56 protein-coding genes, 2 tRNA genes and 1 riboswitch (1 of these 59 only partly in view) are annotated in these 54723 nt (G+C 71.1%); of the genes, 26 read left to right on the top strand and 32 right to left on the bottom strand.

Going from position 1 to position 54723, the window contains the following annotated elements:
- From topA to LW587_RS11805, 4 genes are all read right to left on the bottom strand, one after another.
- Positions 1-924 carry the beginning of a type I DNA topoisomerase gene (gene topA, locus LW587_RS11820; protein ID WP_232629791.1) on the bottom strand. Its footprint begins 1845 nt before the window's first position, so the window shows 924 of its 2769 coding nt (coding positions 1-924); the start codon lies at positions 922-924; its stop codon lies off the left edge, out of view.
- Positions 925-1075: 151 nt separating this feature from the next.
- Positions 1076-1984 carry a molybdopterin-dependent oxidoreductase gene (locus tag LW587_RS11815; RefSeq protein ID WP_232629790.1) on the bottom strand — a complete coding sequence of 303 codons (909 nt, stop codon included), beginning with the start codon at positions 1982-1984 and terminating at the stop codon, positions 1076-1078.
- Positions 1981-2853, bottom strand: a complete 873-nt coding sequence (locus LW587_RS11810; RefSeq protein WP_232629789.1) for a cytochrome b/b6 domain-containing protein — start codon at positions 2851-2853, stop codon at positions 1981-1983. Before LW587_RS11810 ends, LW587_RS11815 begins: the two co-directional genes overlap by 4 nt.
- Positions 2854-2952: 99 nt before the next feature.
- Positions 2953-3255, bottom strand: coding sequence for a hypothetical protein (locus tag LW587_RS11805; protein WP_232629788.1), 303 nt, complete (start codon positions 3253-3255; stop codon positions 2953-2955).
- 273 nt (positions 3256-3528) lie between these two features.
- Here LW587_RS11805 and LW587_RS11800 point away from each other — a divergent pair, with 273 nt between their 5' ends.
- Positions 3529-4479, top strand: a complete 951-nt coding sequence (locus LW587_RS11800) for an aspartate carbamoyltransferase catalytic subunit (protein ID WP_232629787.1) — start codon at positions 3529-3531, stop codon at positions 4477-4479.
- A 65-nt stretch (positions 4480-4544) separates the two neighbouring features.
- Here the strand turns inward: LW587_RS11800 and LW587_RS11795 are convergent, their stop codons facing one another.
- A complete protein-coding gene (locus tag LW587_RS11795; protein ID WP_232629786.1) occupies positions 4545-4721 on the bottom strand; it encodes a hypothetical protein in 177 nt (58 codons plus the stop codon).
- Positions 4722-4876: 155 nt separating this feature from the next.
- Here LW587_RS11795 and LW587_RS11790 point away from each other — a divergent pair, with 155 nt between their 5' ends.
- Both LW587_RS11790 and ruvX read left to right on the top strand, forming a co-directional pair.
- Positions 4877-5455 (top strand): SMI1/KNR4 family protein, encoded by a 579-nt coding sequence (locus LW587_RS11790; protein WP_232629811.1) that lies wholly within the window; start codon positions 4877-4879, stop codon positions 5453-5455.
- Entirely contained in the window at positions 5452-5952 is a 501-nt protein-coding gene (ruvX, locus tag LW587_RS11785; protein WP_232629785.1) for a Holliday junction resolvase RuvX, read from the top strand. Before LW587_RS11790 ends, ruvX begins: the two co-directional genes overlap by 4 nt.
- A gap of 13 nt (positions 5953-5965) precedes the next feature.
- Here the strand turns inward: ruvX and trmB are convergent, their stop codons facing one another.
- The 3 genes from trmB to LW587_RS11770 all read right to left on the bottom strand — a co-directional run bounded on the left by trmB (position 5966) and on the right by LW587_RS11770 (position 8610).
- Positions 5966-6742 carry a tRNA (guanine(46)-N(7))-methyltransferase TrmB gene (gene trmB, locus LW587_RS11780; RefSeq protein WP_232629784.1) on the bottom strand — a complete coding sequence of 259 codons (777 nt, stop codon included), beginning with the start codon at positions 6740-6742 and terminating at the stop codon, positions 5966-5968.
- Between the two features lie 112 nt (positions 6743-6854).
- On the bottom strand, positions 6855-8030 hold the full coding sequence (gene metK / locus LW587_RS11775; RefSeq protein ID WP_232629783.1) for a methionine adenosyltransferase: 1176 nt from the start codon (positions 8028-8030) through the stop codon (positions 6855-6857).
- 172 nt (positions 8031-8202) lie between these two features.
- Positions 8203-8610: a helix-turn-helix domain-containing protein gene (locus tag LW587_RS11770; RefSeq protein ID WP_232629782.1), complete on the bottom strand. Its 408-nt coding sequence runs from the start codon at positions 8608-8610 to the stop codon at positions 8203-8205.
- A 745-nt stretch (positions 8611-9355) separates the two neighbouring features.
- Here LW587_RS11770 and LW587_RS11760 point away from each other — a divergent pair.
- The 5 genes from LW587_RS11760 to LW587_RS11740 all read left to right on the top strand — a co-directional run bounded on the left by LW587_RS11760 (position 9356) and on the right by LW587_RS11740 (position 15066).
- Entirely contained in the window at positions 9356-10894 is a 1539-nt protein-coding gene (locus LW587_RS11760; protein WP_232629781.1) for a phytoene desaturase family protein, read from the top strand.
- Between the two features lie 71 nt (positions 10895-10965).
- Positions 10966-11727 carry a lysophospholipid acyltransferase family protein gene (locus LW587_RS11755; RefSeq protein ID WP_232629810.1) on the top strand — a complete coding sequence of 254 codons (762 nt, stop codon included), beginning with the start codon at positions 10966-10968 and terminating at the stop codon, positions 11725-11727.
- A complete protein-coding gene (locus LW587_RS11750) occupies positions 11724-12908 on the top strand; it encodes a glycosyltransferase (protein WP_442919139.1) in 1185 nt (394 codons plus the stop codon). Before LW587_RS11755 ends, LW587_RS11750 begins: the two co-directional genes overlap by 4 nt.
- A gap of 133 nt (positions 12909-13041) precedes the next feature.
- Positions 13042-14166 carry a Ppx/GppA phosphatase family protein gene (locus LW587_RS11745; RefSeq protein ID WP_232629780.1) on the top strand — a complete coding sequence of 375 codons (1125 nt, stop codon included), beginning with the start codon at positions 13042-13044 and terminating at the stop codon, positions 14164-14166.
- Positions 14167-14322: 156 nt separating this feature from the next.
- Entirely contained in the window at positions 14323-15066 is a 744-nt protein-coding gene (locus LW587_RS11740) for an RlmE family RNA methyltransferase (RefSeq protein WP_232629779.1), read from the top strand.
- Positions 15067-15172: 106 nt separating this feature from the next.
- Here LW587_RS11740 and LW587_RS11735 read toward each other — a convergent pair whose 3' ends face one another.
- The 4 genes from LW587_RS11735 to LW587_RS11720 all read right to left on the bottom strand — a co-directional run bounded on the left by LW587_RS11735 (position 15173) and on the right by LW587_RS11720 (position 18559).
- Positions 15173-15751 (bottom strand): PopZ family protein, encoded by a 579-nt coding sequence (locus LW587_RS11735; protein ID WP_232629778.1) that lies wholly within the window; start codon positions 15749-15751, stop codon positions 15173-15175.
- A 127-nt stretch (positions 15752-15878) separates the two neighbouring features.
- The gene (locus tag LW587_RS11730; protein ID WP_232629777.1) at positions 15879-17333 is read right to left on the bottom strand and encodes a TolC family outer membrane protein; all 1455 of its coding nucleotides are present in this window, start codon (positions 17331-17333) and stop codon (positions 15879-15881) included.
- Positions 17334-17562: 229 nt separating this feature from the next.
- Positions 17563-18213 carry a protein-L-isoaspartate O-methyltransferase family protein gene (locus LW587_RS11725; RefSeq protein WP_232629776.1) on the bottom strand — a complete coding sequence of 217 codons (651 nt, stop codon included), beginning with the start codon at positions 18211-18213 and terminating at the stop codon, positions 17563-17565.
- Between the two features lie 272 nt (positions 18214-18485).
- A tRNA-Cys gene (locus LW587_RS11720) sits at positions 18486-18559 on the bottom strand.
- A gap of 224 nt (positions 18560-18783) precedes the next feature.
- Between LW587_RS11720 and LW587_RS11715 the strand changes: the two genes are divergently transcribed.
- Both LW587_RS11715 and LW587_RS11710 read left to right on the top strand, forming a co-directional pair.
- A tRNA-Asn gene (locus LW587_RS11715) sits at positions 18784-18859 on the top strand.
- 201 nt (positions 18860-19060) lie between these two features.
- Positions 19061-19300, top strand: a complete 240-nt coding sequence (locus LW587_RS11710; RefSeq protein WP_232629775.1) for a hypothetical protein — start codon at positions 19061-19063, stop codon at positions 19298-19300.
- A 327-nt stretch (positions 19301-19627) separates the two neighbouring features.
- Here the strand turns inward: LW587_RS11710 and LW587_RS11705 are convergent, their stop codons facing one another.
- The 4 genes from LW587_RS11705 to LW587_RS11690 all read right to left on the bottom strand — a co-directional run bounded on the left by LW587_RS11705 (position 19628) and on the right by LW587_RS11690 (position 22872).
- Entirely contained in the window at positions 19628-20440 is an 813-nt protein-coding gene (locus LW587_RS11705; protein WP_232629774.1) for an ABC transporter permease, read from the bottom strand.
- A gap of 115 nt (positions 20441-20555) precedes the next feature.
- Positions 20556-20744 (bottom strand): hypothetical protein, encoded by a 189-nt coding sequence (locus LW587_RS11700; RefSeq protein ID WP_232629773.1) that lies wholly within the window; start codon positions 20742-20744, stop codon positions 20556-20558.
- Positions 20745-20943: 199 nt separating this feature from the next.
- Positions 20944-21465 carry a translation initiation factor IF-3 gene (gene infC / locus LW587_RS11695; protein WP_232629772.1) on the bottom strand — a complete coding sequence of 174 codons (522 nt, stop codon included), beginning with the start codon at positions 21463-21465 and terminating at the stop codon, positions 20944-20946.
- Positions 21466-21633: 168 nt separating this feature from the next.
- Positions 21634-22872, bottom strand: a complete 1239-nt coding sequence (locus LW587_RS11690) for a glycosyltransferase family 4 protein (RefSeq protein ID WP_232629771.1) — start codon at positions 22870-22872, stop codon at positions 21634-21636.
- Positions 22873-23009: 137 nt separating this feature from the next.
- Here LW587_RS11690 and LW587_RS11685 point away from each other — a divergent pair, with 137 nt between their 5' ends.
- Positions 23010-23789 carry an alpha/beta hydrolase gene (locus LW587_RS11685; protein ID WP_442919138.1) on the top strand — a complete coding sequence of 260 codons (780 nt, stop codon included), beginning with the start codon at positions 23010-23012 and terminating at the stop codon, positions 23787-23789.
- Positions 23790-23889: 100 nt separating this feature from the next.
- On the opposite strand, the gene LW587_RS11680 is transcribed toward LW587_RS11685, so the two are convergent.
- Positions 23890-24174, bottom strand: a complete 285-nt coding sequence (locus tag LW587_RS11680; protein WP_232629770.1) for a DUF1150 family protein — start codon at positions 24172-24174, stop codon at positions 23890-23892.
- 136 nt (positions 24175-24310) lie between these two features.
- Entirely contained in the window at positions 24311-24742 is a 432-nt protein-coding gene (locus LW587_RS11675; protein WP_232629769.1) for an Hsp20 family protein, read from the bottom strand.
- Between the two features lie 566 nt (positions 24743-25308).
- On the opposite strand from LW587_RS11675, the gene LW587_RS11670 reads away from it, so the two are divergent.
- The 7 genes from LW587_RS11670 (at position 25309) to LW587_RS24050 (ending at position 29699) form a co-directional block, all read left to right on the top strand.
- Positions 25309-25770: a Tat pathway signal protein gene (locus LW587_RS11670; protein WP_232629768.1), complete on the top strand. Its 462-nt coding sequence runs from the start codon at positions 25309-25311 to the stop codon at positions 25768-25770.
- An 81-nt stretch (positions 25771-25851) separates the two neighbouring features.
- The gene (locus tag LW587_RS11665; RefSeq protein ID WP_232629767.1) at positions 25852-26556 is read left to right on the top strand and encodes a MotA/TolQ/ExbB proton channel family protein; all 705 of its coding nucleotides are present in this window, start codon (positions 25852-25854) and stop codon (positions 26554-26556) included.
- Positions 26557-26688: 132 nt separating this feature from the next.
- Positions 26689-27156: a protein TolR gene (tolR, locus tag LW587_RS11660; RefSeq protein ID WP_232629766.1), complete on the top strand. Its 468-nt coding sequence runs from the start codon at positions 26689-26691 to the stop codon at positions 27154-27156.
- A gap of 4 nt (positions 27157-27160) precedes the next feature.
- A complete protein-coding gene (locus LW587_RS11655) occupies positions 27161-28318 on the top strand; it encodes a TonB family protein (RefSeq protein WP_232629765.1) in 1158 nt (385 codons plus the stop codon).
- A gap of 61 nt (positions 28319-28379) precedes the next feature.
- On the top strand, positions 28380-28958 hold the full coding sequence (locus tag LW587_RS11650; RefSeq protein WP_232629764.1) for a metallophosphoesterase family protein: 579 nt from the start codon (positions 28380-28382) through the stop codon (positions 28956-28958).
- 114 nt (positions 28959-29072) lie between these two features.
- Positions 29073-29387 (top strand): hypothetical protein, encoded by a 315-nt coding sequence (locus tag LW587_RS11645; RefSeq protein ID WP_232629763.1) that lies wholly within the window; start codon positions 29073-29075, stop codon positions 29385-29387.
- Between the two features lie 177 nt (positions 29388-29564).
- Complete coding sequence (locus LW587_RS24050; protein WP_269780326.1) at positions 29565-29699, top strand: hypothetical protein; 135 nt, start codon at positions 29565-29567, stop codon at positions 29697-29699.
- Positions 29700-29882: 183 nt separating this feature from the next.
- On the opposite strand, the gene LW587_RS11640 is transcribed toward LW587_RS24050, so the two are convergent.
- A complete protein-coding gene (locus LW587_RS11640) occupies positions 29883-30128 on the bottom strand; it encodes a hypothetical protein (protein WP_232629762.1) in 246 nt (81 codons plus the stop codon).
- A 167-nt stretch (positions 30129-30295) separates the two neighbouring features.
- Here LW587_RS11640 and LW587_RS11635 point away from each other — a divergent pair, with 167 nt between their 5' ends.
- Positions 30296-30670 (top strand): flagellar biosynthesis regulator FlaF, encoded by a 375-nt coding sequence (locus tag LW587_RS11635; RefSeq protein ID WP_232629761.1) that lies wholly within the window; start codon positions 30296-30298, stop codon positions 30668-30670.
- Between the two features lie 331 nt (positions 30671-31001).
- On the opposite strand, the gene LW587_RS11630 is transcribed toward LW587_RS11635, so the two are convergent.
- Together LW587_RS11630 and thiC are read right to left on the bottom strand one after the other, a co-directional pair.
- Positions 31002-31352 carry a hypothetical protein gene (locus LW587_RS11630; protein WP_232629760.1) on the bottom strand — a complete coding sequence of 117 codons (351 nt, stop codon included), beginning with the start codon at positions 31350-31352 and terminating at the stop codon, positions 31002-31004.
- 210 nt (positions 31353-31562) lie between these two features.
- The gene (gene thiC / locus LW587_RS11625; RefSeq protein WP_232629759.1) at positions 31563-33455 is read right to left on the bottom strand and encodes a phosphomethylpyrimidine synthase ThiC; all 1893 of its coding nucleotides are present in this window, start codon (positions 33453-33455) and stop codon (positions 31563-31565) included.
- Between the two features lie 74 nt (positions 33456-33529).
- Positions 33530-33636: riboswitch (TPP riboswitch) on the bottom strand.
- Between the two features lie 255 nt (positions 33637-33891).
- Between thiC and LW587_RS11620 the strand changes: the two genes are divergently transcribed.
- Positions 33892-34137, top strand: coding sequence for a hypothetical protein (locus tag LW587_RS11620; protein ID WP_232629758.1), 246 nt, complete (start codon positions 33892-33894; stop codon positions 34135-34137).
- 174 nt (positions 34138-34311) lie between these two features.
- Here the strand turns inward: LW587_RS11620 and trhA are convergent, their stop codons facing one another.
- Positions 34312-34992: a PAQR family membrane homeostasis protein TrhA gene (gene trhA, locus LW587_RS11615; RefSeq protein WP_232629757.1), complete on the bottom strand. Its 681-nt coding sequence runs from the start codon at positions 34990-34992 to the stop codon at positions 34312-34314.
- A 266-nt stretch (positions 34993-35258) separates the two neighbouring features.
- Positions 35259-36395, bottom strand: coding sequence for a COX15/CtaA family protein (locus LW587_RS11610; RefSeq protein WP_232629756.1), 1137 nt, complete (start codon positions 36393-36395; stop codon positions 35259-35261).
- A 235-nt stretch (positions 36396-36630) separates the two neighbouring features.
- Here LW587_RS11610 and LW587_RS11605 point away from each other — a divergent pair, with 235 nt between their 5' ends.
- Positions 36631-36837, top strand: a complete 207-nt coding sequence (locus LW587_RS11605) for a DUF2842 domain-containing protein (RefSeq protein ID WP_232629755.1) — start codon at positions 36631-36633, stop codon at positions 36835-36837.
- A 40-nt stretch (positions 36838-36877) separates the two neighbouring features.
- Here the strand turns inward: LW587_RS11605 and LW587_RS11600 are convergent, their stop codons facing one another.
- Positions 36878-37477: an alpha/beta fold hydrolase gene (locus LW587_RS11600; RefSeq protein ID WP_232629754.1), complete on the bottom strand. Its 600-nt coding sequence runs from the start codon at positions 37475-37477 to the stop codon at positions 36878-36880.
- A 197-nt stretch (positions 37478-37674) separates the two neighbouring features.
- Between LW587_RS11600 and LW587_RS11595 the strand changes: the two genes are divergently transcribed.
- Positions 37675-38100, top strand: coding sequence for a hypothetical protein (locus LW587_RS11595; protein WP_232629753.1), 426 nt, complete (start codon positions 37675-37677; stop codon positions 38098-38100).
- Between the two features lie 3 nt (positions 38101-38103).
- On the opposite strand, the gene LW587_RS11590 is transcribed toward LW587_RS11595, so the two are convergent.
- On the bottom strand, positions 38104-39150 hold the full coding sequence (locus tag LW587_RS11590; protein ID WP_232629752.1) for a polysaccharide deacetylase family protein: 1047 nt from the start codon (positions 39148-39150) through the stop codon (positions 38104-38106).
- A 192-nt stretch (positions 39151-39342) separates the two neighbouring features.
- On the opposite strand from LW587_RS11590, the gene LW587_RS11585 reads away from it, so the two are divergent.
- Complete coding sequence (locus LW587_RS11585) at positions 39343-40542, top strand: GNAT family N-acetyltransferase (RefSeq protein ID WP_232629751.1); 1200 nt, start codon at positions 39343-39345, stop codon at positions 40540-40542.
- A gap of 30 nt (positions 40543-40572) precedes the next feature.
- Here LW587_RS11585 and LW587_RS11580 read toward each other — a convergent pair whose 3' ends face one another.
- Positions 40573-42858 (bottom strand): GumC family protein, encoded by a 2286-nt coding sequence (locus LW587_RS11580; protein WP_232629750.1) that lies wholly within the window; start codon positions 42856-42858, stop codon positions 40573-40575.
- 179 nt (positions 42859-43037) lie between these two features.
- Here LW587_RS11580 and LW587_RS11575 point away from each other — a divergent pair, with 179 nt between their 5' ends.
- From LW587_RS11575 to LW587_RS11565, 3 genes are all read left to right on the top strand, one after another.
- Positions 43038-43616 (top strand): polysaccharide biosynthesis/export family protein, encoded by a 579-nt coding sequence (locus tag LW587_RS11575; protein WP_232629749.1) that lies wholly within the window; start codon positions 43038-43040, stop codon positions 43614-43616.
- Positions 43617-43882: 266 nt separating this feature from the next.
- Positions 43883-45118: a glycosyltransferase family 4 protein gene (locus tag LW587_RS11570; RefSeq protein ID WP_442919132.1), complete on the top strand. Its 1236-nt coding sequence runs from the start codon at positions 43883-43885 to the stop codon at positions 45116-45118.
- Between the two features lie 146 nt (positions 45119-45264).
- Positions 45265-46839, top strand: a complete 1575-nt coding sequence (locus tag LW587_RS11565; protein WP_232629748.1) for an undecaprenyl-phosphate glucose phosphotransferase — start codon at positions 45265-45267, stop codon at positions 46837-46839.
- A gap of 184 nt (positions 46840-47023) precedes the next feature.
- On the opposite strand, the gene LW587_RS11560 is transcribed toward LW587_RS11565, so the two are convergent.
- The 6 genes from LW587_RS11560 to LW587_RS11535 all read right to left on the bottom strand — a co-directional run.
- The gene (locus LW587_RS11560; RefSeq protein ID WP_232629747.1) at positions 47024-47383 is read right to left on the bottom strand and encodes a hypothetical protein; all 360 of its coding nucleotides are present in this window, start codon (positions 47381-47383) and stop codon (positions 47024-47026) included.
- A gap of 226 nt (positions 47384-47609) precedes the next feature.
- Positions 47610-48011 (bottom strand): EF-hand domain-containing protein, encoded by a 402-nt coding sequence (locus LW587_RS11555; RefSeq protein ID WP_232629746.1) that lies wholly within the window; start codon positions 48009-48011, stop codon positions 47610-47612.
- A 465-nt stretch (positions 48012-48476) separates the two neighbouring features.
- Positions 48477-49523, bottom strand: coding sequence for a GNAT family N-acetyltransferase (locus LW587_RS11550; RefSeq protein WP_232629745.1), 1047 nt, complete (start codon positions 49521-49523; stop codon positions 48477-48479).
- A complete protein-coding gene (locus LW587_RS11545; protein ID WP_232629744.1) occupies positions 49517-51736 on the bottom strand; it encodes a TonB-dependent siderophore receptor in 2220 nt (739 codons plus the stop codon). Before LW587_RS11545 ends, LW587_RS11550 begins: the two co-directional genes overlap by 7 nt.
- Positions 51737-51956: 220 nt before the next feature.
- A complete protein-coding gene (locus tag LW587_RS11540) occupies positions 51957-53249 on the bottom strand; it encodes a lysine N(6)-hydroxylase/L-ornithine N(5)-oxygenase family protein (protein ID WP_232629743.1) in 1293 nt (430 codons plus the stop codon).
- Between the two features lie 80 nt (positions 53250-53329).
- Positions 53330-54723 (bottom strand): condensation domain-containing protein (locus LW587_RS11535; RefSeq protein WP_232629742.1); only part of this gene is annotated, 1394 nt, incomplete at its 5' end.

Here is a 54723-nt window from a genome sequence, read left to right as displayed (position 1 = left end):
GCCGTCGGTCCGCATGTAGGTGATGATGCCCACGGTCTCGCCGCCGACATCGACGCCCTCGTACAGCCTCTGGGCGACCCGCATGGTCTGGGCCGGCGCCATCCCGAGCTTGCGGGAGGCCTCCTGCTGCAGCGTCGAGGTGGTGAAGGGCGGCTGCGGGTGGCGCTTGGCGGGCTTGGCCTCGACGGAGGCCACCTGGAAGGTCGCGAGTTCGAGGTCGCGCTTGAAGGCCGCCGCCGCCTCGCCGTCGCCGATGTCGAGGCGCTGGATGCGCTTGCCGTCCGCGCCGACGAGCCGGGCCTCGAACACGCCGCCGCTCTCGGTCGCGAGCGTCGCCACGATCGACCAGTATTCGCGGGCGCGGAAGCGCTCGATCTCCATCTCGCGCTCGACCACGAGGCGCAGCGCCACCGACTGGACCCGGCCGGCCGACTTCGCGCCCGGCAGCTTGCGCCACAGGACCGGGGAGAGATTGAAGCCGACGAGGTAATCGAGCGCCCGGCGGGCGAGATAGGCGTCGACCAGCGCCTGGTCGATCTCGCGGGGCTTGCGCATCGCCGCGTCGACGGCCGACTTGGTGATGGCGTTGAAGGTCACCCGCTCGACGGGAATCCCCTTGAGCGCCTTCCGGGCGGTGAGCGCCTCGATGACGTGCCAGGAGATCGCCTCGCCCTCGCGATCCGGGTCGGTGGCGAGGATCAGCTTCTCGGCGCCCTTGACCGCCCGGGCGATCTCCGAGACGCGCTTCGAGCCACGATCCTCCAACTCCCAGATCATGGCGAAGTCGGCCTCCGGATCGACCGAGCCGTCCTTGGCCGGCAGATCGCGGATATGACCGAAGGAGGCCAGGACCTCGTAGTCTTGTCCGAGATATTTGTTGATCGTCTTGGCCTTGGCCGGCGACTCGACGACGACGACTTTCATGAACCTCTGCCTCTCGCCAGAGCCTCACCGCGGGGACGGTTTTGGGGATCAAGCGCCGATCGGACATCCGTCGACGGCCGGGGCTCGCGCCGCGCAGAAGTGGGTGAGGGACGGCGGGTTGTCAAATCGGCCCGCGACCTCCCGCGCGTCGTCAAATGCCCGCGTACCACTCGTAGCCGCGGTCCTCCCAGTAGCCGCCCCCGCCGTCGCCGATGCCGGCCAACGTGTCGCGCACCTCGATGCGCATGACGTATTTGGCCTGCTTGTAGCCGAGCTGGCGCTCGACCCGCAGGCGCAGCGGGGCCCCGTTCGAGACCGGCAGCGCCTGGCCGTTGAGGTCGTAGGCCAGGATCGTCTGCGGGTGATAGGCGTCGGTGAGGTCGATGCTCTCGTAGTAGCGGATCGGCCGGCCCTTCGGCGCGTCGGCATCCGGCGCCTCGGCCCCGGCGGCCTTGGAGTCGCTCGCCTGGTTCTCCGCGCCCTCGGGCCGGACGGTCATGTCGGGATTGGCCGAGTCCGGCGCGTCGGATTCGGCGAACTCCATCGTGTCGGCGCAGTGGAACACGATGAAGCGGGCCTCGGGTTTCAGGCCCGCGCGGGTCAGCAGCTCGGCGAGCGGCACACCGGTCCATCGGCCGATGGCGCTCCAGCCCTCGACGCAGTCGTGGCGCGTCGTCTGGGTGCGGGCGGGCAGCGCGCGCAGGTCGGCGAGGGAGAAGCCCTGCGGACGCTCCACCAGCCCGTCCACGCGCAGGCTCCACCCCTCGAAGCGCCGGGCGGCCAGCGCCCGGTAGTCCCGGTCCTGCGGGTCGATCGTCCCGTTCGGCTTGAACCAGGGCGAGATCGCGGAATCGGGGAATTCCTGGGCGAGCGCGGCCGGCGTCAGCAGGAGGCGCTGCACGAACAGGTTGGCATCCTCGCCCGCCCGCAGGGCGCGCCGCCCCCACGGGGTCGTGGCGAGGCGGTCGCAGCCCCCGAGGGTCGCGGCACCGAGCAGGCCCGCGGCGGCGGCGAGGAAACCCCGGCGGTGGGGCGCGGGCGTCGTGAGGCGGGGCTTCATCGATCGTCTCCAGGGACGGCCGGGAGCGCGCGGCGCTCGATGACGTACCAGCCCGTCAGCATGCCGCGCAGGTTGTTCCAAAGGCCGGAGAGCAGCACGAGCAGGACGTGGACGATCACGAACAGCACCAGCAGGTTCATGACGAGGAAGTGAACCGTGCGGGCCGATTGCCGCCCCCCGAACAGGTCGGGCAACGGCACCAAGGCGTTCACGCCCGGCGACATGGCGAGCCCGGTGAGGAGCATCAGCGGCAGCAGCCCGGCCACGACGACGAGGTAGGTGAGCTTCTGCAGGACGTTGTAGCGCTTGGCCTCCTGCCCTTCCGGGAAGCGCAGGGTCAGGTGCTCGCGGATCGCGCTGCCGAGCCCGCGCCACTGATCGCCCTGGGGGACGAGGCGGCGGCGAAGCTGCCCGCTGCCGATCCCGTAGACGAGGTAGATCAGCCCGTTGATCACGAAGGCCCAGGCGAACAGGAAGTGCCAGCGCCGGCCCGTGGCGAGATCCTGGTGGGCCGGCAGCGTGATCCAGGACGGAAACGCCCGCCCCGTCGGCTCGCCGTTGAGGTTCGACAGGCCGAGCCAGCCGGTGGTGTCGAGGCTCCGGCCCGCCACGGAGACGAGGCCGCGGGCGGTGCCGTCATCGGTCTGGTCGTCGGTGATGGCCACGAAGGGCCGGTCGAAGGTCGAGGCGTCGCCCCAGTAGAGCGCCGGATGGGCGTTGAAGATCTGCAGCCCGCTCATCAGCAGGATGACGAGACAGATCACGTTGATCCAATGCGCGAGCCGGATCACCAGCGGATGGCGAAAGGTCCAGCGGCGGCGCACCGTCTCGACCACGTCGTCCGTTGCGCGTGCGGTTCCTGCGGCCACGGCCCGTCTTCCCTGATGGCGCTCGACATGGGAACGCCCGCCCGGAGCAACCGGACGGGCGTTCGGACATAACCCGGGGCGGGCCGAAGCGGGAGGCGGTTACATGCCGCCCTGGCCGCCCATCTGGCCGCCCATGCCGCCGGATCCCATGCCGGAATCCGGGTTCATGCGCCGGGACTTCATCATCTTCTTGCTCTTCATGGGCTTCTTCATCTTCTTGGAGCTGCGCTTCATCGGGCGCTGCTCCTGACCCATGTCGTCGCCCATCTGGCCCTGCTGCATCTGGCCGCCGCCCATGCTCGGGTCCATGCCGCCGGGCGGCATGCCCTGGGCGAAGGCTCCCGACGACAGACCGAGGCCGAGCGAGAGGGCGCCGGCCGTGAGGAGAAGTCGAGCGTTCATGGGGTTCCTTTCCTTCTCTGCGGACCGACCGGATTCCCGGATCGCACGGGGCGACCGCACGGGAGCCCCAGGGCCCGCGGATAGGCTGGCAACGGCCTCATCCCCGGATCGTTCAAAGTTTTCTCGTTCACGCCCTCGCGAGGATCAAAAAAATCTCTCGGCCACGACCGCACGAGACGGTTCGTCCGCGGTGCCTCCGCTCCGGCCGTCCGTGCCTTGCCGGGCCGGGGTCGCGCCCCTTAAGAGCGGGGAACCGACGCTCAAGACCCGCGCATGACCGCAGAGCCCTCCTTCCCCGCCTTCCCGCACCGGCACCTGCTCGGCATCGAGGGCTTGAGCCGGCTCGACATCGAGGCGCTGCTCACGCGGGCGGACGCGGCGGTCGCCCTGTCCCGCCAGGTCGAGAAGAAGCGCACCACCCTGCGCGGGCGCACCCAGATCAACCTGTTCTTCGAGCCCTCGACCCGCACGCAAGCCTCGTTCGAGCTCGCCGGCAAGCGGCTCGGGGCCGACGTGATGAACATGTCGGTGGCCTCGTCCTCGGTGAAGAAGGGCGAGACGCTGATCGACACGGCGGCCACCCTCAACGCCATGCGGCCCGACATCATCGTGGTGCGTCACCATTCCGCGGGCGCCGTGCATCTCCTCGCCCGCAAGGTCGATTGCGCCGTCGTCAACGCGGGTGACGGCGCCCACGAGCACCCGACGCAGGCCCTCTTGGATGCCCTGACGATCCGCCGGCGCAAGGGCCGCATCGAGGGATTGCGGGTCGCGATCTGCGGCGATGTCCTGCATTCGCGGGTGGCGCGCTCCAACATCATCCTGCTCCAGGCGCTCGGCGCCCGGGTGCGGGTGATCGGCCCCTCGACGCTGCTGCCGACCGGCATCGCGCGCTTCGGCGTCGAGGTCTTCACCAACATGCGCGACGGTCTCGCGGGCTGCGACATCGTCATGATGCTGCGCCTTCAGCGCGAGCGCATGAACGGCTCCTTCGTCCCCTCGGTGAAGGAGTATTTCCGGTATTACGGCCTCGACGGGGACAAGCTGGCCCTCGCCGCGCCCGACGCGCTCGTCCTGCATCCCGGCCCGATGAATCGCGGCGTCGAGATCGCGTCCGACATCGCGGACGGGGCCCAGTCGCTGATCCGCGACCAGGTCGAGATGGGGGTCGCGGTGCGCATGGCCGTGCTGGAGGCCCTGGCCGGTCATCTCCCGCCGGGATGAGGCGAGGCCCGCCGGTTCAGGTGATCGTCGGTGATCGGCTCAGGTGATCCCTTCAAGTGATCCCTTCAAGTGATCACATGGCCCTGCGTCACGGTCTGCTCCACCGTGATCCCGGGGCGCCGCACGCGGTCGGCATTGATCGCCCCGAGGACGAGAACCTCCACCGCCATCGCCAGCATGAGCAGGTGCCGCCGGGCGATCCGGGGGGGGCACAGGGCTCCATGCGTCGGCGAGGGGGACAAGGGGCGGCTCCGGCTTCGTTAACGAAACCTTAACACCTCTCCCGCCCGCGGGCTCCCCGTCCCGCCGCCAAACCGGGCCGCAGGGTTAATCTCCGCGGTGGACAACCCGCGGCGGCGCGGCCTAAGCCCCGTTTCCCCGACGATGGAGGCCGGTGATGTGGGAAAGCGTCTTCCCGGGTTTGCGCCCCGGCCTCGCCTCGAGCGAGGCGGACCTCGCCCGGGCCGAGGCCGAACTCGGCTTCCCCCTGCCGGCGAGCTACCGACGCTTCGCCCGCACCTGCGGCGCCGGGCGGATCGGCGGGCATGTCCGCCTGTTCACCCCCGTGCCGATCGAGGCCGCCGACCTCGTCGCCCGCGCCCACCTGATCGCCCACGGCGTCGCGCTGGCCCTCGAGGGGCTCAAGGATAGCGGGAGCGACGAGCCGCACCGCTTCACGGTGGAGGGCGACGCCGATGCCGGGCTGATGGAGCGGGCCTGCTTCTTCGGCGAGACCGGGCGCGGCGACTTCCTGTTCTTCGACGTGACTCCGGGCTTCCCCGAATACGACATCTGGGTGCTCAACGCCGACCTCGAGACGGTGCATTTTGGCGGGGCCGACCTTCCCGCCCTGGTGCGCGGCCTCCGGGGGCTGGAGGTGCTGCACATCCTCGGCGAGGGCGCCGGCCCCCTGCCGGCCACCTTCGAGGGCGACGACGCGGCCGCGCTCGAACGGCTCGGGGCGGGCACGGCGTGAATCGGGACGAGATCGCGGCCTTCGCCGAGGCGTCGGCGGCCGGACGCCGCCTGATCGGGCTCGACCTCGGTACCCGGACCATCGGCATCGCCCTGTCCGACGTGGGCCGCCAGATCGCCTCGCCGCTGGAGACGATCCGCCGGGTAAAGTTCACGCCCGACGCGCAGCGGCTCGCCGCGCTCTGCACCCGTCACGACATCGGCGGGCTCGTCATCGGCCTGCCGCTCAACATGGACGGCTCGGAAGGCCCCCGCGCGCAGTCGAGCCGGAGTTTCGCCCGCAACCTCAAGCCGATCCTGCCGCTGCCGGTGCTGTTCTTCGACGAGCGGCTCTCCACCGCCGCCGTCACCCGCACGCTTCTGGAGGCCGACACCTCCCGGGCGCGGCGGGGCGAACTCGTGGACAAGCTCGCCGCGGCCTACATCCTGCAGAGCTGCCTCGACGTCATGGGCGGGCTCGGCGGCATCGGTCGATCGCACGACGAGGACGACGACTGATTCGGATCAGGCCCTACGGCGCCTCCGCCGCGCGCTCGGCCCCGTCCACCCGCTCGGCCCCGTCCACCCGCTCGAAGGTCAGGTAGCTCGGCAGCCGCCCCGCCGCGAGCGCCTTGGCCTCGTAGCGGGTGCCCGGCCAGCCCGCGAAGGGCCGGCGCCAATCGTCGGCGCTCGCCGCATTCCAGCGGAGCTGTGGAGAGCGGGCAGCTCGCACCAGGGTCCAGCCGACGTAATCGTCGATGTCGCTGGCGAAGCGGAACTGTCCGCCGGGGCGCAGCACCCGGGCGATCTCGGCGAGCGAGGCGTCCGACACGAAGCGGCGCTTGCGCTGGCGGCGCTTGGGCCAGGGATCGGGATAGAGCAGGTAGACCCGGGCGAGGCTGGCCTCGGGCAGGGCCGCGAGCAGTTCGGTCGCGTCCTCGTCCCAGACGCGGACATTGCGCAAGCCGCGCTCGTCGACCGCGCGCAGGAGCTTGACCACGCCGTTGACGAAGGGCTCGCAGCCGATGATGCCGGCCCGCGGGTTGGCCTCGGCCTGGGCGGCGAGATGCTCGCCGCCGCCGAAACCGATCTCCAGCCAGACCTCGTCGACCGGCACCGGGAACAGCCCGGGCGGATCGAGGACATCGCCGCGCGCGGGCAGCGCGACGCGCAGGGACGGCAGCGCCCCTTCGAGGCGCTGCTCCTGGCCCGGCCGCAGCCGCTTGCCCTTGCGGCGCCCGAAGAAGGCCCGCTCGCTGTCGCTGGTCCCGCCGGTATCGGGCGGGGGGCCCTCATCGCGCGCCGTCACGGTTCGGACCTCCGTGCTGTCGGTCCGAACCTCACGTCCGGAACGGGAGCCCGGGTCGTCCTCGTGCATCGGCACTTCCCAAAAACCGGCAGCCCCCGCTCGGGCCGCGGCGTCAGAACGCCGACTTCAGCTTGGCCGCCAGATCGGTCTTCTCCCAGGAGAAGCCGCCATCGGCGTCCGGCTCGCGGCCGAAATGGCCGTAGGCCGAGGTGCGGGCGTAGATCGGCTTGTTGAGCTGGAGCGCCGTGCGGATGCCGCGGGGCGAGAGGTCGAGGGCGTCCATCAGGACGGTCTCGAGCTTGGCCTCGTCGACGGTGCCGGTGCCGTGCAGATCGACGTAGATCGACAGGGGCTTGGCCACGCCGATGGCGTAGGCGAGCTGGATCGTGGCGCGCCGGGCGAGGCCGGCGGCGACGACGTTCTTGGCGAGGTAGCGGGCGGCGTAGGCGGCCGAGCGGTCGACCTTGGTCGGGTCCTTGCCGGAGAAGGCGCCGCCGCCATGGGGCGCCGCGCCGCCATAGGTGTCGACGATGATCTTGCGGCCGGTGAGGCCGGCATCGCCGTCCGGGCCGCCGATCACGAACTTGCCGGTCGGGTTGACGTGCCAGACCGTGCCTTCGTTGACCCAGCCTTCCGGCAGGGCCTTGAGGATGTAGGGCTCGACGATGGCGCGCACGTCCGCCGAGTCGAGGGACTCGTCGAGATGCTGCGTCGAGAGCACGATCTGCGTGACCTCGACCGGGCGGCCGTCGGCGTAGCGCACGGTGACCTGGCTCTTGGCGTCGGGGCCGAGCTTGGCGGCGTCGCCCTGACGCGCCTTGCGGGCGTCGGCGAGATCCTTGAGGATCTTGTGGGCGTAGAAGATTGGGGCCGGCATCAGGGCCGGCGTCTCGTCGGCGGCGTAGCCGAACATGATGCCCTGGTCGCCCGCGCCCTCGTCCTTGTTGCCCGCGGCGTCCACGCCCTGGGCGATGTCGGCCGACTGCGCGTGCAGGTGGATGGCGACCTCGTTGTTCTTCCAGTGAAAGCCCGACTGCTCGTAGCCGATGTCGCGCACGGCCTCGCGGGTCAGCTCTTCCAGATCCTTGAAGGTCACGGAATCGGGGCCGCGCACCTCGCCCGCGATCACCACGCGGTTCGTCGTCGTCAGCGTCTCGACGCCGAGCCGCGCCTCCGGCATCGCGGTGATGTAGGCATCGACCACGGTGTCCGAGATGCGGTCGCTCACCTTGTCGGGGTGGCCCTCGGAGACGGACTCGCTGGTGAAGAGATAGTCGGAACGAGGCATCGGGTGCACCCTCGGACATCGGGCACGCCTCCGTCGCAGCGGCGCTCGACCCGGTCTTGCGGTCGCGGCTTGTTGCATCGACGATTCGGAGGGTCAAGCCGGAACAGCGGAATCGTCCGTTATAACGAACGATCGTCCCCGCGTCGCTCGGAGTGGGGCGTCGTGGGGCGCGTCAGCCCTTCAATTCGCGGCCGAACACCTCGACCGCCGCGGAGATCTCGCGCCGCTGCTCCTCGCTGAAGCTCTCGCTGAGCTGGCGGGCGAAGGCCCGGGCGAGGTCGGACCAGGGCTCCGCCGCGTAGGACTGCTGAGGCCCCTCGGCGAACCCGCGTTCGGTCTCCGCGTCCGGATGCGGAATGCCGTCCAGAAATTCGGCGAGCGGCGTGTTGGTCATGCGGCTGAGGATCGCGAGATGGATCGCGCTGATCCGGTTGACGCCCTTCTCGTATTTCTGGAGCTGAGCGGCCGACATTCCGAAGCTGTCCGCCACCGCCCTCTGGGTCAGCCGGGATCGCTTGCGCTGCTCCGAGATGCGTCGTCCGAGGAGGACATCACGCTCGTCGGTCTTTTGTCCTGCCATGATCGTCCCACGCGGACCCGCACGCACATCGCGGGATACCTCGCCCATGGCCGTCGCGCCCGGTCGGGCCGACGATCCTGCCAACGTTCCGCCCCCCGGGGGCCTGGCCCCTGGTTCGACCGAATTGACCCGTCATGCAAGACGATCAGCCGGCCCGAGCGCAACGATGTACAGAAATTGTCATTTGTTAACAAGTGCACTGAAGGCCCGCCGCGCGGGGGCCGGGCGCTCGACGGGGCCGCGATGGTCCGGTCCCGTCCGCCCTGCGGTTTCGAACGGCACCTCGTCGCGCTCGGACGGTTGATAGCCGCACCAGACACAGGTTCCGAATTCCGCCGTCCGCTCGCCGTTCCGCTGCGAACAGAGCGGACAGACCAGGAGGGTGAGCCGCGTCGGCGAGCGGAGGGCGAGCCCGCGCCCGAGGAAGGTCACGGTCCGGTCTCCGGCACCCCCGCCCCCGTTGCCGCTGCGCATCGTCCTTCCTCCGCCGGCCGCCTCTCGGCCTCAGCCCCAAGCTGGACTCAACGGCTCAGTCGGGCCCCGGTTGCACCGCACGCCCCGTCGCCGTCGTCAGCCGTCCCCTTGAGCCGTCCCCTCGAGCCGTCCCCTTGGGCCATCGCCGATCCACCGGCGGATCGTCCGGCTCGGCCCGGCCGCGACCGGGTAACGCGTTGACCCGCCGAGTGTCCGGCTTAGCTTTATCCCGGGGGCCGTCGTGCCGGCCCCCGGGGGAGACGCGTTTCCAATGAGCCAGGGTTCTTCGGTCGCGGTGGTCGGCAGCGGTCTCGGCGGGTTGGCCTCCGCCTGCGTGGCAGCGGCGCGCGGGCATCGTGTCACCGTCTACGACAAGAACGCGTGGCTCGGCGGCAAGGCGGCCGTGCTGCACGAGGGCGGCTTCCGCTTCGACATGGGCCCGACCATCCTCACCGTGCCCCGCGTCCTGGAGCGCATCTTCGCCGAGGCCGGCCGCAGCGTGCACGACTACATGGATCTGCGCCGGCTCGACCCGCAATGGCGCTGCTTCTTCGACGACGGCTCCCGGATCGACCTGATCGAGGACGTGGAGGCCATGGCGGCCACCATGGACCGCTTCGCGCCGGGTCAGGGCGTGGGCGACGGGTACCGGAAATTCATCGCCGTCTCCGAGCACCTGCACGGCGTGTCGGAGAGGTTCTTCTTCTGGAAGGCGGTGCAGGACCTGTTCGACACGATCGACATCCGCGCCAACATGAATCCCGGCACCCTGCGCGACGTGCTGTCCCTGCGCATGCACGCCACCGTCGCGAGCACCATCCGCGGCAAGGTGAAGGACGCGCGCCTCGCGCAGATGCTCGACCACTTCGTCCAGTATGTCGGCTCCTCGCCCTACGGCGCGCCGGCGGTGCTCTGCGCCATCGCCCACATGCAGACGGCCGAGGGCGTCTGGTACCCGATGGGCGGCACCCGCGCGGTGGCTGAGGGGCTGATGCGGCTCGCCACCGAACTCGGCGCGACGCTCAAATCCTCCGACGAGGTGACCGGCCTCGACATCGCGGGCGGCGCGATCCGCGGCCTGCGCACCCGCGACGGCACCGCGGTCTACGATGCCGTGATCTCAAACATGGATGCCGTGCGCACCTATCGCGAGCTCGTGGGCGGCGAGGTCGGCAAGACCTACGAGAAGAAGAGCTTCGAGCCGGCCTGCTCCGGCGTCGTCCTCTATCTCGGACTGAACAAGCGCTACGAGCACCTCGCGCACCACGATTTCGTCTTCTCCCGCGACCCCGAGGAGGAGTTCGACTTCATTTACCGCAAGGGCGAGCCGGCCCCCGATCCGACCGCCTATCTCGCGGCCCCCTCCTCCACCGATCCCTCCGTGGCGCCGGTGGGCGGCGAGGCCCTCTACGTCCTCGTCCACACCCCGTATCTGCGCCCGCATCACGACTGGTCGAAGATGTTCCCGGCCTATCGCCGCACGATCCTGGAGAAGCTCAAGCGCACCGGCGGCATGCCCGATCTCGAGGACCGTATCGTCCTCGAGCGTCACCTCACGCCCCAGGACATCCACGACCGCTACAAGGTCCTCAACGGCGCGATCTACGGGCTCGCCTCGCACGGGCGGATGATGGGCGCGTTCAAGCCCGGCAACCGCTCGCGGGAGGTGCGCGGCCTCTACCTCGCCGGCGGCGCCGCCCATCCGGGGCCCGGCATGCCGATGGTGATGATGTCCGGCTGGATCGCCGCGGACGCCCTCGACCAGGATCTGCGCGGCAGCGCTCGGCCGGATTTGCGCAAGAGCGCCTGAGCCGGCGCCCGAGCCGGCGCGTGACACCGCCCTCCCCCACGCCCGAGCGCTCGGACTTGGTCTGGCGCTTCATGGCGGCCTATTTCGACCGCTTCGTGCGGCGCCACATGAACGCCCTGCGGCTCGCCCGCTGGGGCGTTCCGGCCGAATTCGGGGAGCAGGCGACCCTCGTGGTCTATTGCAACCACCCCGCCTGGTGGGACGCCGCGATCCTGATCCTGCTCGGCCGGCGGCTGTTTCCGGACCGGGAATGCTTCGCCCCCTTCGACGCGGCGATGCTCGAGAAGTACGGCATCTTCCGCCGGATGGGCGCCTTCCCGGTCGATCTGGAGAGCCGCCGCGGCGCCGTGCAGTTCCTGTCCGCCTCCCGCGCCGTGCTGTCGGTGCCGGGCCGGACGCTGTGGGTCACCGCGCAGGGCCGCTTCGCCGATGTCCGGGCCCGGCCTCTCGGCCTGCGGCCGGGCATCGCCCATCTGCCCGAGATCGCGCCCGAGGCCCTGTTCGTCCCCCTCGCCCTCGACTACGCCTTCTGGGAAGAACGGGGCGCGGAGGCCTGCTGCGCCTTCGGAACGCCGATCCCGGCCGCCGAACTCCGTGCGCTGCCCCGCCCGGAACGCCTCGCCCGGCTGGAGGCGGCGCTGACCGGAACCCTCGACCGCCTCGCGGCGGACGTGATCGCCCGCGATCCCGCACGGTTCGAGACCTTGGTCTCGGGGCGGCGGGGCGTCGGCGGGATCTATGACGGCTGGCGCCGGCTCGGGGCGGCGCTCACGGGCCGGCGTTTCGAGGCCGGTCACCGCCGGGACGACATCGAGGGAGGGCGCGAGACGTGATCCAGGCCGTGATCCTCGCCGTGATCTTTGCCCTCGCCGTGCTCGGCCTCGTCCTGGCGCTCCTGCCCGCCTGCCTCGCTGGCGTGAACCTCGCGCTGCTGCGCACCCCGGAGCCGCCGCCTGAGAGCGAGGGGCTGGTCTCGATCCTGATCCCTGCCCGCGACGAGGCGTCGGTGATCGAGGGCACCGTGCGGGCCGCGCTCGCGAGCGCCGGCATCGCCGTCGAGGTGCTCGTCGGCGACGACCATTCCACCGACGGGACCGCCGAGATCGTCCGGGCGATCGCCCGGGACGATCCGCGCCTGCGCCTCGTCTCCGTGCCCGCTTTGCCCGAGGGCTGGACCGGCAAGAACCACGCCCTCGCGGCGCTGGCCGCCGAGGCGCGGGGCGACCATTTCCTGTTCCTCGACGCCGACGTGACGCTGGCGCCCAACGCCGCCGCCGGCCTCGTGGCCCATGCAAGGCGCGCCGGGGCCGGGCTCGTCAGCGGTGTGCCGCGGCAACTGATGGCGAGCCTCGGCGAGCGCCTGACCGTGCCGATGATCAACGTCCTCCTGATCGGCTACCTGCCGATCGCGCTGATGCGCCTGCTGCCCGATCCCTCCCTCGGCGCCGCCTGCGGGCAGCTGATCCTGGTCGAGCGCGAAGCCTATGCCCGCAGCGGCGGCCACGCGGCGATCCGCACCTCCCTCCATGACGGGGTGCGTCTGCCGCGCCTGTTCCGCGCACGCGACCTGCGCACCGACCTCGTGGCCGGTCACGCGCTGGCCACCTGCCGGATGTACCGCGATTTTGCGCAGAGCTGGGCCGGCTTCTCGAAGAACGCCCGGGAGGGCATGGCCACGCCCCGCGCCCTGCCGGTCTGGACGCTGCTCCTGTTCGGCGGCCACGTCCTGCCCTGGCTGGTCCTCGCCCTCGCCTTCGCCGTCGGGGACGCGACCGCCGCCTGGATCGCGGGCGGGGCCGCCCTGGTGTCGCTGGCCACCCGGGCGGCGATCACCCTCGTGGTCGCCGAGCCCGTCGCCACGATTCCGCTCCACCCGGCGACGGTCTGCACGGCGCTGGCGATCCAGTGGAACGCACTGCTGCGGCCCGGCCCGGCCGGCGCCGCGGTCTGGAAGGGGCGGAGCTACCCGACGCGGGGGGCCGAAGCCGCCGCCGAGACCCCCGCCGGGCCCTGACGATCCTGCCGGCAAATCGTGCACGGGAGGCGATCGAGCCTTTGCAGTTGCCGGGCAACGCCTGTAGCTTCAAGGCCACGATGGTCCGGCCTGCTGCCGGGACCGCGTGCGTTCAGGAAGTTCGGCCGCCTCCATGAGGGATGAGAGCGCCGCCGTGTCGGCCCGCCCCGTCGCCGACCCGCATCCGCCGCGGGACGGCACCCGCACGGTCACGGGCGGCCGGCCGATCGAGCCCTATCCCACCCGCTACGAGCCGGGCCGCGGCGGGCGCCGCGACGCCTACGCCGCCCTCGACCTCGGCACCAACAATTGCCGCCTGCTCGTCGCCGAGCCGACGCCCAGCGGCTTTCGCGTCATCGACGCCTTCTCGCGCATCGTGCGCCTCGGCGAGGGGCTCGGCAGTTCGAACCGCCTCACCGAAGCGGCGATCGAGCGGACCGTGGAAGCCCTGCGGATCTGCAAGGCCAAGATGAAGGCCCGGGGTGTCGCCCGCTCGAAGGTCATCGCCACCGAGGCCTGCCGGCTCGCCGTCAACGGGACCGAGTTCGTCGAGCGCGTGCGAGCGGAGGTCGGCCTCGACCTCGAGATCGTCGACCGGCAGACCGAGGCCTATCTCGCCGTCACCGGCTGCGCCGCCCTCGCCGATCCGCGAGCGGAATCGGTCGTGATCTTCGACATCGGCGGCGGCTCCACCGAAATCGCGTGGCTCGACGGCGCGGCGGCCAACCCCTCGACCGACCCGACCCTGCGCATCCGCGCCTGGGATTCGCTGCCCGTCGGCGTGGTGACGCTGGCCGAGCGCCATGGCGGCACCGAGGTGACTCGCCTGACCTTCGAGGGCATGGTCGAGGAGGTCGGCGACCTGCTCTCGCCCTTCGCCATCCGCGCCGCCGCTGCCGCCACCGCCCCCTCCTTCCACCTGCTCGGCACGTCGGGCACGGTGACGACGCTCGCCGCCATGCACCTGCGGCTCGCCCGCTACGAGCGGCGCCGGGTCGACGGGTTGTGGATGAGCGACTTCGAGGTCAGCGACGCCATCGAGGACCTGCTCGACACCCGCCTGGAGCAGCGCGCCGACAACCCCTGCATCGGCCGCGATCGCGCCGACCTCGTGCTCGCCGGCTGCGCCATCCTGGAGGCGATCCGCCGGGTCTTCCCGTCCGACCGCCTGCGCATCGCCGACCGGGGCCTGCGCGAGGGCCTGCTCATGAACATGATGCGCGAGGACGGCGTCTGGCGCCGGGGGCGCTCTCGCTGAACCTTCTTTGCGCGCAGGCGGCATTCCGCTAGAGCAGCGGCCTGGGAGGGGCGCGTCGGCTCTCGAAAAAGCCGATGCGGCACAAGGGCCTAGGCAAGCATCCTGCGCAGCCTGTTCGGGACTCGTCCCGGACGGCCCCGTGAGAGGACCAACATCATGAGCGACCGGCGAGGCGGGACGAGCGGCCTGCGCGGCGACCTGAAGCAGCGGGTGAAGACCGGGCGCGGGCGCACGCTCTCGCAGAAGCGCTGGCTGGAGCGCCAGCTCAACGATCCCTATGTGGCCCGCGCCAAGCGCGAGGGCTTTCGCTCGCGCGCGGCGTTCAAGCTCATCGAGATCGACGAGCGCTTCAAGCTCCTGAAGCCCGGGCAGAAGGTGCTCGATCTCGGTGCCGCGCCGGGCGGCTGGGCGCAGGTCGCGGTCAAGACCGTGGGCGAGAGCGGCCGGGTCGTCGGGATCGACCTGCTCGACATCGAGCCGATGGCGGGCGCCACCTTCATCACCCTCGACTTCCTCGACCCCTCCGCCCCCGAGCGCCTGACCGAGCTGCTGGGCGGCCGGGCCGACCTCGTCCTGTCCGACATGGCCGCCAACACCACCGGCCACAAGAAGACCGACCACCTGCGCATCATCGGGCTCGCCGAGACTGCCGCGGCCTTCGCTCGCGAGATCCTGGCCCCGGGCGGCGCCTATCTCGCCAAGGTGTTCCAGGGCGGCACCGAGGGCGAGCTGCTGGCCGACCTGAAGCGCGACTTCGCGACCGTGCGCCACGTGAAGCCCGCCGCGAGCCGGGCGGATTCGAGCGAGCTCTACGTGCTGGCGACGGGGTTCCGGGGCGACCGGGAGGCCCCGGTCGAGGAAACGGCGGACGAGGCGTCGCCGCCGCTCGCATCGGGCTAGGGCAAAAGAGGCCGGCGCCCGAAACAACCCCGATCGGGCTCGTGCCGCGCGCGCCGCGCGCCCCGAATCCGATTCCCCGGACGAGGCGCGGCGCCTCCGGGCGCGCCTACCGGCCCCGGGCGATCCGCTCGATCTCGACGCGCACCATCCGCTCGACCATGACCGGCAGGTTCTCGTCGAGCCAGCCCTTGAGCATCGGCCGGAGCATCTCCTTGACGATGTCCTCCAGGGTCCGGGCGTTGTTCCCGAGCACCGTGTGGGCGAGAAGCTGGAAGCTCTGCCCCGCCGTCTCGAGCGTGCTCGACGAGACGAGGCGCTCGGTCGCCTCCTCCTCGACCGCCGCGCGGATGCGCTCCACCGGGCGCGGCGGCGGTGGTGGCGGGGGCGGCTCCGGTTCGAACATCGCCTTCAGGTCGAAGGCGGGCTCCGGCTCCGGTTCCGGCGCCCGGAAATCGATGTCCGGCAGGTCGAAGGGATCGGGCTCGGGCTTGCGCACCGGCTCGGCGACGCCGGCCAAATCGAGGATGTCGTCCTCTTCGTCGGCGGGGGGCGGTGGCGGCGGAGGCGCGACCTCGACGGGCTTGGGCGCCTGATCATCCGCGATGATGCGCCGGATCGAGGCCAGGATCTCCTCCATCGAGGGTTCCTGGGTCTTGTCCTGGGCCTTGAGGCTCGCTGCGCTCATCTGGTCGGTACTCGGTGACAATTGACAAGACGACGAAATGGTTAACCAACTATTTCATCGTCTGCGTCCGCATCAACCGTGTCCGCGGGGCGGCCAACAGGAATCCTCCGGGGAACGGCCCGCCGGGTCAGCGTCCGTCGGGCGTGCGCACGCCGAACCAGAGATCGCGCACCTGGTCGAAATGCTCCCGCGGGCTGTAGGGCGTCACCGGCAGCGAGGTGAAGCGCACGGTCAGCCGGCCGATCGCCTGGACCACGTCGTAGGAGTTCACGACGCGGTTGCGCTGGGCCAGGATCAGGTTCACCCGGGCGTTCAGCAGTTCCTGCTGCGCGTTGAGCACGTCGAGCGTGGTGCGCTGCCCGACGCGGGCTTCCTCGCGCACGCCATTCAGCGCCACCTCGTTGGCCTGGACCTGGGCCTGGGAGGCGATCACCTGCGCCTTCGAGGCTTCGAGATTGCCCCAGGTCCGGACGATCGAGGCGCGGATGAGGTCGCGGTTCTGGTCCGCCTCCAGGCGGCGCTGGCCGACGGTTTCCTTGGCCTGCCGGATCAGCGCGTACTCCGCGCCGCCCTGGTAGAGCGGGATGTTGACGCGGCCGACGATCGAGGCGGTGACGCCGTTGTCGCCGGGAAACTGCTGGTCGTAGCGCTGTTGCACCGCGCCGGTGATCTGCGCCTGCGGGTAGAGGGAGCCCTCGGCCACCTTCACCTGCAACTCCGCCACGTCGACCGCGTGGAGCGCCGCGAGGATCTGCGGGTGCTCCTTGAGGCCGATGACGATGGCTTGGTCGAGATTGCCCGGCACGTAGCGGTCCAGCGGCCGGCCCGGCGAGAGCTGGCGCGGCTCGACGCCGACGATCTGGCGGTAAATGCCGATGGAGGCGCGCAGCTGCGCTTCCGCCGTGGCGACCTGGGACCGGGCACCCGCGAGGCGCGCCTCGGCCTGGGCCACGTCGGTCCGGGTCACCTCGCCGACGTTGAAGCGGTCGCGGGTCTGACGGAGCTGCTCCTCGAGCACCTCGACGTTGTTGCGCTGCAATTCCAGGGTGGCGGTGTCCGAGAGCACGTTCATGTACGCCTGGGCGGCGTTGAACAGCGTGTTCATCTCGGTCTGGCGCAGCGACTCGCGGGTGCTCAGAACCGTCGACTCGGCGGCGCGGACGCGGTTGTCGGTCTGGAACCCGTCGAACACATTCTGGTTGACGGTGAGGCCGGCGCCGCCCGGCACCGTGGTGGCGAGGCTCGCGGGGATCTGTTGGCGGGCGGTGCGGCCCTGAAAGGTCTGGATGCCGATATCCGCCGAGATGGCGGCGTTCGGCCGGTATCCGGCCTGGAACCGGTTCACGTCCTCGTCGCTCACGCGCAGCCCCGCCCGTGCGGCGTTCAGCGCCGGGTTCGCCTGGTAGGCGCGCGATAGCGCGCTCTCGAGGGTTTCGGCGGCGGCCGGGCTGGCGGCGGCGAGTGCCGTGACGACAGCACCGGCGAGCCGAAGCGCAGACCGCGCCGCAGGTTTCCGTTCTCTCACGTCGTTCAGCCCTTGCGGTTTCTCGATGTGCCGTCCTGCCGTGCCGCCGGCCCGCATCGAACCCGGACACCCTCGGCCGCCCTCATACGGGACGATCAGGATGGCCGGACTCGCCGGGCTTCGACGGCATGGCCGCTCCTGCGCCGGGGCGCAGGGACGGCTTGCCCGCCTCGGGGGTCAGCATAGCCGAGCTCGAACGGGCGACGACAGGTCCGTCCGCGGCGTGATGTCGGTTTGCCCGGGGGTGCCTCAAAAAAGCGACACCTGGGCACCGAGGGGCCGCGCGTCAGAACGTGAAGCCGGGCTCGGTCGCGAAGGCCTTGAGGGCCGGGAGGGCCGCGTCGAACAGCGGGCGCGCGCCGAACGCGTCGCCCGCCCGGACGAACAGCATCGCCTTGGCGCCGCGATCCGGGCCGAGGACGCAGACGAGGCGGCCCTCGTCGCGCAGCTGGTCGAGCAGGGCCTGCGGCCGGGTCTCGACCCGCCCTTCGACGAGGATGGCATCGAAGGGGCCGCCCGCGACGGTCTCGGTCAGGCCGCCCTGCACCACCTCGACCGTGTCGGCGAGGCGCTCCCGGGCGGCGGCGGCCAACTCGGCCGACGAATCGAGCGCCACGACCTCGGCGCCGAGGCGCCGGAGGACGGCGGCGCCGTATCCGTAGCCCGTCGCGACGTCGAGGACGCGGCTTCCGGGGCGGATCTTCAGGGCCTGGATCATGCGCGCCAGGAGCATCGGCGCGGCCATCACCCGCGGACCGTCCTCGCCCGCCGCCAAGGTCAGCGGCTGGTCGATATAGGCGAAATCCTCGCGGCCGGCGGGCACGAAGCGCTCGCGCGGCACCGTGTCGAAGGCGTCGAGCACGGCGTTGTCGTTGACGTCGAAGGTCCGGAGCTGACAATCGACCATGAGGCGTCGCGCCTGCGCATAATCGAGCATGGAACCGCCTATCCCTCGCCGCCGGGCCGGACCTCACGGAGCTCCGGTCCGGGCGGGACGGGTTGTCGTGGATCGGCCTTCGAATTGCAAGGCTTCGGGTGGCTCGGGCGGGCCCGTCCCGGTAACGCCGCTTGTGGTGTCCGATGATGCCAGGGGCCACTGTCCGCGTAGCGCGGAGAGAACGCCACGCCGCGGGCCCGGTCTGATCGATGAGGGGCGTGCCCGCCGGGCAACCCGCCCAGCCCGCGGGCCGGGGATGCCCGGTTGAATGTTGGAGGCCTCGCCCGGAATCGAACCGGGGTGCAAGGATTTGCAGTCCTCTGCGTAACCACTCCGCCACGAGGCCTCGTTCGCGTCCGGCGCGAAGCTCCGGCGGGGCGGCCGGCCGGGAGCGAGGCGTCTCTAGCAGAGGCGCCGCCCCCAGGGCAACGGCCTTCTCGGCGGGATCGTCACCGAAGCGTCACAGGCCGGCCAGGGCGCACCTTTCGCGAAAAAACCGGCCGCCGAACCCTTGCGCCGGCAACCGACGAAGGCTAATGACCCGCCAGCGCCGCCGAGGTGGCCCGGTGATCCCCGATAGCTCAGTTGGTAGAGCAAGCGACTGTTAATCGCTTTGTCGCAGGTTCGAGTCCTGCTCGGGGAGCCAACTCTCTTAGACACACGACGGAACCGGCAGCGTCCGATGGGGGGCTGCATCAGGAATCGATGCGCGCGGTGGCGCGTCTTCGAAGCCCAGGTTGCACCCCATCCCCAGCACGAAAATTTTGGTTGCTCCGACAGCGGCACCGTGCGGTTTATGCCGCTGCGGTGCGTTCGGGGGTGCGCTTTGTCGGACGATCACAGGCGTATGGCCCGTCTCAACGGGTTCAAGATCGGAACCTGTCGGCCCGCCGGTGCGCAGGCCGAGATGGAGTGCCTGATCTGGAACCATAGCGAGCACGGCGCTCTGCTGGAATTCTCCGAGCCCGACCGGCGGTTCGAGGCCTGTCGTCTCCATTGCCCCGAACTCGGCATCGACGCGGCGTGCCGCGTCGTTTGGCAGGACGGACGGGAATGCGGTGTCGAGTACGTGGCGCGCGCCGAGTAAGGGCTCCTCGCAACCTCCGCGCATCATACCAAATCCGGTTGATCCCTTCGGGATGGCGGATTTGGGCTTCGCTCAAACGCCGCGCGAGCTTGCCTGATCCGGGCTTCCGCTTTGATCAAGCGGAGTCCGTAGCAGGCGGTCGTCGCCGCCCACGACGGCGTGGCGGGCGTTTCGTCCGGGACGGTGAGGCTTGAGGCCCGCATCCCCTCCTCCGAGTCGGCCGGCGTCGCGCGCGAAGGCGGGCCCCAGGGCTGCCTCCTGCCCTGCCACGATCCGCGGTGTTGGCCGGGGCGGACGCTCCGGGGTGGTGCGCGCCGGAGCGTCGAATCAATGGTGCTGCTTGCGAACGACGGTGCGCTCCATCAGCAGGCCGAAGAACAGGCTGCCGAAGATCCAGTTGAGGACGTAGAAGTAATTGATCTCGATCGGAAGGTTCGGCTCGTAGCCGAGGCGAACCCATTCGATGATGTGGACGAGGGGGTTCCAGCGCAGGGCCTCGTAGGCTTCCTCGGGGAGGTAGCAGGCCATGAACAAGACCCCGCTTGCCATGTAGAGGAGGATGGCAAACAGAATGTAGATGATCTGCCAGGCCGGAAAGATGGCCGCGATGCTGACGTTGGCAATTCCGAACGCGATGCCGAGGGCCATCGCTGCGATGTATCCGGTGATGGCCATGCCGATATCGACCGGTACGGGATCGACGCCGCAGGCGAGCAGGAAGACGAAGACGACGCCGAGACCCAGGAAGCTTCCGACGATTTCGACGAGGCCGCGGGCTACGATCGTGTCGAAGCCTTTGACTTGGGGGAAGTAGGTCAGCGTCTTGTGGACCGCGTGGCCCTTCATCATCTCACGTGAGATGTACTTGAACGCGAGCAGCGGGAACACGCCGGTCGCGATGAACAGCATCGTCGAATCGCCCATCGGTGAGGGCAGGTTCCGGTAGGTCATGATCGCGACGATCGCGAGGACGTGCACGACCGGCCAGAGCACCTGGATCAGGTAGCCCCAGTAGGAGCCCATGAAGCGGCTGCGCATGTCGCGCAGCATGAGCGCGTGGATCACGCGCACATAGACGTCCACGTAGCTCTGGGTGGCCTGGCTCTGGGTGGCCTGCGCGGGCGCGGCGCCGGTGGTCATGGAGGATCCCATCGAGGAGAGAGCCGGAGGCGGGCGTCATCGACCGCAATCACGACCAAATCGAGATGCGCGGCCAAATCGAACGTCGCGGCCATGCCGTCGCCGGGCGGCGGGATCAGACGAAGTGGCGAAACACGACGTGCCCGTTGCGGTCGGGGTCGTCCTCGAGCGGCGATTCGACGGAGGCGCCGAGGGCGCCGAGCCCAATCACCGAGACGAGGAGGAGCGACAGGGTCCGAAGGGCCCCGCGGCCGAAGCGCAAGCCTCGGTGCGCGGCGGACAGGCTGGTGCGAAGGGCCGTCATGTCCGATCTCCGCGTGCCGCTCGTGGCGGATGCGGGACTTCGGATGAAGCGCGAGCTTGGCCGATTTAAGGCGCGGGCGCCGGCCGGCCCGCGACGGGGCCCGGCCTCATGGGGGTGGGCCACACGAAAACGCACCGTTCCCTGTCGCGGGAGCAGTGCATCTGCGTGCAGCATCCAACTGCGCGGGACCGCAGGACGGTCAGCGAGGCGCCAGGATCATGATCATCTGGCGGCCTTCGAGCATCGGCTCGCTCTCGACCTTGGCGATCTCCTGCGTCTCGCTCTTTACGCGCTCGAGAAGCTTGAGGCCGAGATCCTGGTGGGCCATCTCGCGACCGCGGAAGCGCAGGGTGACCTTCACCTTGTCGCCTTCCTCGAAGAAGCGTTGCACGGCCTTCATTTTCACGTCGTAATCGTGCTTGTCGATGCCGGGACGGAGCTTAATCTCCTTGACCTCGACCGTCTTCTGCCGCTTCCGGGCCTCGTTCTGCTTCTTCTGCTCGTTGAAGCGAAAGCGCCCGTAATCGAGGAACTTGCAGACGGGAGGCACCGAGTTCGGCGCGATCTCGACGAGGTCGAGCCCGACCTCTTCGGCCATGGCGAGCGCGTCGAAGAAGGGCACGACGCCCCTGTTCTGGCCGTCTTGGTCGATCAGCTGGACGTCGCGGACACCGCGGATGTCCCGGTTGGCGCGCGGCCCGTCCTTCTGCGGGGCCGGCATGGCTCTCATTGGTCTGCGAATGGCTCAGTTCTCCTGTATCAACGACGAAACGGCAGCCTGAAGGAGCCCGCGTCTGGCGAGCTCCGGCCACCGATCGATCCGGCTCGGCCGGACAGCACTAACTTGGCAAATCTTCTTGTCGAGTCAACTCGCGGGATCGCTTTCGGTTCACGGACGTGACTGCGCACCCCGTTCGAGCAGCCCCGTATAGACCGCAAGCGTGCCCGCGATCATCCGGTCGAGCGAGAAATGCGCCGCCACATGGCTCTGCGCCCGGCGGGCGAGGCCGTCGCGGGCGCTCGCCCCGAGGGTGAGGGCCTCGCCGAGGGCGTCCGAGAGGGCGGCGGCGTCGCCGGCCGGCACCCGCCAGCCGGTGCGCTGGGCGGGATCGACATCGGGCGGGGCCAAAACCGTCTCGGGCACGGCGCCGAGATCGGACACGACCACGGGGATGCCGAGCGCCTGCGCCTCGACCGCCGAGCGCCCGAACGCCTCGGGCTCGACCGAGGGCACCGTGACGACCGAGGCGGCCCGGAAGGCCGCGGCCATGTCGGTGCAATGGCCGACCCGGCGCACGATGCCCGTCAGGCCCCGCGCCTCGATCAGGGCATCGAGCTCCCGCTCGTAGGCGGTGCGCCCCTGGGCGTCGCCCGCGAGCACCACGGCGAGGTCGCGAAATCCCTGCTGGCGCAGGAGCGCGGCGGCCTCGATCAGCACACGCTGGCCCTTCCAGGCGGTGAGCCGGGCGGCCAGCAGCACGACCCGCTCGTGGGGCGCGACCGCCCAGGCCCGGCGCAGGGCCTCGACCCGGGCCGGGGCGACGGCCACGGGGGTGAAGGTCGCGAGGTCGGTGCCGCGATGGATCACGACCACGCGGTCCCCGGCCTGCTCGGGATGCATCCGGTGGATCAGGTCGGCGGTGTAGTGGGAATTGGCGATCACGGCGTCGCCGCGGGCCATCACGGAATTGTACAGGAGCTTCACGCCGGTCCGGCCGGAATAGCTGCCGTGATAGGTCGTCACGAACGGGATCCCGAGGCGCCGGGCGGCGCCGAGGGCGACCCAGGCCGGGGCGCGGGAGCGGGCGTGCAGGATCTGCACGCCCTCGCGCCGGCACAGGCGGGCGAGGCGGCCGACATTGCGCGCCATGGCCAGCGGGTTCTTGGTGTTGGCTGGGAACGGCACCCAGATCCCGCCCTTGGCCTGCAGCTCGCCGACGAGGCGCCCGCCCTCCGTCGCGACGAGAGGGCGCGCGCCGACCTCCGCCAGCGCCGCGGCGATGTCGACGGTGGTCCGCTCGGCTCCGCCCGCCTCCAGGGCCGGGATGATCTGGAGAACCGTGACGCCGGCCAGCGGCGAGGGTTCGCCGGCGCGGACCGGGCCGCCGGAAAGGCCGAGCCCGTTCATCGCCGGCCCCGTGGCGGCGGAAGGGTCGCTCGAGAAACGTTCATGGCCTAAGGATCGTCCCCAGCGCTTTACGGTTCGGTAAACGGTGCGTCGTCGAGGCCCGTCGAATCGAGAGAACCCACGCGGACGTGATGGCGATGCCCGATTTCCCCGACGCGATGGTCCCGGATTTCCTCTCCGTCGGGTCCGGCCCCGAGGCCCGCCGGATCGCCGTGCGGGTGCGGGCGGGGGCGGGCCCGTCGGTGGTCTGGCTCGGCGGCTTCCGCTCGGACATGCGGGCGACGAAGGCCGCGAGCCTCGACGACTGGGCCGCCCGCGCCGGCCGGCGCATGGTGCGGTTCGATTATTCCGGACACGGCGAGTCCGAGGGGCGCTTCGAGGACGGCACGATCTCCGACTGGCTCGCCGATGCCGAGGCGGTCATCGACGCCCATGCGGGCCCGGCACCGATCCTGGTCGGCTCGTCCATGGGCGGTTGGATCGCCTGCCTCGTCGCCCGGGCCCGGGCGCGCCGGGGCGCGGGGATCGGCGGCATGGTGCTGATCGCGCCCGCCCTCGACTTCACCGAAACGCTGATGTGGGAGTCCTTCCCGCCCGAGATCCGGGAGACCCTGGCGCGTGAGGGCGTCTGGTACCGGCCGACGGACTACGCGCCGGAGCCCGATCCGATCCGCATGGCGCTGATCGAGGACGGCCGGCGCCACCTCCTGCTCGGAGAGGCGCTGGCGCCGGGTGGCCCGGTCCACATCCTCCAGGGGATGCGCGACCCGGACGTACCCCATGCCCACGCCCTGCGCATTCTGGAGCGGCTGCCGGCGGAGGGCACCCGCCTCACCCTCATCGCCGACGGCGATCACCGTCTCTCCCGGCCCCAGGATATCGACCTCCTGGTCCGGACGGTCGCGGCGATGGCCTGAACGCGCCACGCCACGGTTCGAGGAGCGAGGAATTTCGGGCACGAGGCCGCGTCGTCGTGCGGACCGACCATCGCGCACAGGGCGATGGTCGGCCGAGGGCTCAGTGCAGGCTCACCGGGTAGAGGTGATGGGCCATCGCATTCGCCACCGCCACCTCCCGCGAGTCGGTGAGCATGATCGGCGCGCCCGAGGCGGAGAGCAGTGCGAACAGGTCGAGGCCCGGGCTCATCTCGGGCGCCTGCGGGAACAGAGTGCGCACCTCGTCGGAGCGGATCGGCCGGACATAGGCGATATGGCCCTCGCCGAGCGCCGCGAACTCCGCCGGGTCGATGGCGGGGGTGGCGGTCGTGTCGATGGTCGGTCCCGTGGTGATCAGGTCGGTCATGAATGCCCTCCTTCGAGGCAGAGCGTGAACCGGATATGGTCCCGCAGGAGGCGGCGACAAACCCGGCTTGGGTGGGAAGGTCCGCGGTGCGTCGCCGCGCGTCCGTTCCCCTCAAGGTCTTCCATCGTTCGTTTCGTCAGTCGTCCTTGGCGGAGATCGCGATCTTGCGCACGGTCCGCTCCGGCTCCGGACGGACGAGATCGATCGAGAGGAGCCCGTTCGACAGATCGGCGCCGAGCACCTCCATGCCGTCGGCGAGCAGGAAGGCCCGCTGGAACTGGCGTGCCGCGATGCCGCGGTGCAGGAACTGGCGGGACTTGTCGTCGACCTGCCGGCCGCGCACGACGAGCTGGTTCTCCTCGAGCGACACGTCGAGTTGATCCTGCGTGAAGCCAGCCACCGCCAGCGTGATGCGGAGCCGGTCGGGCTCGCGTTCGCTGCGGACGATCCGCTCGATATTGTAGGGAGGGTAGCCGTCGCTTCCGGCCTTCGCCACACGATCGAGCGCCTGCTCGATCTCGTCGAAGCCGAGCAGAAACGGGTGCCCGAACGGGGATGGCCGCGTCATCGTCGTGAACTCGAACCTCCAGCGGAGCCCTGGTAGGGAGGATATCCCCGGCGGCACTCCACGGTGTCGGGCCCGCCTCGCGGCAGCACCCTTGCCCCGGGATATGGAAAGAGGGGTCCGGGCGATCAAGAGTGCGCCCGCCACCGCTAAAACCGCGCGCGGTGCGATCAAGAGCGCGCGAGGCGCATCGGGCGCCAAACGGCGGAAGGCGCGGGCGCCACGCTCCGGTACGCGACCGGCCGGCAGCGTAACGTGAGGGGGATGGGATGAATCGGCAAGATTATCCGGGATCATCAGGAAGATTGGCCCGGCCACGCTCGGGCGAATTAACAGTTTGGAATTGCTCTGAAATTCATCGTTCACCTTGATCGCGCCCCCCTTCCTCGGATAGGCACGCCTCGAAACGGGCGGTGCTCTGACCGGGGCGCCGAGCCTGGCCTTTGCCGTATCCGGACATCTCGGGATTGCCGCGCGGAACGGTTCCGCCGACGGCTCGGCAGTGAAGTTCGGACCGAGGACGCTCGGTGCCGGAGGACGGGAATGTCGTGATGCGCAGAGCCGGAGGAATGATGCGAGGCGGAAGCGGGATCGGACGGGGGACGGGAGCCGCGCTCCTTCTCGTGGCGGCGGCCTCGGCCGCTCCGGCGCAGGAGAGCCCGAAGACGGGCGCGACCGGCGCGCCGCTCAGAATCGAATTGAACCGCCTCGAACCGGCTGGCGAGGCCTGCCGCACCTACATGCTCGTCGATAACGGCCGCGGGCCGGCGCTCAAATCCCTCAAGGTCGATCTCTTCGCCTTCGACACCGAGGGCGTCGCGCAGAAGCGCCTCGCCGTCGAACTCGGTCCCGTGCAGGAGAAGAAGACGGTCGTGCGGCTGTTCGACTTCGCCGGGCTCAGCTGTCCCAAGATCGGCCGGATCCTGCTCAACGACGTGCTGGCCTGCGAGGGCAACGCCGAGGCGAGCCGCGAATCCTGCCTGGAGCGGATCGAGACCACCACCAAGACCCCGGCCGCCTTCGACCGCTAGCGGCCCGCGACCCGCGCGTCCCGCCGGCGCCGCGCGGCACCCGGGACGACGGACCGACCCGAGATTTCGAGGAGATCAGAGATGGATCCGACGTCCGCTCCCGTAGAAGCCGCCGCCCAGGTCGCGCACGACATGTCGTTCGTCGGCCTGTTCCTGCAGGCCGATCCGATCGTGAAGGGCGTGATGATCCTTCTCGTGGTCGCCTCGCTCGCCTGCTGGACCGTCGTGTTCGAGAAGGTGGTGCGGCTCGCCGCCGCCAAGCGCCAGGCCAAGGCCTTCGAGGCGATGGTGCGCTCCGAGGGCGCCGTCGATGCCACGCAGAAGGGCATCGCTGGCCATATCGTGAAGGCCGGCCTCGACGCGTGGCGCGATCAGGACCCGAGCGAGAGCCGGGCGGAGCGCCGCGAGCGGATCGAGCGTGCCATGAAGGGCGCGCTCGGCCTCGAGGTGAAGCGGCTCCAGGGCGGCCTGCCGCTCCTGGCCACCTCCGGCTCCACCGCCCCGTTCATCGGCCTGTTCGGCACGGTCTGGGGCATCATGAATTCGTTCTCGTCGATCGCGAAGAGCCAGGACACGAGCCTCGCCGTGGTGGCGCCGGGCATCGCCGAGGCCCTGTTCGCCACCGCCATCGGCCTCGTCGTCGCGATTCCCGCGGTGATGGCCTACAACAAGCTCTCGGGCGACGTCGCGCGCATCCAGTCGGGCTTCGTCTCCTGCATCGCGCTGCTCGGCAACCGCCTCGCCCGCGACCGCACCCCCCACGCCCGGGCCGCCGCGGCCGAGTAGCGGCCTTCGACCGGCCGGGACGCATCCGGTCGCTCCTCGCCGGCGCGCCGGGACGGCCGGATCCACCGACATTCTGAGTGCGGCGCCCGCCCGGCCGGCGGCCCGCCGCCGACGCCCGGGAGGGCGAACCGTATGGCCATGGGATCCCTTCGCTCGGGCGGCGACGACGAGGACGGCCTCGACGCCACGCCGATGTCGGAGATCAACGTCACGCCGATGGTCGACGTGATGCTGGTGCTGCTCATCATCTTCATGGTGGCCGCCCCGCTGATGACGACCGGCGTGCCGGTGCAGCTTCCGAAGACGACCGCGGCCAAGGTCGCGCAGGCGCAGAAGCCGCTCGAGGTCACCGTCGACAAGGACGGCAACCCCTTCATCGCCAAGGACGGCTTCACGGCGGAGACGATCCTGCCGCGTCTGCGGCAGCTCAAGGCCGAGCATCCCGAACAGGTCGTGCTCGTGCGCGGCGACCGGGACGTGCCCTACGGCAAGATCATGGAAGTGATGGGTCTCGTCGGCCAGGCCGGGTTCACCAAGGTCTCGCTGATCGCCCAGTCGGCGGGCGGAGCCCCGGCGCCCGCCCCAGGAGCCGCCAGGTAGACCCATGACCGCTTACGCCGAACGCGCGCCCGGCGGCCCGGACGGGGGGCAGGGCCCGCTCGCCGCTGCCTTCGCCGTCGCGCTGCTGCTCCATCTCCTGGGGCTCGCGGGCCTCGCCTTCATGCATGCCACGCCGCCTGCACCGGCGGGCGAGCAGCAGATCACGATCGACCTCGCCCCGCAGATGACGGAGGCCGAGACCCAGGCGCCGAACGAGACCCAGCAGCTCGATGCGGTGCCCGAGGAGGCCAAGCCCGAGGGCGAGCCCGCCGCCGCCGAACCGGTCGAGACGCCCGAGGAGGTGAAGCCCCCGCCGCCGCCGGAGGTGGCCGAGCTGCGTCCCGACGAGGCGACGCCCCCTCCCCCCACGGAGATGACCCAGGTCATGCCCGAGGAGGCGGTCCCGCCGCCTCCGCCGCCGGAGGCCGTGACCGAGGCCGTGCCCGAGACGCCGCCCCCGCCGCCCGAGGAGCAGGTCATCACCTCGCAGGCCCAGGAGGCGGAGCCCTTGGCGCCGCCGCCGCCGGTGGTCGCCCGGACCCCGGAGCCGCCCAAGCCCGTCAAGGAGGTCAAGCCCGTCGAGGAGGTCAAGCCGCGGCCGCAGCCCGACCCGGCCAAGATCGCCGCCGAGCGCGAGGCGCGCCGCAAGGCCGCCCTCGACAAGAAGCGCGAGACCGAGCGCGAGGAGCGGCGCCTGGAGGCGCTGGAGCAGAAGCGCGAGGCCGAACGGGACGCGAAGCAGAGGGCACTCGCCAAGGCGAAGGCCGAGCGCGATGCCGCCCGGCGGGCCCAGGCCGCCCAAACCGGCAACGCGCAGCGCAACTCCGCCGCCACCTCGCGGCAGAGCGGGACCGGCGCCGCCGCGGCCGGCAGCGATCCGAATGCCATGGCGGCCTGGAAGGGGGCGATCGCCTCGACGATCCGCGGCCGCATGAACCGGAGCGCGGCGGATGGGACGTCCGGCGGCGTGGCGACCGTGCGGTTCACGGTGAGCCGGTCCGGCGCGGTCAGCGGCGTAGCTCTCGCCGGAAGCAGCGGCGTGGGCGCCATCGACGGCGCCGCGCTCGCGGCGGCGCGGGGCGCCTTGCCCGCCGCTCCGTCCGGCGTGACGCAGCCGAGCCTCTCGGTCACCGTGCCGATGCGGTTCAATCCCGGCCGCTGACGCCGCCTTTACGGAGCCCCGCGCCGCGCTACACCCCGATCCCGGCGGTGGAGCGCGGCGCATGACGACCTTCTTCACGAGCGACACGCATTTCGGCGATCCCCGCATCCTGCGGATCGACCGGCGTCCCTTCGCCGATCTCGCGGCCCACGACGCCGCGCTGGTGGAGGCCTGGAACGCCACCGTCGGGCCGGACGACGAGGTCTGGCATCTCGGCGACTTCGCCCTGGGACCGGAGCCCGAGCGGGTCGCGGCGCTCCTCGCCGCCCTGGCCGGGCGCAAGCACCTGATCATCGGCAACAACGACGGGCCGGGCACGCTCCGCGCCGCGGGCTGGGTCTCGGTCGGGCATTACGCCGAGATCGAGGTGGAGGGGCGCCGCCTCGTCCTGTGCCACTACGCCTTCCGCACCTGGAACGGACTCGGCCGCGGCGCGATCAACCTGCACGGCCACTCGCATGGGCGGCTCACGCCGATCCCGCGGCAATACGATGTCGGCATCGATGCGCAGGGCCTGCATCCCATCGGGCTCGACCGGATCCTCGCCTCCCGGCGCGGGAAAGGGGCGGCGAAGGCGCGCCGGACCGCTGCCGAAACTTCCGCCAAGCTTGCTCGAAAGAGTGCGGAACCATCGGTCTAGCCTCTCCGTTCATCAGACCGACAGGGACGGCAATGCACCGCAGCGAAAGCCGAGGGCACTGCACGCTCCCCCATCCTCCCGCGACCTCGGTCGAATCAGCGTCGGTTTCGTCCCATGCGTTCCACCGTCCTTTCCGGCCTCGCCGCTCTTCTTCTCGGCACCAGTGTCGCCTCCGCCGCCCTCGCCGCTCCCGGCTGCCTCGACGGGCGCCGCAAGGTCCAGGAGGCAAGTGCCTTGCGCTACCAGGCCCGCCAGGAGGCGAGGCTCGGAAACCACGATCGGGTCTGCGACACCCTCGACGAGGTGGGCGACCGCTACCACGAGGCGCAGGACGCCTTCGAGGATTGCGGCGCCGACATCGTGGCCATCGACCTGCGCACCGAACTGCGCGACCTGCGCCTCGCCAAGCGCCTCAACCGCTGCGACTGAGCGGCCGGCCCCGCTTGCGGGGCTCGGCTCTTCCCCGGACGACCCCTCTCGAAACCTTGCCGAACCCTTTGCACGGATCGTGTCCGCGCATCCTGCCGAGGTGCGTCCCCGCACCGCCGAGCGCGGCCGTGCGACGCATCGTCACTTCAACGAAACGTCCCGATTCGGAGCCCCGCCATGAACCAGACCAGCGCCAGCCAGACCGTCTCCGAGATGCGCACCGGCCCCTCCTTCGCGGCGGCCCTGTGCGGCTTCCTCGGCTGCACCGTCGCCACCACGATGGTGATGTTCCTGCTCGGGAGCAGCGTCTGAGGTTCGATCGCTACCCCCGCCGGACGATCCCCTGATCCTGCTGGGCCGCCCGCTCGGCCCGTCAGGATCAGGCGATCGTCCGGGGACGCATCCGACCGACGACGGCGACGGTTCCGCGTCGCCGTCGCATCGGCATCGGTGCCGCCCTGTCGCGACGCGGCGTCCGGCCGCGCGGGGCGGAGCTCAGGGCGCGATGGACCACAGGCGGTTGCGGGAAAACAGCATCTCGGGTCGGCCGACGCGGGGCTCCGCCCGGACCTCCGGACAGAGCAGCGGTTCGGTGCGGGCCATCGGGGTCGCCGGGGCCGCGGCCTGAGCCGGCGGCATCAATCCCAAGCGGCTCTGCACGGCGGGATTGCGGGCGGCGGAGATGGTGACGACGCCGGCGATGATGCATCCGGCGATCAGGCCGAGGAGGAAGTTCGTCATTCGAGGCGGGTTCCGGACCCGGTGCGGAACGGGCAGTCCACGGCGAACCACTCGTCTCCCATCGGGGCGCCATTGCGGCGGTGACGCTCGCACACCTCCTTTTAAGAAACTGCATGTCACATCCTCCGCACGGACGGTTCACCGCGTCCGGCGACAGGGGCAGGACGATGCATTACGGCGCCAGTGCCTACGCGAAGGTCGCGCGCGTCGCGCTCCCGCCCCGCGAGGCGGAAGCGGCGGTTCTCCTGAAGGCGGCGGGACGGCTCCAGGCGCTGGGCGCCGAAGTCGGCTCCGGCCCGGCCCTCAACGAGGCGCTGGTCTTCAATCAGAAGGTCTGGACGATCCTGGCCTCGGCGGCCTCCGACCCCGCCAATCCCCTGCCCGAAGAGATCCGCATCGGCATCGGCCGGCTCTCGGTCTACGTGTTCCGCACGATCGTGGACACGATGATCGACCCGAGCCGCGAGAAAATCGAATCGCTCGTCTCCCTCAACAACCACATCGCCGCCGGCCTCCAGGGCGATCCCGGCGCGGGCGCCTAGGTCAAGCCCGAGCGCGCTTCGAGAACCGGCCCCGCGATCGGAGCGAAGGCGGTGCTCTCGAACCGTGCGCCGCATCGGCGTTTTTCGGAGTGCTTTTTTCCGAGTGCTAGCGGGAACGCCTTGGAGCGCCGCCCGCGACGGTGCGGGGCGTCGCCGGAGGCCGATCGATCCGCCGTCCGATCTCTCCGATCGTCCGGGCGATGACGGGAGCACTTGAACCGGTGCGCGGCCTGACCGTGGCCAATCCCCGATCGACGCGGCTTCGCCCCGCGACGCTTCGGTGCGCGCAGGGGAAAGAGTTTCGTGCCGCAGCGAGAACGAACCGCGCCGGTCACACGGTGCGGGCGACACGCTCCCCGGTGAAGACGGAGGTCGTCTCCTTCGCGTAGATGCGGGCCTTGAGCACCACCTCGTCGGGGATCTGCATCACCACGTCGCCGGTCCTGGGATCGGTCACCCGGAAGACCAGCGACTGGCTCTGGGCATCGCGGACATAGGCGCGCCGCTCCGGCTCGTCCGGTTTCGCCTCGCCGGCCTCGGGTCTCAGGTCGAGGGAGACGGCCGGCTCCAGCAGGCGGGATTCCGCGCCCGCCCCGTCTGCCGGGGCGACGAAGCGTACGGGTGCGACCGTCGGCGCCGGGGTGACGGGCGGCGTCGACGTCAGGGGCCGGATCGCGTCCATGGCCGATCTCCTTCGGGTTCGAGCGCAAGCGTGAGCCTGAAGGAGATCGTGCAGGTCGCTACCGGATTCTTAAAGGAACCGGTTTCTCCCCCGGGGCCGGATTTCGGAGTCTGCGGGGGGTGAAGACGATCCCGACAATTGTCGCGATCGCCCCGGGGCCGGAGTGTCTCGACGGGGCGGCCCTCCCGGAGGAATGGCCGCCCGTTGCCCTTACTCGGCGGCGTCGACGTAGAGCTTGCCGCCCTCCGCCAAAAATTCCTGGGACTTGGCCGCCATGCCGGCGTTCCGCTCCTCCTCCGAGAGGGGCTTGGCCTGCCCGAGCACCACGCCGGCCTCTTCCATGGCGAGCACGTCGGCGCGCAGGTCCTGCGTGATCTTCATCGAGCAGAATTTCGGCCCGCACATCGAGCAGAAATGGGCGACCTTGTGGGCGTCCTTCGGCAGGGTCTCGTCGTGGTAGCTGCGGGCCGTGTCGGGATCCAGCGAGAGGTTGAACTGGTCGTCCCAGCGGAAATCGAACCGGGCGCGGCTGAGGGCATCGTCCCTGAGTTGCGCGGCGGGGTGGCCCTTGGCGAGATCGGCGGCATGCGCCGCGATCTTGTAGGTGATCACGCCGGTCTTCACGTCGTCGCGGTTCGGCAGGCCGAGATGCTCCTTGGGCGTGACGTAGCAGAGCATCGCCGTGCCGAACCAGCCGATCATCGCCGCGCCGATTCCACTGGTGATGTGGTCGTAGCCGGGGGCGATGTCCGTGGTCAGCGGGCCGAGGGTGTAGAACGGCGCCTCGCCGCATTCCCGCAGCTGCTTCTCCATGTTCACTTTGATCTTGTGCATCGGCACGTGGCCGGGGCCCTCGATCATCACCTGGCAGCCCTTGTCCCAGGCGATCTTGGTGAGCTCGCCCAGGGTCTCCAGCTCGGCGAACTGCGCCGCGTCGTTGGCATCCGCGATGGAGCCGGGGCGCAGGCCGTCGCCGAGCGAGAACGACACGTCGTAGGCGCGGCAGATGTCGCAGATCTCGTCGAAGCGCTCGTAGAGGAACGATTCGCGGTGCCCGGCGAGGCACCAGCGCGCCATGATCGAGCCGCCGCGCGAGACGATGCCGGTGGTGCGCCGCGCGGTCAGCGGGACATGGGCGAGCCGCACGCCGGCATGGATCGTGAAGTAGTCGATGCCCTGCTCGGCCTGCTCGATCAGGGTGTCCTTGAAGACCTCCCAGTCGAGCTTGAGCGGATCGCCGCCGACCTTCTCCAGCGCCTGGTAGATCGGCACCGTGCCGATCGGGACGGGCGAGTTGCGCACGATCCACGAGCGGATGTTGTGGATGTTGCGGCCCGTCGAGAGATCCATGACGGTGTCCGCGCCCCAGCGGATCGACCAGACCAGCTTCTCGACCTCTTCCGCGGCCGAAGAGGTCACGGCCGAGTTGCCGATATTGGCGTTGATCTTCACGAGGAAGTTCCGGCCGATCGCCATCGGCTCGAGCTCGACGTGGTTGATGTTGGCCGGGATGATCGCCCGGCCCCGCGCCACCTCCTCGCGCACGAAGTCGGGGGTGATGAAGGGCGGCACCGAGGCGCCGAAGCTCTGGCCGTCGGCGAGGGCGGCCTCGGCCCGCTCCAGCATCTGCGCGCGGCAGGCGTTCTCGCGGTGGGCCACGTAGATCATCTCTTCGGTGATGATCCCGGCGCGGGCGAACTCGTACTGCGTCACCATCTGGCCCGGCGCCGCCTTCCGGATCGTGCGCTCGGCCGGGCACGGGGCGACGAGCTTGTCGGCCGAGGCGAAGCCGTTATCCTCGGGCTTCACCGCGCGGGGCTGCACGGCGGCGTAGCCGCGCTGGATGATCCACGGCTCGCGGGGGGCGGGCAGGCCCTTCTCGAGGTCGATCGCCGCCTCGGTGTCCGTGTAGGGCCCAGACGGGTCGTAGACCCGCACCGGCGCCTCCTTCGGGTCGGAGAGGGCGATCTCCCGGTACGGCACGCGGATATCGGGCCGGCCGGGCGCCTCGGCATAGACCTTGCGCGATCCTTGGACCGGGCCGGTGGTGACGCTGGCAGGGTTGCCGCTGGGTAGATCTTTGGGACGGACGGGTGCGTTCATCGCTGTCGCTCCTGACATGGGAGGCGACCCGTGGTCCCGACGATGGTGCGGTCGGCCGTTGCTCGTGGGAGCGAGTGGCCGCTGGTTCCCGTCCCTCCGCCGGTACGAGCCGGATCAGGTTCAAGGGTCAGGGCATGCGCCCACTCTCAGCCCCCTTGACGGGGCCCCCCTCGGAACGATTCCAGCCTCTTCCCAAGCGCCATTCTTGTCAATCCGTCATGCGTGAGGGTCAAATCGGAGTGATCGCTTTTGTTTGCGCGCCGGCCTGCCGCCCAAAAGCCTGCGCATTCGTGGCAGATGCGAGCGGTCGGCCCCACGCAAAACTCACCAATCCGGCGGTCTTGGTCGTCGCGCGGCCCCCATCGACCCCGCAAGTGTGGATGGCGGGCGCCGACGGGGTGGCCATGCGGGCCGCCTTCCGCGACACAGATTCCCGATGAGCACGATCGTCCCCTTCCGCCGGCCCAAGCCCGCGCCCCGCGCCGCCTGTGATGTCGCGGCGGTTGCGAGTGATCTTCTCGCGGTTCTCGATCAGCTCGAAGGGCTGGTGGAGCGCGCCGCTGCCATGGACCGCCCGCCGCTCGAAGTGGAGCGCAGCGTCCAGCACCTGCTCGACGCGATCAGCGCGGTGGAGCGGGCCTCCGACACCCTCGGCGAGGGCTGTGCCCCCGAGATCGCCTGACCGGCGCCTGTCGCGCCGGCGATCCGCGCGCCGACGCGATCCCGAAGGAAACGGACGGTTTTCGCGGGGCTCGCTTTGCCGGGACGGCCCAAGATGGACCGGCTGAGGCCCCTGCCCTCCGGCGTGGTGACCCCCTGCCCAGGACCACGACGCGGACCGGAGACGCCTCGGGCGCTACGAGCCGGCGGCCAGGACGCTCGTGATGATCGTCCCGTAATGGCACGCCGTGGCGGCGAGGACGAAGGCGTGCCAGATCGCATTCTGGAACGGCAGGTTGCGCCAGACGTGGAACACGACGCCGACCGAGTAGAGCAGGCCGCCGATGGCGAGCAGCCACAGGGCGGAGGGGCTGAGGCCCGAGATCACCGATTCGTAGGCGAGCACGCCGCTCCAGCCCAGCATCAGGTAGAGCACGATCGAGACCCGGTCCCAGCGGCCCGGCATGCAGATCTTGATGGCGATGCCGGCGAGCGCCACCGTCCAGATCAGGGCGAGCAGGCTCCAGGCGACGGGGCCGGAGCCGACGAGCGCCACCACCGGCGTGTAGGTGCCGGCGATCATCAGGTAGATGAAGGCATGGTCGAACCGGCGCAGGATCCACTTGCGGGGTGAGACCGGCCACATGTTGTAGGCGGCCGAGGCCCCGAGCATCGCCACCATCGCGGTGGCGTAGATCAGCAGAGAAGCCCGCTCCAGCCAGCCGAGATGGGTCAGCGCCGCGGTCGCGACGAGGCAGATGGCGCCGAGAAGACCGAGAATGACCCCTGCGATGTGAACCACACCGTCCGCCCGCATTTCGCTGGGCGTATAGTTCCAGGTCAGGGTGACCGGTCGTCCATCCTCGGCGAGAAACATCCTCTGCTCCCCTGCTTGCGCGATAATCAAGTCTTGAGGGCCACGAGTCGTTCCATCAACGAACTACGCACCCGCACTTGTTCCACAGGAATCCACCGGTCCGACGACTGTCCTTCACTTGTGCGTTGCAAGGTGAGCGGCCGGCCATGCTGCGTCGCCGTCCGCCCGATCCACGATCGGCTCGAATCGCTACGGTTTCATGAACCGTCGTGCAGGGTGAGCAGAATCCGGGCCAGAGCGGAGGCAGGATCGTGCAGGCCGCCGCGTCAGGCGCGCCCGCCCGCCAGGGTTTCGAGGCCGATCGGCACGGTCGGCTCCGACAGGACCGGGGCCGCGCCGACGCCCAGGCTGAGGCGGGCGTGGACGGTCGCCATCACCAGCACGGCCATGGCGAGGATCTGGTGGGCGAGCCCGGCCCAGATCGGCACGGCCAGGAGGAGGGTGACGATCCCGAGCGCCATCTGGGCGACCGCGAGCGCCGCCACCCCGGTCGCCCGGCCGGCCGCGCTCCGGGACGGGCCGAGCACGGCCTGGATTGCGTGGGCGAGCGCGGCCAGCACCACCAGATAGGCGAACAGGCGATGGTTGAACTGGACCAACGTCAGGTTGTCGACGAAGTTCTCGATCCAGGGGGCTTGCGTGAACATCAGCCGGGCGGGCGGCACGACCATGCCGTCCATGTCGGGCCAGGTGTTGTGGACGAGGCCGGCCTTCGAGCCGGCCACCAGGCCGCCGAGCCAGATCTGCACGAGGACGAGGGCCGGCAGCAGGAGGGCGACAGCCCGCACCGGGGCGGGCGCGGGAGCGAGCCCCCGGGGCCGGGTGCCGGCGGCGAGCCAGACGAGGCCCGCCAGGATCAGGCTCGCGGTGGTGAGGTGGAGCGCCAGCTTGAGGGGCGCCACCGCGGTCATGCCGGGCTGAAGGCCGGAGGCCACCATGATCCAGCCGATCGCGCCCTGCAGCCCGCCGAGCAGGCCGAGGCCGAGGAGGCCGGCCAGCAGGCGCCGCGAGAGGGCGCCGCGCCACCAGAACCACAGGAACGGCACGAAGAAGACCACGCCGACGATGCGGCCGAGCAGGCGATGGGCCCATTCCCACCAGTAGAGCGTCTTGAAGCTGTCGAGGCCGAGGCCCTGGTTGAGGATGCGGTACTGGGGCGTGTCGCGGTACTTGGCGAACTCGACGGCCCAGTCGGCGGCGCTGAGCGGCGGGATCACCCCGGTCACGGGCCGCCACTCGGTGATCGACAGGCCGGAGCCGGTCATCCGCGTCGCCCCGCCGAGGGCGACCATGCCGACCACGAGGAGGGCCAGCAGGGAGAGCCAGCCCCGCACCGCCCCCTGTCCGGGGCGCGCCGGCGCGGCGGCGTCGCGGTCGCTCGGATGCGCTGTGGACAGTCTCATGATGGTCTCGCCTGCCGTCGGACGGCCTTCGGCGCCTCGTGCGCAGCGCTTTCGCGCGAAACTCCCGGGTTCCGGGACGCTCGTGAGGGGCTCTTACGGGACGCGGACGGCCGGGCGCAACGCGACGTATGACGCAGGGGCGTCCCGTTGCGGCCCGGCGGCCGGGCCTTTACGACCCTGCGGGGGATCGGACGGCTTCGCCGGTCCCGCGATTACGAGAGAACGGTCCAGCCCCATGCGCCGCCGCACGCGCACCCTCCTCGGCACCTTCGGCATCCTGGTCTTCGTGATCGTCTACGCGCCGCTCGCCATGGCGCTCGCCGACAGCCGCATCTCGCAGGCCCACCCGGCCCTGCAGACGGTCGCCTATTGCATCCTCGGCATCGCCTGGATCTTCCCGCTGATGCCGCTGATCCGGTGGATGGAGCGGCCCGACCGGTAATCCGCGGGGCGCGAGCCGACATCCGGACGGCGGCCCCGCCTTAGGGGGCGTCCGTCAGATGCCCCTCGATGAGGCCCGCCACCTCGGCCGCCCGGTCCCGCGCCAGATCGTGATCGCCCCCGCGGACCACGTGGAGCGTGGCATTCGGGAGGAGCGCCCGCAGCCGCTCTCCGACGGAGACCGGGCTGATCGGATCGCGATCGCCCCAGATCAGCAGCGTCGGGGCCCGGATCGATCGGATCGGCTCGGACAGGTCCTCGCCCGCCTCGAGAATCCACCGCGCCGCCCGCGGAAAGGCGGCGGCGTAGTCGGCGCGCCAATCCGTCCCGCCGAGATCGGCCGCGGGAACGCCGCCGGAGGTGGCGACCAGGACCAGACGCCGGATCCGGTCGGGGGCCTTCAACGCTGCCTTGATCGCCACGAGGCCGCCCATCGACTGCGCGACGAGGTCGACCGGCGCGCCCATGCGATCCGTGACCATGGCGACGAGATCGTCGAGCCCGGAGACGGCTTGATGGGCCGGCTCGTCGCCGAGGCCGGGCCAGGCGAAGAACACGCCGTCGAGGCGGGTCCGGTCGGCGACGGGCCGCCAGAAATGGGCGCTCGCCCCCGCGCCGGGCAGGAAGAAGGTCTGGGTCATCGGCGTGTTCCGTCCATCGGCGCCCGGTCCGGCCGGGGCGCTCCCCAGAGGATGCCGCCGCGGCGGCGCCGCGGGCATCGGCCGAGGGGCCCTGAATGCCCCGGGACGGCGGCCCGGCGCACCTTTTTTTGCCGCACTCGACGGCGAGAAGGCCGGACGCTCCGCTCAAGCTTCGCCGCGAAGGTCGTCCGCCCATCATGCGCCGCCCGCTCCGCCTGCCCCTCCTCCTCGCCGGTATCCTGCTCGCCGGGCCCGTCCTGGCGCAGGGCGCGCCCCGTTCCATGGCGGAATGCGAGCGGCTCAAGAACGATCTCGCCTACAACCAGTGCCTGGCCATGTTCGGCCCGCCCGCCCGCAATGTCGGCGGCGGCGACGGCGGGGCTTCCGCGGCCGCCGCGACCTCGGTCGCCTCCACCCCAGTCGCCGCGACGGCGACGATCCCGGGCATCCCCTCGGTCGAGGAGCCCGACCTGCAGGAGAGCGGCCGGCGCGGGCGCCGCGGACGCTATGCCCGCCGCGGGGGCGGCCGGATGAGCGCGGCCTTCACGGTCGGCGCGGCGGAGGACTCGGTCTCGGAGACCGCCTCGGACACGCCGCGCCGCCGCCATCGCCGCCGCCGCTGAGCCTCACGCCACGTTGAGCCGTCGCCCGCGGTTCCACGCCAGGAACGGCACGCCGGAGAGGAGGCCCGCCAGCGCGGCCTGCCTCTGGTGCACGCCGTTGATTGAGACCCGCGGCAGCGCGTGCAGATGCCCCGCATGGGCGGCGAAGAGGTGGCCGGGCCGGGTCGTCACGGCGGTGGCGAAGCCGAGCTCCCGGGCGATCGCGAACTCGCGCGGGCCCGCCGAGGTCGGGTCGCCGACCGGGTAGGACAGGTGGCGCACCTCCCGGCCGGTCTCGGCCGCGATCCGGGCGCGGCTCTCGGCCATCTCCCGCCGGGCGAAATCGGCCCCGTGCTTGGCGAGCATCGGATGGGTGAGGGTGTGGGCGCCGAAGGTCACCGCGGGATCGCGGGCGAGGGCGCGCAACGCGTCCCAGTCCAGGCACCAGTCCCGGGCGACCGTTCCGGGCGCGAGGCCGGCCTCGCGGCAGAGCCCGGCGATGGCGGCGAGGAGCCGGTCTTCCGGGCCGGCGCGCAGGGCGCGGTAGGCGCCCTCGAAGGCCGCGCCCTTCTCGGCCGCGGTCCGGGCCGACCAGTCGAGGCCGGGGCCGAGGTGGATCCGGTCGAGCCGGGCCACCGCCCGCTCCAGCTCCACCCACCACAGACGCCCCTCCCCGTCCGCGAAGGCGCTCGTGACGAACAGCGTCCAGGGTGCCCCGTGCCGCGCCAGGACGGGCCGGGCGTGGTCGAGATTGTCGCGGTATCCGTCGTCGAAGGTCAGCACCGCGAACGGGCGGCCGGGGCGCGGCTCGGCGAGGCGCTGCGGCACGGCGTCGAGGCCGATCAGCTCGAAGCCGCGGGCGGCGAGCTGGGTCAGGGTCCGGTCGAGGAAGTCGGGGGTGATCGTCAGGAGCGCGTTCGGGGCGAAGGGGCCCGGCGGCTCCGGCCGAACGTGGTGGAAGGTCAGGATGAGACCCCGTCCCCGGGCGAGGGGCGCGAGCCAGCGGTCGGCCCCGAGGGCGGAGAGCGCCGTGAAGCCGGCGCGGAACAGGCGGTGGCGCGGCGTCGGCATCGGCGTGGCGGTTCCCGAGGGCGGGTTCGCCCCGCCGGACACCCTTACGCGGCGCGTGAAAAGCTTTCGTTACCCATCCCGGCAGGGAGGTGCGGCCCGTCAACCGCCGCTTGAGGATCCGGCCGCAACGGTGCCCGACCGCCAAGCGGCGGCCCTCGACGGGCCGGCCGCGCCTTGCCGGGAGGGATCGCCATGACGGCACTCGCCGAAGATCTGGGTCGGCCCGCGCGCGACGCCGCCTCGCCGCGGGGCGGGCTCACCGCCGAGATCGTCTCCGATCTCGCCGCCGTCGAGGCGCTGTGGCGGGGGCTCGAGACCGATCCGGGCGTGCTCATGACGCCCTATCAGCGCTTCGACTGGGTCGCGGCCTTCGTGGGCGCCGGGATCGGGGAGGCGTCCGCCGCGACGGTCCTGGTGCTGCGGGACGCCGCCGCCCGCCCGCGGCTGCTGCTCCCGCTCGCGATCGAGCGGCACGGCCCCGTCCGGATCGCCGGATGCATCGGGGGGCGGCACGCCAATTTCCACATGCCGCTCTTCGCCTCCCGCGAGGCGGCGGCGATGGCGCCGGACGATCTCACCGAGGCCCTGGTGGGCGCGGGCCGCCGGCTCGGCATCGACGCGTATCGGTTCGTCAACCAGCCGTGCTTCTGGGACGGCGTGCCGAACCCCCTGAGCCGGCGCGGCCTGCCCGCCCCCAGCGACGCCTACGGCCTGATGCTCGGCCCCGACCCCGAGGCGACCCTGCGGCGGGTCTTCAGCGGCGAGGCCCGCAAGAAGGTCCGGGCCAAGGAGCGCAAGCTCGTCGAGGCGCTCGGCCCCGTGGAGCACCGGATCGCGCGGGATGCGGCGGGCGCGGCGGAGATCCAGGCCGCCTTCTACGCCCAGAAGGCCGCGCGCTTCGCCACCCTCGGCATCGCCGACCCCTATGCCGAGCCCAGCCTGCGCCGCTTCGTCGCCGCCGCGACCGCCCCGGGGCCCGACGGGCGTGCTCCGGCGATCGAGGTTCACGCCCTGGCGACCGTGGCCGGGCGCATCCTGGCGACCTTCGGCGGGGCGGTCGATGCCCAGCGCTTCTGCGGGATGTGGACCTCGTTCGACACCGATCCCGAACTCGGCCGTTTCAGCCCCGGCGAGATCCTGCTGCACCGGCTGATCGGCGACCAATCCGCCCGGGGCCGCCGGGCGCTGGATCTCGGGGTCGGTGAGGCGAGCTACAAGGCCAAGACCTGCGACGAGACGATCGAACTCGTCGAGGCGGTGCTGCCGGTGAGCCCGACGGGCCACCTCGTCGCGCTGGCCGCGGGGGCGGCCGTCCGGCTCAAGCACCGGGTCAAGCGCTCGCCCCGCCTCATGGACGCGGCGCGCCGGCTGCGGCGCCTGCGCCGGTCGTGAGCCCGCGCGGGCGCCGGGGAGCGGAGGTCCTCAGGCGGAGAGCCGCAGCGGGGTGTCCTCCAGCCGGTCCGGCGCCCGATCCTGAGCGACCAGCACCTGCGGGGCGCCGGTCTCCCGGGCGAGGCGGTAGAGCGTGACCAGGGCCGGGTCGTCGGCGGGCTGGTTCGAGGCGATCACGATGGCATCGGCGCAGGGGCCGACCGCGGCGACGAGGTCGTTGACCACCTCCGTCCCCGTGGCCTCGAGGCGGCACACCACCCAGTCGTAGCTCTGCGCCATGGCGTTGAGGCCGATGGCGAGGGCCTGCGGCTCGTCCATGAGCACGTCGAGGCCGTTGAAGCCCCGCCGCACGGTGTGGAGCCGCGAGCCGCGCACCGGCTGGATCACGTCGAGGAAGTCCGCTTCGCCGGCCACGAGGTCGGTGAGCCCCGGCTGCGCATGGCCGTTGGACACGCCGCTGAGATCGACGAGGAGCGCCCGCGCCCGGCCGCTCAGCACCCGGGCGAGATCCCGCGAGAGGCCGACGGTGCCGGTCCCGGACCCGGTCTCGACCACGAGCACGCAGGTTCCGGCCCCCGCGGCTCCGGGGCCGAGCCGCTCGATCAGCCGGTCGAGGTCGGATGGGACGGCGGGAAGGCCGGCCGGCGCCGGGCTGCGCACGGCCGGCGCGGCGAAATAGGGGTGGTGGACGGTGGCGGTGGCGTGGAGCGCGTTGTCGAAGGCCAGCGCCGGGGTGAAGCGCTCGGCGGTGCCCGCCGTGCCGAAGGGTTCCGGCGCCTTCCGGCGGGGCGCCGGGGGCTCGGGCTCGGGAAACGGGTCGTGCGGCGGGAGGGCGTGGACCTCGTCCGCCTCCTCGTACCGGGCGCCCTCGGGCGTGGCGGGGGTCTTGAGGAGGTGACGCCCGATCACCCCGGCCGAGGCGAGCAGGAAGGCGATCAGCGTGGCGAAGGCGACGATCGGCCCCTTCTTCGGGAAGGAGGGCATCTCCGGCGTCACCGCGCGGGAGACCACGCGGGCATCGGCCGGGCTCGCGCTCTCGGCATCGCGGGCGGCGGCCTCGCGGTAGCGGGCGAGGTAGGATTCGAGCTGCTCGCGCTGGGATTTCGCCTCGCGCTCGAGGGCGCGCAGCTGCACCTCGCTGGTGTTGCCCTTGGCGACCACGTCCTGCTGGCCGTCGACGGCCGCCTGCAGGCTCTCGACCCGGGCGCCGGCGATCCGGGCGTCGTTCTCCAGGGTGCGGACGATCCGCTCGGCGGCGGCCTTGATCTGGCCCTCGAGGTCCTGGACCTGGGCGGTCAGCTCCTTGATGCGCGGATGCGCCGGCAGGAGCGTGCGGGATTCCAGCGCCAGCTGCGCCCGCAGCGTCATGCGGCTCTCGACGGTGCGCCGGATCAGCTCGTTGTTGGCGACATCCGGGATCTCGAACGCGCGCCCGTCCTTGATCATGTCCTTGAGGAGCTTGGCGCGGGCGGCCAGGTCCGCCTTGACGGTGCGGGCCTGGGTGAGCTGGCTCGACAGTTCGGAGAGCTGCTGCGACGAGAGCGGCTGGTTCGCCGCGCTGCTGCCGGCGCCGATCAGGCCGTTCTTGGCCCGGAACGCCTCCACCTTCGCCTCCGCCTCCGCCACCCGGGCGCGCAGGGCGTCGATGTTGTTGCCGAGCCAGGTCGAGGCGTAGCGCGCGGTGTCGACCGAGGCCGCCGCGAGCGAGGCGAGGTAGAGATCGGCCACGGTGTTGGCGCCGCGGGCGGCGAGTTCGGGATCGCGCGACTTGAACTCGATCGTCAGGATGCGCGACTTGCCCGCCGGGTAGACCAGCAGGCGGTCGAGATAGGCGTCGAGCACCCGGTCTTCGGGGGAGCGCTCCAGCGGCGAGGGGGCGAGGCCGAGCATCATCAGGGCGCTCTGGAGCGAGGAGACGCCCGCCGCCTGGGGATCGAATTCGGGATTGCCGACGAGCTTCAGGCTGCGGATCGCCTGCCGGGCGAGGTCGCGCGACATCGCCACCTGCACCTGGCTCGCCACCGCCTGCTCGTCGATGGGCTGAGCGGGATCGCGCTCGCCGGCGGTGCGGGCGAAGGCCGGGTCGCGGCTCTCCAGCAGCACCTTCGCCTCAGCGGTGTAGCGCGGGGGCACGACCTGCACGAAGGTGATCGCCCCGAGCGCCGCGGCGAGCGTCGGCACGGCGATCCAGGCCCAGGACCGGCCGAGCACGCCGAACATCTGCGACACCGCCAGCCCGTCCGCTGCGGTCTCGCCGGAAGCGCGGCGACCCGGGACCGGGGCGGCGGAGTCGGTGGGCGGCCTGAGGCGGGGCATGAGCAGTCTTCGCACGGGGGCAGGGCCGGGGCCGATGCAATCGACCCGTCTCGCCACAATAGAACCTATTAAGGTTGCCCGGTGGTTAAGATGTCGGGCCGACGCGCCGTCCTCCTGCGAGACGTCAGGGTTCATTAACCATGGGGGCATAGACAGGGGCAGGTTTCATCACAACGGCGATGACGATGCATCGGCGCGCTCTTCTCCTAGCCCTTCCGGCCGTGCTCGCCCTCGGCGGCTGCCTGCGTCCGGACTTCCGGACGGCGGATCTCGACGCCACGGGAACGGGGTCGATCAGCAGCCGCTACACCCTCGCGGCGGGCGACAAGTTGCGGGTGATCGTGTTCGGGCAGGACAACCTGTCCAACATTTACGCGGTCGACGGGGCCGGGCGGATCGCGATGCCGCTGATCGGGGTCGTCACCGTCGGCGGACAGACCACGGGCCAGGCCGCGCGCACCATCGAGGCGAAACTCGCCTCCGGCTACGTCCGCGAGCCGCACGTGACGGTGGAGGTCGACGCCTACCGGCCCTTCTACATCCTCGGCGAGGTCACGACCTCCGGCCAGTATCCCTACGTCAACGGCATGACGGTGGAATCGGCGGTGGCGATCGCGGCGGGCTTCGGGCCGCGGGCGGCGCGCGACTACGCCGTGCTCACCCGCGAGGGAACGGGCGGGCTCATCAACGGCATCGTGCCGATGCATTATCCGGTGCGCCCGGGCGACACGATCGTCATCAAGGAGCGGTTCTTCTAGGACCTCGTCCCGAAGCCGATCCGAACCGAGGTGGGGCGCCGCATCGGCGCTGTCCCGGAGCCCACGTCCCCTCATCGGGCCGAGCGCCCGCGCCGGCCCGTTCACCGAAGCCTAACCTCGATGCAGGAAAAGCGACCGCGGCGGGGCCGTGCCCGGGTCGAGGCGCGCATTGTGCCGGCCGCCTTAACCCGGCGCTGACCCTGCGCCGCCACTCTCCGCCGATCCGGTGCCCGTCCCAGGGCCCCTTCCCGCGGAGACCCGCCACCGTGGTCGCTTCCCTCGCCGCCGGCCTCGCGCCCTCCTCCGGCTCCGTCCTCGACCGGACCGCCCCCGGCCGCCCGGCGGAGCGCCTCCGCATCCTGCACGTGTTCCGGGCCCCCGTCGGCGGCCTGTTCCGGCACGTCGTCGATCTGGCCCGCATCCAGGCAGCGGCGGGGCACGAGGTCGGCATCGTCTGCGACGCCTCGACCGGCGGCGAGCGGGCCGAGCGGGCCTTCGAGGGGCTGCGGCCGAGCCTGGCCCTCGGCGTGGTGCGCCTGCCCATGCACCGCAACCCGCATCCCGCCGACCTGCTGGCCCTGCGCGCGGTGCGCGCCCGGGTGCGGGAGACCGGCGCGACGGTCCTGCACGGGCACGGCGCCAAGGGCGGTGTCTTCGCCCGCCTGTGCCCGCTGCCGGGCGAGAGCCCGATCCGGGCCTACACGCCCCATGGCGGCAGCTACAATTACCGGCCCGGCACGCCGCTGCACCGGCTCTACATGGGCGTCGAGCGCCTCCTCGCGGCCTCGACCGACGTGTTCCTGTTCGAGAGCGAGTACGTCGCCGCCCGCCACCGCACCTATGTGGGCGGGCGCCAGCGCCTCGCCCGGATCGTCCATAACGGCCTCGCCGAGGCCGAGTTCGAGCCCGTCGGCACCGTTCCGAGCGCCTTCGACCTCGTCTATGTGGGCGAGTTGCGGGAGGCCAAGGGCCTGCCGGTCCTCCTGCGGGCCCTGTCGCAGTTGCGCGCGCAGGGCCGCATCCTGAGCCTGCTGATGGTCGGGTCGGGGCCGGACACGGACAGCCTGACGGCGCTGGCCACCGAACTCGGCGTGCGCGACTCCATCACCTTCGAGCCGCCCCAGCCGATCCGGCCGGTCCTCGGGCGCGGCCGGGTCATGGTGGTGCCCTCGCTTGCCGAGTCGCTGCCCTACGTCGTGCTGGAGGCCGCCGCCGCCTGCCAGCCGCTCGTCGCGACGAATGTCGGCGGCATCCCGGAAATCTTCGGTGCCTTCGCCGACCGCCTCGTCCCGTCCCGCGACGCCGGCGCGCTGGCCGCCGCCATCGCCCGCATCCTCGACGAGGCCCCGGAGGCGCGCAACGACCAGGCCCGGGCCCTCAGCGAGTCCGTGCGGGCCCGGTTCTCCCTGACGCGCATGGGGGCCGACGTGCTCTGCGGATACGCTGCTGCCCTCCGCGATCGCCGGTCCCTCGCCGCTCCGGCGGCGGCGTCCGTCGCCTGACGCGGGAACCTCGGGTTGTCCCGCCTTTCCCCAGGCTCGGCCGGCCGGCCCCTTAAGCCTTCCCTCAGGCCGACCACCGACAGTTCGGTTCAGCTTCGCATGGGAGCGGGCGTCGCGGCCCGCCCCGCCTCAGTTGGAACACCGTCATGAGTGCGATCGACGTCCGTGATCTGCTCAAGGTGGCCGGGGAGGCCGGTGCCCCGACGCCCGTGCCCCCGCCCCTCGGGCTCACCGGAGCGCCAGGCGCGGACGCCCCGCCCGACGCGGCTTCGAACGGGCTGCCGAATCTGCCGCCAAGCCTGCCGCCGAGTCCGTGGCTGTCGCCCGTGGTCCTGACGGGTTCGGTCCGGCTCGCCGAGTTCGGCGGCCTCGTGCTCCTCGGCTACGGCCTGCATTTCGCGCTGCTGGAGGGCAAGGTGCCGCTGGTGCCGCGCTACCCGGTGGCGATCCTGGCGGTCGCCCTGGCGGCGGTGGGCCTGTTCCACGCCTCCGGCAGCTACCGGATCGGCGCTTTCCGCGACCTCCCCCGGACCGCACTCAAGCTCCTGACCGGCTGGTGCCTGGCCTTCCTGATGGTCGCCGCCGCCATGGTGCTCACCAAGGTCGCCGACCATTACTCGCGGATCTGGCTGATGAGCTATTTCGCGGCCGGGCTCGGCGCGATCCTGGCCGGGCGGACCCTGCTGACCGCCTTCGTCAAGGCGCAGATGGCGCAGGGCCGGTTCGACCGGCGGACGGCGATCGTGGGCGGCGGGCCGGCCGCCGAGGACCTGATCCGGGCGCTCCATGCGGGCGGCGCCGACAGCGGCATCCGCATCCTCGGGGTGTTCGACGACCGCGGCGACGCGCGCGCCAGCGACACCGTGGCAGGCTACCCGAAGCTCGGCAACGTCAGCGACCTCGTCGCCTATGCCCGCCGCACGCGGCTCGACCTCGTGGTGTTCACCCTGCCGATCTCGGCGGAGACGCGCATTCTGCAGATGCTCGCCAAGCTCTCGGTGCTGCCGGTCGACATCCGCCTCTCGGCCCACGCGACCAAGCTGCGCCTGCGCCCGCGCGCCTATTCCTATCTCGGCGAGGTGCCCCTGCTCGACGTGTTCGACAAGCCGCTCGCCGATTGGGACGTGATCATGAAGAGCGTGTTCGACCGCTGCGTCGGCCTCGGCCTGCTCCTGGCGCTCGCCCCGGTGATGCTCGGCGTGGCGCTGGCGGTGAAGCTCACCTCGCCCGGACCGGTCCTGTTCCGGCAGAAGCGCTACGGCTTCAACAACGAGCTGATCGAGGTCTACAAGTTCCGCTCGATGTATGCCGACCAGTGCGACGCGAACGCCGTGAAGCAGGTCACCCGCACCGATTCCCGCGTGACGCCGGTCGGCCGCTTCATCCGCAAGACCTCGCTGGACGAGCTGCCCCAGCTTCTCAACGTCATCAAGGGCGATCTCTCCCTCGTCGGCCCGCGCCCGCACGCGCTCCAGGCCAAGGCCGCCAACACCCTCTACGATCAGGTCGTGGACGGCTATTTCGCCCGCCACAAGGTCAAGCCCGGCATCACCGGCTGGGCCCAGATCAACGGCTGGCGCGGCGAGACCGACACCAGCGAGAAGATCCAGCGCCGGGTCGAACACGACCTACACTACATCGAGAACTGGTCGATCCTGTTCGATCTGCGGATCCTGGCGGTCACGCCGCTGGCCCTGTTCAAGGCCACCAACGCTTACTGATACGAGTTCCGCTTGATCAAAGCGGGGCCCGGATCAGGCAAGCCCGCGCGGCGTTTGAGCAAAGCCCAAATCCGCCATCCCGAAGGGATCAACCGGATTTGGTATGAGACGGGCGAGGGATCGGCAAAGGGCCCGCGGCGATCAGCGCCGCGGGCCCTTTGCGTTGAGGCGTGTGCCGGTCGGCTCAGGGCAGCGCGCCGGCCGCCTCCTTCACCTTCGTCATCGTGTCCTGGCAGGTGGTCTCCTGGCCGGCCTTGTCCTGCTCCTTGGCCTTGGCGAGCAGCGTGCGCGCCTGCTCGACGCCGGCCTTGGTCGGCTGCGTCGCGGGATCGGACGGCTTGCCCTCCGGCGGCTTGTCCAGCGCCTTGTCCGAGGGCGCGGCGGTCGGCCCGCCCGGCGGTTCCTTGCCGGTGACCGTCTCGGCCCCGGCGCTGTTGAGGCGGCGCTCCACCGCGGCGATGTCGTCCTTGCAGGTGACCGACAGGGCAGGTCCCGCCGCCAGGAGGGCGGCGAGGGCGACGGGCAGGCCGAGGGCGATGCGCATGGGGCGTGGTGTCTCCGAGGATTCGGGACCGGCGGACCCTGCGGGCGCCGCCGGTTCAGGTCCGGGAAAGCCCCGATCCCCCCTCGGGTGTTCCCCCCTGCGACGCCGGGTGCCCTCTCCTCCCTCCGGGAAACGGCGTGCGGAGACAACGGGAAGGGGCGCGGACTTTTCGGTCCGCGCCCCTCTCGTCCTGTCGTCGTCCGTTCCGACGGAGCGGATCAGCGCATCAGCGCATCAGCGCGACGAGCGCGGAGCCGGCCGGGCTCGACAGCTCGCGGGCGTCGATCGTGCCGTCGTTGTCCGGGTCGGCGGCCTTGAACTGGGTGGCGACGGCGGCGAGCCACTCCTTCTTGTCGAGGGTGCCGTCGTTGTCCGGATCGAACGCCTTGAGGTCGGCCTCGGAGAGGCGGCCCTTGACCTCCTTGGCGTCGAGGGTGCCGTCCTTATCCGGATCGAGCTTGTCGAAGGCGGCGGAGGCCGCGGTCTGGGCCTCCTTGAGATCGATGGTGCCGTCCTTGTCCGGATCGAAGGCAGCGATGTCGACCTTGGTCATGGGCGGGGCGGCCAAAGCCGGGGCGACCCCGAGGGCGAGGGCGAGAAGGGCCGCGTGGGAGAGGCGAAACGCCATGCTGAGGACTCCTGGGGTTCGAGGCCCGGCAGGACCGGGCGGATCGGCAAAGGGGCTTGCGACGCGGGGCCGTGACGATGGCGGCGCGAGGCGCGTCCGGGTCGGGCCCGGCGAGCTTGCGTAACCCGCCCGGGATGATTTGGCAATACCGGCGGGCCTGTTCCGCAAGAGAACGCGGGGGCGGCGCAGGGGTTGCCTCCCGACCGCGGCGCGAGGCGGTCGGCCGGGAAGCGGAGGGGAGGCGCAGGAGCGTCCTTCGCCGCGGACGTAAGGGATCGCGCGGCCTGGGACAGGAACGCGTCTCCCCTCCCCTTGCGGACGGGAGCCGCTCCGCTGTCGCGGGGGTTCAACGACGAAGAGGCCTCGTCATCCTCGATGGGGAGCGGCCTGGTTCGCCTCAGGCTGCGGCGCCGCCGCGTCAGAGTGAGCGGACGGGACGGGAGATCGTGTCGGCCCGGGCGGCGCTCAGGCCGGACCCGAATGGGGCGGGCCGAAAAAAGTCTCGCGCTCGATGAAGATTAGTTCGGAGCGCTTGTGCGGCAGGTCGAAGGCCTTGAGCCGCACGAAGCCCTGCTTCTGCATGTACTCGATCCAGCGCACGTGATCGATGCGCGGGTCGCCGATCAGCCGCCGGGTGCGGGGATCGTCGAGGAACATGTAATGCGACAGGGCGCGGAACCACGCCTCGACCTTGCCCGGCCCCTGATGGCGCGGGTCGCCCACCAGCAGATGCAGGCCGCGGTCGTAATCGTCGGCGTCGTAGAACGGCGCGACCCGATCCTCCTTGGCCCAGTACATCTCGAAATAGGCGAAGGGCGCGTCGTCAAAGCAGCCGAAGAAGCTGATCGTGTGCGGGTCGGCCGCGATCGTGGTCAGGTAGCTGCGGTGCTGGTCGAGGGTGCCGCGCTCGTTCCAGAACTCGGCGACGCTGTCGAGGTTCATCCAGCGGTTGAAGGTCTCGAGGTCGGCCTCAATGTCCACTGTGCGCAGGGAGAACTCCGCCTTGAAGCGCGGCATGTGGCGCCGATAGACCTCGCCGACGGGCTTCGGCGGGCGCTGGGGATGGCGCTTCTCGCCGGTCATGACATAGGCGAGCGGCGTCTGCCCGCTCGGCCGTCCCTTCAGCCACAGGTCCGGATGCTGCCAGAAGGCGCTGCGGGTCGCGGTGAACTGCCGGCCCCCCTCCCCCGGCGCGACCGACTGGACCACGCCGGCCCGGATCGCCTCGCGCGCCCAGTCCTCGGAGGCCGGCAGGGTGATCTGCGCGGCCTCGACCTTCGGGCGCCGGGCGAAGACATGGGCCAGAAGCGGCAGCAAGGCCTCCGGCGGCAGCCCCGCCTCGAACCCGTCGAGGGCCGTGAAGACGCCCCGCTCCGGCCGGGCGAGGCTCACCGCCCCGCCGCCCTCCACGACCACCCGCGCCCGGTCCTCCTCGACCTCGGCCCAGGCCCGGCGCCCGTCCGCGAGAACGAGGGTGAAGGGCACGGCGTTCGCCTCCACCGCCCTCACCACGTGTAGCGCGCTCCGAGGATGACCTTGCGCTCCTGTCCGTAGAAGCAGGAGGTCTGGTCCGAACAGGCGGTGACGTACTTGCGGTCGGCCAGATTGCGGACGTTCAGCGAGAAGCGCCAGTTCTCGTAGCCGTAGGACAGGCCGAGATCGACGAGGAAGAACTCCTTCGTCCGGATCGGCAGTTCGATGGGGAACAGGGTCGAGTCCACGCCACCGACGGAGGCACCGTTGTAGCGCAGGCCGGCTCCGATCCGCAGGCCGCGCAGGTCGCCGGTCAGGAACGTATAGTCGCCCCAGATCGCGCCCGTGCGATCCGGGACCGCCACCGGCCTCGAGCCGATATCGGTGGGGAACGACCGGCTGCCGGTGATCCGCACGTCCTGCAGGGTGTAGGAGCCGATCATCCGGAAGCCGTTCCCGAGATCGACCAAGGCCTCCATCTCGTATCCCTTCGAGCGCAGGTCCTCGGCGTAGGAGTTGAAGCCGAAGGAGGTCACCACGTTGGTCTGCGTGATGTCGAAGGCGGCGGCGCTGAGCAGGATCGGCAGGCCCGGCGGCTGATAGCGCAGCCCCGCTTCCCTCTGCCGGCCGAGGCTCGGTGCGAACGGCGTCCCATCGCCTGCGCCGATCGACCCGCCTCCGAACAGCGTCGATGCCGAGCCCGGATTGACCGAGAAGGATTCCGAGTAGCTGACGTAGGGCGCGAAGCCGTAATCGAGCAGCAGGACGGCGCCGATGCGCGGGGACAGGGCGCTGTCCTTGGCGACCGCTCCGGTTCTGTCCGCTGCGAGCGTGTCCTTGTAGTCGTTGGTCGCGGTGTCGTAGCGCGCGCCCGCCGTGACCACGAGGCGGTCGAGGACCTTGATCTGATCCTGGACGTACAGGCCGACCTGCGCGATGCCCTGCTTCTCTCTCTTGATAGGAGACGGCGGCCCCAACGAATCGTCGCGGGCGCCGGTGAAGAGGTCGAGCGATCCGGAGGCAAGGAAGTCCTGCCGGTCAAAGCTGAACTGGTTCAGATAATCGACGCCGGCCAGCACGGTGTGCCGTGTCGGGCCGACCGCGAAATCGAACTGGAGCTGGTTGTCGACCGTGAACGCGGCCGCCGCGTTCCGTCCGCCGATGCCGAAGCGACCGAGGGTGCGTTCGTCGGTCCCGACGCCGCCGCCGCCATAGACCGTGTTGATGCTGGTCGCGACGCTGGCGTAGCGCAGGTTCTGGCGGAAGGCGAGATTGTCGCTGAAGCGGTGCTCGAACTCGTAGCCGATGGCGTATTGCGTGCGGATCTGCTTGTCGAAGTTCCGGTTGCCGGTCCAGAGATTGCGCGAGATGCGCCCGAATGGGTTCGGCAGCACGGTGCCGCGTGCGGGGTAGAAATCGCTGTCGATGTGGGTGTCGTCCTGCAGGAACGAGCCGAACACGATCAGCGAGGTCTGCGCGTCGGGTTTCCAGGCAATGGAGGGCGCCAGCGCGATGCGCTGACCGGTGAAGGGGTTGCCGCCGTTGAGTTGGCTGTTCTGGCCGACGCCGACCATGCGGTAGCTCAAGCTGCCGTCCTCGTTGAGCGCCCCGCCGAAATCGAGGCCGACCCGCGGCTGCTCGAAATTGCCGGCCTGCATGTCGAGCACGGCGAAGGGCACCGGCGTCGGGCGCTTCGAGACGTAGTTGATGGTGCCGCCGGGGCCGCCCTGGCCGTAGAGAACCGAGGAGGGGCCGCGCAGGATCTCGATGCGCTCCACGGTGAAGGGATCGACGCGGTAGCCGCCATAGGGCCGGGTGAGCGGCAGGCGCAGGTTGTCCTGGAAGAAGTTCGCCGGCAGGCCGCGGATGGTGATGTAGTTGTCCGAGCGGGAATTGTTGCCGTAGGTGTCGGCGTTGATGCCCGGCGTGTACTGGAACACCTCGCTCGCGCTGGTCGATTGCTGGACGTCGATGCGGTCGCGGCCGATCACGGTGATCGATTGCGGCGTCTCGATGATCGGCGCGGCGGTCTTGGTGCCCGCGGTGCTGGTGCGGGCGACGTAGCCCTCGACCGGGCCCTTGCCGCCCGCCTCCGGGTCGCCGGAGACCGAGACGACGTTGGCCCGGCCCCGGGACGCAGTGCTCGGCCCGCTCGGCGCGCCACGGCCTTGTCCCTGGCCTTGGCCCTCGACCGCGATCTCCTCGAGCCGGGTCGCTGTCTGTGCCGCGGCGAGGCCGCTCCAGCCGATCACGCCGACGGAAACGGCTTGAAGAAGCGCGATGCGATGTCGTGCCAGAATGCGCACTGCCCCAAACCCCTAACCCAAGTTGATTTTATGCGACTTTGGTATGCTTGAGCATGTGTCTGTTCAAGCATGAATCCTGCTGCGTGTAGTACGTTAGAATTGTTCTATATTGATAGTGTGCGGTAATTGCCTCAGTCTACCCGGAAAGTTCGTCTTGTCGGCATTTTCAACCGGCCGAGGCCAGCGGATGCTTCGCGACGGTGCCGGACAGGATGTCGCCGACGATCTCGGCGGCGCGCAGCGGCAGGATCGAGAGCAGGGTGTCGGACAGGCCGTGGCTGTCCTCGTTGCAGCCCTGGAGGTAGATCCGCGCCGTGTAGGAGGCGGGCGTCTTCACCCGGTAGAACCGGTCGACCTCGCAGGTGCCGAGATCCGCGCCGAGCCCTTCGAGCAGGCGCAGATGGCCGTCATGGTGGTAGCCCGTGGCCAGGATCGCCACGTCGAAGCCCTCGTCGATGGTCGTCCCCGTCACCGCGTCGCGCAGGCTCAGGGTGAGGCCGTTGCCGCCGCGCGCCGCCTCGATGGCGCAGCCCGACAGCACCCGGTGGCGTGCCTCGCCGCTGATCTGCTGACGGTAGAGCGCGGCATAGATGCGCTCGATCAGGCTGTGATCGACCACCGCGTAGTTGGTGTTGCGCATGGAGGCGATGAGCGCGCGCCGGCTCGCCGCGTCCATGCCGTGCACGGCGTCGACGAAATCGGCGTCGAAGATCTCGTTGACGAAGGGGCTGTCGTCGGCCGGGCGCAGGGCGTGGTCGCGCAGGATCAGGCTCGCCTGCGCCTCGGGGAAGCGCTGGATGATGTCATAGAACACCTCCGCGGCGCTCTGGCCGCCGCCGATCACGGCCACGCGCATCGGCCCGCGGTCGATCAGCGGCCCGGAGCAGGAGACGTAATCGGAGGTGTGGATCACCCGGTCCCGCGGCAGGGCCTCGAACAGGGCCGGGATGCGGGGCCGCCCGCCGATGGCGACGACGAGATCGCGGGTCAGGCGCTCGATCCGGGTGCCGTGGGGATCGCGGGAGAGGACCCGCAGGCGCGAGACGGCGCCGTTGCGCACCACGGGCTCGACCGATTCCACGGTCTCGCCGTAGCTCACGCTCTGGGCGAAGGCGGCGGCGGCCCAGCGGAAATAGTCGGTGAATTCCTCCCGCGTCGGCGCGTCCTGCTTGAGGTTGATGAAGCTCTCCAGCCGGCCCTTGTCGTGCAGATAGTTCACGAAGGTGAAGGCGCTGCGCGGGTCGCGCAGGGTGGCCAGATCCTTCAGGAACGAGATCTGGACCGTGCTGCCCTCGATCTGCATGTCCCGGTGCCAGTGGAACCCGTCCTGGCGCTCGATGAAGTGGGCGTCGAGCCGCCGGGCGCCGGGCATCTCGGCCAGCGCCACCGCCAGCGCGAGGTTGGCGGGGCCGAAGCCGACGCCGACGAGGTCCTTCTCCCGCTGAATCATCTGAGCCATGCGCCTCGTTCCGTTCCGTGATCCGGGCCGCCTTCGCGTCGCCCGGTGCTGCGCTTACGTCTGGTGAGGGGGGCGCCCGATCAGGCCGCCGCGACCGGCGGCGCGTGGGTCGAGGCATGGGCCGTCGGCCGCGCCCCGAGCCGGCCGACCGGGCGCTGCGGATCCCGCGCGGCGGCCTCCAGCACCGCCGCGAAATCCTGGGCCAGGTCCTCCACCGTGGCGGCGTCGAACAGGTCGGTGAGGTAGCCGATCGAGACGAGGAGGCGGCCGTCGGGACGCTCCTTGAAGTCGAATTCGAGCTCGAAGCACTCGTTGGTGTCGGCGACGGGCAGATCGCTCGCCCGCACCCCGGGAAAGAGCTCGGGGCTCTCGGACCCGACCCGGAGATAGCTGAACAGCGTCTGGAACGGCGCCGCCGGGCGGTCCAGGAGGCCGCGCTCCGCGAGCGCGCCGAGGAGGCGGGCATAGGGCATCGGCCCCGAGGCCTGGGCGGCGAGGCGCTCGTCGCGCACCGCCGCGAGGAGGCGGGCGAAGGGCATGCCCGGATCGACCTCCAGCACGGTCAAATCGGTGGCGACGAGGCAGCCCATCACCGCCTCCAGCTCCGCCGGGCCCCGGTCGGAGACGAGGAGGCCGAGGCTCATGCCGTTCCGGTCGCTGCGGCGGCGCAGGGTGGCGCCGAGCGCGGCCATCGCGGCCATCGGCAGGGTGGCGTCGAGCGCCCGGGCATCGGCCTGCAGCCGCGCCACGGTCGGGGCCGGAACCTCGAAGCGCACCCGCGCCCCGAACGTGCCGAGATGCGGTGCCCGGGGCCGGTCGGTCGGCACCGGATCGGGCCGCCACGGGCCCGAGAGCCGGTCCACGGCCTCGGCGAGGCGGGCATCGGCGGCGGCGGTCCGGCTCTCCGCCGCGCGCCAGGCCGCGTAGTCCGTCGCTTGGCGGACCGGCTCCGGCAGGTCCGGCGTGGCGCCCGCCGCGAAGGCGCGGTAGCCGGCGCCGAGTTCCTCGAGGAGGAGCGCCATGGAGCGCCCGTCCCCGGCGGCGTGATGGACCGCGAGCGTCAGGGCGTAATCCTGGCGGCCGAGCCGGGCGAGGCCGACCCGGATCGGCCGGTCGGCGGCCATGTCGAAGGCGCGGGTCGCCTGCTCCTGCGCGAAGGCTTCGGCGGCGGCCTCGGCCTCGCCGCGGGGGCCTTGCGTGAGGTCGAGCCGCTCGAGCGGCGCCGGCCCGGGCGGATGCACCACCAGTTCGAGGCCGTCCGCGCCCTCGCGAAACGTCGTGCGCAGGGCCTCGTGCCGGGCGACGACGTAGTTCAGGCTCGCCCGGAGCGCGTCGGTGTCGAGGGGGCCGGCGAGGCGGAGCGCGCCGAAGATGGTCCAGGCGCCGCTGCGGGGATGGCGCCGCTGCCAGTGCCACAGGCCGGCCTGCATGTCGGTGGCCGGGACCGCGCGGTCGCGGGGGGCGCGGGGCACGC

The organism is Methylobacterium sp. Leaf118, assembly GCF_920984675.1.
Lineage (GTDB): Bacteria > Pseudomonadota > Alphaproteobacteria > Rhizobiales > Beijerinckiaceae > Methylobacterium.
Note: the sequence above shows the minus strand (reverse complement) of the source record. Positions and strands in the feature narration are given on the sequence as shown.

Excerpts from the sequence above, each read along its gene's own strand:
- LW587_RS11585 (WP_232629751.1), top strand. The coding sequence starts at position 39,343 with ATGACGGCACTCGCCGAAGATCTGGGTCGGCCCGCGCGCGACGCCGCC.
- LW587_RS11650 (WP_232629764.1), top strand. The coding sequence starts at position 28,380 with ATGACGACCTTCTTCACGAGCGACACGCATTTCGGCGATCCCCGCATC.
- LW587_RS11710 (WP_232629775.1), top strand. The coding sequence starts at position 19,061 with ATGGCCCGTCTCAACGGGTTCAAGATCGGAACCTGTCGGCCCGCCGGT.
- tolR (WP_232629766.1), top strand. The coding sequence starts at position 26,689 with ATGGCCATGGGATCCCTTCGCTCGGGCGGCGACGACGAGGACGGCCTC.
- LW587_RS24050 (WP_269780326.1), top strand. The coding sequence starts at position 29,565 with ATGAACCAGACCAGCGCCAGCCAGACCGTCTCCGAGATGCGCACCGGC.
- LW587_RS11560 (WP_232629747.1), bottom strand. The coding sequence starts at position 47,383 with ATGCGCATCGCCCTCGGCCTGCCCGTCGCCCTCGCCGCCCTCCTGGCG.
- LW587_RS11745 (WP_232629780.1), top strand. The coding sequence starts at position 13,042 with ATGAGGGATGAGAGCGCCGCCGTGTCGGCCCGCCCCGTCGCCGACCCG.
- LW587_RS11640 (WP_232629762.1), bottom strand. The coding sequence starts at position 30,128 with ATGACGAACTTCCTCCTCGGCCTGATCGCCGGATGCATCATCGCCGGC.
- LW587_RS11705 (WP_232629774.1), bottom strand. The coding sequence starts at position 20,440 with ATGACCACCGGCGCCGCGCCCGCGCAGGCCACCCAGAGCCAGGCCACC.
- LW587_RS11645 (WP_232629763.1), top strand. The coding sequence starts at position 29,073 with ATGCGTTCCACCGTCCTTTCCGGCCTCGCCGCTCTTCTTCTCGGCACC.
- LW587_RS11815 (WP_232629790.1), bottom strand. The coding sequence starts at position 1,984 with ATGAAGCCCCGCCTCACGACGCCCGCGCCCCACCGCCGGGGTTTCCTC.
- LW587_RS11630 (WP_232629760.1), bottom strand. The coding sequence starts at position 31,352 with ATGGACGCGATCCGGCCCCTGACGTCGACGCCGCCCGTCACCCCGGCG.
- LW587_RS11690 (WP_232629771.1), bottom strand. The coding sequence starts at position 22,872 with ATGAACGGGCTCGGCCTTTCCGGCGGCCCGGTCCGCGCCGGCGAACCC.
- trhA (WP_232629757.1), bottom strand. The coding sequence starts at position 34,992 with ATGTTTCTCGCCGAGGATGGACGACCGGTCACCCTGACCTGGAACTAT.
- LW587_RS11595 (WP_232629753.1), top strand. The coding sequence starts at position 37,675 with ATGCGCCGCCCGCTCCGCCTGCCCCTCCTCCTCGCCGGTATCCTGCTC.
- LW587_RS11735 (WP_232629778.1), bottom strand. The coding sequence starts at position 15,751 with ATGAGCGCAGCGAGCCTCAAGGCCCAGGACAAGACCCAGGAACCCTCG.
- LW587_RS11575 (WP_232629749.1), top strand. The coding sequence starts at position 43,038 with ATGACGATGCATCGGCGCGCTCTTCTCCTAGCCCTTCCGGCCGTGCTC.
- LW587_RS11600 (WP_232629754.1), bottom strand. The coding sequence starts at position 37,477 with ATGACCCAGACCTTCTTCCTGCCCGGCGCGGGGGCGAGCGCCCATTTC.
- LW587_RS11590 (WP_232629752.1), bottom strand. The coding sequence starts at position 39,150 with ATGCCGACGCCGCGCCACCGCCTGTTCCGCGCCGGCTTCACGGCGCTC.
- LW587_RS11740 (WP_232629779.1), top strand. The coding sequence starts at position 14,323 with ATGAGCGACCGGCGAGGCGGGACGAGCGGCCTGCGCGGCGACCTGAAG.
- LW587_RS11665 (WP_232629767.1), top strand. The coding sequence starts at position 25,852 with ATGGATCCGACGTCCGCTCCCGTAGAAGCCGCCGCCCAGGTCGCGCAC.
- LW587_RS11680 (WP_232629770.1), bottom strand. The coding sequence starts at position 24,174 with ATGACCGACCTGATCACCACGGGACCGACCATCGACACGACCGCCACC.
- LW587_RS11670 (WP_232629768.1), top strand. The coding sequence starts at position 25,309 with ATGATGCGAGGCGGAAGCGGGATCGGACGGGGGACGGGAGCCGCGCTC.
- LW587_RS11635 (WP_232629761.1), top strand. The coding sequence starts at position 30,296 with ATGCATTACGGCGCCAGTGCCTACGCGAAGGTCGCGCGCGTCGCGCTC.
- LW587_RS11700 (WP_232629773.1), bottom strand. The coding sequence starts at position 20,744 with ATGACGGCCCTTCGCACCAGCCTGTCCGCCGCGCACCGAGGCTTGCGC.
- thiC (WP_232629759.1), bottom strand. The coding sequence starts at position 33,455 with ATGAACGCACCCGTCCGTCCCAAAGATCTACCCAGCGGCAACCCTGCC.
- LW587_RS11620 (WP_232629758.1), top strand. The coding sequence starts at position 33,892 with ATGAGCACGATCGTCCCCTTCCGCCGGCCCAAGCCCGCGCCCCGCGCC.
- LW587_RS11540 (WP_232629743.1), bottom strand. The coding sequence starts at position 53,249 with ATGGCTCAGATGATTCAGCGGGAGAAGGACCTCGTCGGCGTCGGCTTC.
- LW587_RS11725 (WP_232629776.1), bottom strand. The coding sequence starts at position 18,213 with ATGCTCGATTATGCGCAGGCGCGACGCCTCATGGTCGATTGTCAGCTC.
- LW587_RS11730 (WP_232629777.1), bottom strand. The coding sequence starts at position 17,333 with ATGCGGGCCGGCGGCACGGCAGGACGGCACATCGAGAAACCGCAAGGG.
- LW587_RS11610 (WP_232629756.1), bottom strand. The coding sequence starts at position 36,395 with ATGAGACTGTCCACAGCGCATCCGAGCGACCGCGACGCCGCCGCGCCG.
- LW587_RS11565 (WP_232629748.1), top strand. The coding sequence starts at position 45,265 with ATGAGTGCGATCGACGTCCGTGATCTGCTCAAGGTGGCCGGGGAGGCC.
- LW587_RS11760 (WP_232629781.1), top strand. The coding sequence starts at position 9,356 with ATGAGCCAGGGTTCTTCGGTCGCGGTGGTCGGCAGCGGTCTCGGCGGG.
- LW587_RS11605 (WP_232629755.1), top strand. The coding sequence starts at position 36,631 with ATGCGCCGCCGCACGCGCACCCTCCTCGGCACCTTCGGCATCCTGGTC.
- LW587_RS11580 (WP_232629750.1), bottom strand. The coding sequence starts at position 42,858 with ATGCCCCGCCTCAGGCCGCCCACCGACTCCGCCGCCCCGGTCCCGGGT.
- LW587_RS11790 (WP_232629811.1), top strand. The coding sequence starts at position 4,877 with ATGTGGGAAAGCGTCTTCCCGGGTTTGCGCCCCGGCCTCGCCTCGAGC.
- infC (WP_232629772.1), bottom strand. The coding sequence starts at position 21,465 with ATGCCGGCCCCGCAGAAGGACGGGCCGCGCGCCAACCGGGACATCCGC.
- metK (WP_232629783.1), bottom strand. The coding sequence starts at position 8,030 with ATGCCTCGTTCCGACTATCTCTTCACCAGCGAGTCCGTCTCCGAGGGC.
- LW587_RS11755 (WP_232629810.1), top strand. The coding sequence starts at position 10,966 with ATGGCGGCCTATTTCGACCGCTTCGTGCGGCGCCACATGAACGCCCTG.
- LW587_RS11805 (WP_232629788.1), bottom strand. The coding sequence starts at position 3,255 with ATGAACGCTCGACTTCTCCTCACGGCCGGCGCCCTCTCGCTCGGCCTC.
- LW587_RS11555 (WP_232629746.1), bottom strand. The coding sequence starts at position 48,011 with ATGGCGTTTCGCCTCTCCCACGCGGCCCTTCTCGCCCTCGCCCTCGGG.
- LW587_RS11800 (WP_232629787.1), top strand. The coding sequence starts at position 3,529 with ATGACCGCAGAGCCCTCCTTCCCCGCCTTCCCGCACCGGCACCTGCTC.
- LW587_RS11655 (WP_232629765.1), top strand. The coding sequence starts at position 27,161 with ATGACCGCTTACGCCGAACGCGCGCCCGGCGGCCCGGACGGGGGGCAG.
- LW587_RS11675 (WP_232629769.1), bottom strand. The coding sequence starts at position 24,742 with ATGACGCGGCCATCCCCGTTCGGGCACCCGTTTCTGCTCGGCTTCGAC.
- LW587_RS11770 (WP_232629782.1), bottom strand. The coding sequence starts at position 8,610 with ATGGCAGGACAAAAGACCGACGAGCGTGATGTCCTCCTCGGACGACGC.
- LW587_RS11685 (WP_442919138.1), top strand. The coding sequence starts at position 23,010 with ATGCCCGATTTCCCCGACGCGATGGTCCCGGATTTCCTCTCCGTCGGG.